At 44.6% G+C, this 57,671-nt stretch carries 44 protein-coding genes (2 of these 44 only partly in view); 26 read left to right on the top strand and 18 right to left on the bottom strand.

Translation table 11 applies throughout. The annotated features are described in order from the left end of the window. From M4S28_RS18895 to M4S28_RS18870, 6 genes are all read left to right on the top strand, one after another. Positions 1-1,088 carry the 3' portion of a phosphoethanolamine transferase gene (locus tag M4S28_RS18895; RefSeq protein ID WP_249633493.1) on the top strand. The gene continues 535 nt to the left of window position 1, outside the view, so the window shows 1,088 of its 1,623 coding nt (coding positions 536-1,623); the start codon falls outside the window, past its left edge; it ends in the stop codon at positions 1,086-1,088. 328 nt (positions 1,089-1,416) lie between these two features. Beyond that, positions 1,417-2,352 carry a CorA family divalent cation transporter gene (locus tag M4S28_RS18890; protein ID WP_108091433.1) on the top strand — a complete coding sequence of 312 codons (936 nt, stop codon included), beginning with the start codon at positions 1,417-1,419 and terminating at the stop codon, positions 2,350-2,352. Beyond that, positions 2,352-2,927 carry a mechanosensitive ion channel family protein gene (locus M4S28_RS18885; protein ID WP_108122902.1) on the top strand — a complete coding sequence of 192 codons (576 nt, stop codon included), beginning with the start codon at positions 2,352-2,354 and terminating at the stop codon, positions 2,925-2,927. Before M4S28_RS18890 ends, M4S28_RS18885 begins: the two co-directional genes overlap by 1 nt. Positions 2,928-3,192: 265 nt before the next feature. Next, positions 3,193-4,038 (top strand): GNAT family N-acetyltransferase, encoded by an 846-nt coding sequence (locus M4S28_RS18880; protein ID WP_249633492.1) that lies wholly within the window; start codon positions 3,193-3,195, stop codon positions 4,036-4,038. 121 nt (positions 4,039-4,159) lie between these two features. Then, a complete protein-coding gene (locus M4S28_RS18875) occupies positions 4,160-4,999 on the top strand; it encodes a helix-turn-helix domain-containing protein (RefSeq protein WP_249633491.1) in 840 nt (279 codons plus the stop codon). A gap of 115 nt (positions 5,000-5,114) precedes the next feature. Further along, positions 5,115-5,747: an esterase/lipase family protein gene (locus M4S28_RS18870; RefSeq protein ID WP_017091975.1), complete on the top strand. Its 633-nt coding sequence runs from the start codon at positions 5,115-5,117 to the stop codon at positions 5,745-5,747. Positions 5,748-5,942: 195 nt separating this feature from the next. On the opposite strand, the gene M4S28_RS18865 is transcribed toward M4S28_RS18870, so the two are convergent. Continuing rightward, the gene (locus M4S28_RS18865; protein ID WP_004732521.1) at positions 5,943-6,917 is read right to left on the bottom strand and encodes an arginine deiminase-related protein; all 975 of its coding nucleotides are present in this window, start codon (positions 6,915-6,917) and stop codon (positions 5,943-5,945) included. 621 nt (positions 6,918-7,538) lie between these two features. Here M4S28_RS18865 and M4S28_RS18860 point away from each other — a divergent pair. Together M4S28_RS18860 and M4S28_RS18855 are read left to right on the top strand one after the other, a co-directional pair. Then, positions 7,539-9,389 carry an ABC transporter ATP-binding protein gene (locus M4S28_RS18860; protein WP_249633490.1) on the top strand — a complete coding sequence of 617 codons (1,851 nt, stop codon included), beginning with the start codon at positions 7,539-7,541 and terminating at the stop codon, positions 9,387-9,389. A gap of 297 nt (positions 9,390-9,686) precedes the next feature. Beyond that, positions 9,687-10,391, top strand: a complete 705-nt coding sequence (locus tag M4S28_RS18855; RefSeq protein WP_004732525.1) for a DUF445 domain-containing protein — start codon at positions 9,687-9,689, stop codon at positions 10,389-10,391. A gap of 135 nt (positions 10,392-10,526) precedes the next feature. Here M4S28_RS18855 and M4S28_RS18850 read toward each other — a convergent pair whose 3' ends face one another. Next, positions 10,527-11,015 carry an Lrp/AsnC family transcriptional regulator gene (locus tag M4S28_RS18850; protein ID WP_004732526.1) on the bottom strand — a complete coding sequence of 163 codons (489 nt, stop codon included), beginning with the start codon at positions 11,013-11,015 and terminating at the stop codon, positions 10,527-10,529. Between the two features lie 279 nt (positions 11,016-11,294). Here M4S28_RS18850 and M4S28_RS18845 point away from each other — a divergent pair, with 279 nt between their 5' ends. After that, positions 11,295-11,465: a hypothetical protein gene (locus M4S28_RS18845; RefSeq protein ID WP_017078425.1), complete on the top strand. Its 171-nt coding sequence runs from the start codon at positions 11,295-11,297 to the stop codon at positions 11,463-11,465. Between the two features lie 616 nt (positions 11,466-12,081). Here the strand turns inward: M4S28_RS18845 and M4S28_RS18835 are convergent. From M4S28_RS18835 to M4S28_RS18810, 6 genes are all read right to left on the bottom strand, one after another. After that, positions 12,082-12,936 carry a nuclear transport factor 2 family protein gene (locus tag M4S28_RS18835; RefSeq protein ID WP_249633489.1) on the bottom strand — a complete coding sequence of 285 codons (855 nt, stop codon included), beginning with the start codon at positions 12,934-12,936 and terminating at the stop codon, positions 12,082-12,084. A 122-nt stretch (positions 12,937-13,058) separates the two neighbouring features. Then, positions 13,059-13,949, bottom strand: coding sequence for a helix-turn-helix domain-containing protein (locus tag M4S28_RS18830; protein ID WP_108150586.1), 891 nt, complete (start codon positions 13,947-13,949; stop codon positions 13,059-13,061). Between the two features lie 287 nt (positions 13,950-14,236). Continuing rightward, positions 14,237-15,727, bottom strand: coding sequence for a sodium/proline symporter PutP (gene putP / locus M4S28_RS18825; protein WP_026012326.1), 1,491 nt, complete (start codon positions 15,725-15,727; stop codon positions 14,237-14,239). Between the two features lie 203 nt (positions 15,728-15,930). After that, positions 15,931-16,635 (bottom strand): 1-pyrroline-5-carboxylate dehydrogenase, encoded by a 705-nt coding sequence (locus tag M4S28_RS18820; RefSeq protein WP_017091972.1) that lies wholly within the window; start codon positions 16,633-16,635, stop codon positions 15,931-15,933. An 11-nt stretch (positions 16,636-16,646) separates the two neighbouring features. Then, positions 16,647-19,784, bottom strand: a complete 3,138-nt coding sequence (gene putA / locus M4S28_RS18815) for a bifunctional proline dehydrogenase/L-glutamate gamma-semialdehyde dehydrogenase PutA (protein ID WP_249633488.1) — start codon at positions 19,782-19,784, stop codon at positions 16,647-16,649. Positions 19,785-19,965: 181 nt separating this feature from the next. Continuing rightward, the gene (locus M4S28_RS18810; protein WP_017075637.1) at positions 19,966-20,790 is read right to left on the bottom strand and encodes an AraC family transcriptional regulator; all 825 of its coding nucleotides are present in this window, start codon (positions 20,788-20,790) and stop codon (positions 19,966-19,968) included. A 482-nt stretch (positions 20,791-21,272) separates the two neighbouring features. On the opposite strand from M4S28_RS18810, the gene M4S28_RS18805 reads away from it, so the two are divergent. From M4S28_RS18805 to M4S28_RS18795, 3 genes are all read left to right on the top strand, one after another. Next, positions 21,273-22,376, top strand: a complete 1,104-nt coding sequence (locus tag M4S28_RS18805) for a PEGA domain-containing protein (protein WP_114634445.1) — start codon at positions 21,273-21,275, stop codon at positions 22,374-22,376. A gap of 222 nt (positions 22,377-22,598) precedes the next feature. Next, positions 22,599-24,428 (top strand): formylglycine-generating enzyme family protein, encoded by a 1,830-nt coding sequence (locus M4S28_RS18800; RefSeq protein WP_249633487.1) that lies wholly within the window; start codon positions 22,599-22,601, stop codon positions 24,426-24,428. Positions 24,429-24,804: 376 nt separating this feature from the next. Further along, a complete protein-coding gene (locus M4S28_RS18795) occupies positions 24,805-25,590 on the top strand; it encodes a helix-turn-helix transcriptional regulator (RefSeq protein WP_017078417.1) in 786 nt (261 codons plus the stop codon). Positions 25,591-25,723: 133 nt separating this feature from the next. On the opposite strand, the gene pdxH is transcribed toward M4S28_RS18795, so the two are convergent. Next, complete coding sequence (gene pdxH / locus M4S28_RS18790) at positions 25,724-26,359, bottom strand: pyridoxamine 5'-phosphate oxidase (RefSeq protein WP_004732548.1); 636 nt, start codon at positions 26,357-26,359, stop codon at positions 25,724-25,726. A gap of 166 nt (positions 26,360-26,525) precedes the next feature. Between pdxH and M4S28_RS18785 the strand changes: the two genes are divergently transcribed. The 6 genes from M4S28_RS18785 (at position 26,526) to M4S28_RS18760 (ending at position 36,123) form a co-directional block, all read left to right on the top strand. Then, positions 26,526-28,448 (top strand): sensor histidine kinase, encoded by a 1,923-nt coding sequence (locus tag M4S28_RS18785; RefSeq protein WP_249633743.1) that lies wholly within the window; start codon positions 26,526-26,528, stop codon positions 28,446-28,448. Positions 28,449-28,546: 98 nt separating this feature from the next. Beyond that, positions 28,547-29,842 carry a sigma-54-dependent transcriptional regulator gene (locus M4S28_RS18780; RefSeq protein ID WP_249633742.1) on the top strand — a complete coding sequence of 432 codons (1,296 nt, stop codon included), beginning with the start codon at positions 28,547-28,549 and terminating at the stop codon, positions 29,840-29,842. A 112-nt stretch (positions 29,843-29,954) separates the two neighbouring features. Further along, a complete protein-coding gene (locus M4S28_RS18775; protein ID WP_017082895.1) occupies positions 29,955-31,346 on the top strand; it encodes an HlyD family type I secretion periplasmic adaptor subunit in 1,392 nt (463 codons plus the stop codon). 59 nt (positions 31,347-31,405) lie between these two features. After that, positions 31,406-32,074, top strand: coding sequence for a transglutaminase-like cysteine peptidase (locus M4S28_RS18770; protein WP_017091967.1), 669 nt, complete (start codon positions 31,406-31,408; stop codon positions 32,072-32,074). Between the two features lie 5 nt (positions 32,075-32,079). Then, positions 32,080-33,990: a bifunctional diguanylate cyclase/phosphodiesterase gene (locus M4S28_RS18765; RefSeq protein WP_249633486.1), complete on the top strand. Its 1,911-nt coding sequence runs from the start codon at positions 32,080-32,082 to the stop codon at positions 33,988-33,990. A gap of 18 nt (positions 33,991-34,008) precedes the next feature. Next, positions 34,009-36,123, top strand: coding sequence for a type I secretion system permease/ATPase (locus tag M4S28_RS18760; protein ID WP_017091965.1), 2,115 nt, complete (start codon positions 34,009-34,011; stop codon positions 36,121-36,123). Positions 36,124-36,272: 149 nt separating this feature from the next. On the opposite strand, the gene M4S28_RS18755 is transcribed toward M4S28_RS18760, so the two are convergent. From M4S28_RS18755 to M4S28_RS18740, 4 genes are all read right to left on the bottom strand, one after another. Beyond that, the gene (locus M4S28_RS18755) at positions 36,273-37,943 is read right to left on the bottom strand and encodes a flagellar assembly protein A (protein ID WP_017078410.1); all 1,671 of its coding nucleotides are present in this window, start codon (positions 37,941-37,943) and stop codon (positions 36,273-36,275) included. Between the two features lie 418 nt (positions 37,944-38,361). Further along, positions 38,362-40,461: a tRNA(Met) cytidine acetyltransferase TmcA domain-containing protein gene (locus M4S28_RS18750; protein ID WP_249633485.1), complete on the bottom strand. Its 2,100-nt coding sequence runs from the start codon at positions 40,459-40,461 to the stop codon at positions 38,362-38,364. 93 nt (positions 40,462-40,554) lie between these two features. Continuing rightward, a complete protein-coding gene (locus M4S28_RS18745; protein ID WP_004732564.1) occupies positions 40,555-41,529 on the bottom strand; it encodes a ParB/RepB/Spo0J family partition protein in 975 nt (324 codons plus the stop codon). 5 nt (positions 41,530-41,534) lie between these two features. After that, positions 41,535-42,752 carry a ParA family protein gene (locus M4S28_RS18740; protein WP_004732566.1) on the bottom strand — a complete coding sequence of 406 codons (1,218 nt, stop codon included), beginning with the start codon at positions 42,750-42,752 and terminating at the stop codon, positions 41,535-41,537. A gap of 1,265 nt (positions 42,753-44,017) precedes the next feature. On the opposite strand from M4S28_RS18740, the gene M4S28_RS18735 reads away from it, so the two are divergent. Further along, positions 44,018-45,997, top strand: coding sequence for a replication initiator protein RctB domain-containing protein (locus tag M4S28_RS18735; RefSeq protein WP_004732568.1), 1,980 nt, complete (start codon positions 44,018-44,020; stop codon positions 45,995-45,997). A 444-nt stretch (positions 45,998-46,441) separates the two neighbouring features. Here the strand turns inward: M4S28_RS18735 and M4S28_RS18730 are convergent, their stop codons facing one another. Genes M4S28_RS18730 through M4S28_RS18720 form a run of 3 tightly spaced genes read right to left on the bottom strand, consistent with a single transcriptional unit; the run spans position 46,442 to position 48,750 of the window. Continuing rightward, entirely contained in the window at positions 46,442-46,987 is a 546-nt protein-coding gene (locus M4S28_RS18730; protein WP_249633484.1) for a transcriptional regulator, read from the bottom strand. Further along, on the bottom strand, positions 46,984-47,916 hold the full coding sequence (locus tag M4S28_RS18725) for an ATP-binding cassette domain-containing protein (RefSeq protein ID WP_065680955.1): 933 nt from the start codon (positions 47,914-47,916) through the stop codon (positions 46,984-46,986). Before M4S28_RS18725 ends, M4S28_RS18730 begins: the two co-directional genes overlap by 4 nt. A gap of 9 nt (positions 47,917-47,925) precedes the next feature. Further along, positions 47,926-48,750, bottom strand: coding sequence for an ABC transporter ATP-binding protein (locus M4S28_RS18720; RefSeq protein ID WP_249633483.1), 825 nt, complete (start codon positions 48,748-48,750; stop codon positions 47,926-47,928). Between the two features lie 362 nt (positions 48,751-49,112). Here M4S28_RS18720 and M4S28_RS18715 point away from each other — a divergent pair, with 362 nt between their 5' ends. Further along, positions 49,113-49,307, top strand: coding sequence for a PA3496 family putative envelope integrity protein (locus tag M4S28_RS18715; protein WP_249633482.1), 195 nt, complete (start codon positions 49,113-49,115; stop codon positions 49,305-49,307). 190 nt (positions 49,308-49,497) lie between these two features. After that, positions 49,498-50,058, top strand: coding sequence for a riboflavin biosynthesis intermediates N-glycosidase (ybiA, locus tag M4S28_RS18710; protein WP_102450073.1), 561 nt, complete (start codon positions 49,498-49,500; stop codon positions 50,056-50,058). A 182-nt stretch (positions 50,059-50,240) separates the two neighbouring features. Here the strand turns inward: ybiA and M4S28_RS18705 are convergent, their stop codons facing one another. Then, complete coding sequence (locus M4S28_RS18705) at positions 50,241-50,999, bottom strand: substrate-binding periplasmic protein (protein WP_237289975.1); 759 nt, start codon at positions 50,997-50,999, stop codon at positions 50,241-50,243. 88 nt (positions 51,000-51,087) lie between these two features. Between M4S28_RS18705 and M4S28_RS18700 the strand changes: the two genes are divergently transcribed. Next, a complete protein-coding gene (locus M4S28_RS18700) occupies positions 51,088-53,517 on the top strand; it encodes a response regulator (protein WP_249633481.1) in 2,430 nt (809 codons plus the stop codon). A 128-nt stretch (positions 53,518-53,645) separates the two neighbouring features. Here the strand turns inward: M4S28_RS18700 and M4S28_RS18695 are convergent, their stop codons facing one another. Further along, complete coding sequence (locus M4S28_RS18695) at positions 53,646-54,374, bottom strand: UTRA domain-containing protein (RefSeq protein ID WP_102502126.1); 729 nt, start codon at positions 54,372-54,374, stop codon at positions 53,646-53,648. Between the two features lie 211 nt (positions 54,375-54,585). Between M4S28_RS18695 and M4S28_RS18690 the strand changes: the two genes are divergently transcribed. The 4 genes from M4S28_RS18690 to M4S28_RS18675 form a co-directional block, all read left to right on the top strand. After that, the gene (locus M4S28_RS18690; RefSeq protein ID WP_249633480.1) at positions 54,586-55,710 is read left to right on the top strand and encodes an ABC transporter substrate-binding protein; all 1,125 of its coding nucleotides are present in this window, start codon (positions 54,586-54,588) and stop codon (positions 55,708-55,710) included. Between the two features lie 61 nt (positions 55,711-55,771). Then, positions 55,772-56,692, top strand: a complete 921-nt coding sequence (locus tag M4S28_RS18685) for an alkaline phosphatase family protein (RefSeq protein WP_102445559.1) — start codon at positions 55,772-55,774, stop codon at positions 56,690-56,692. Further along, positions 56,689-57,582 (top strand): ABC transporter permease, encoded by an 894-nt coding sequence (locus tag M4S28_RS18680; RefSeq protein ID WP_249633479.1) that lies wholly within the window; start codon positions 56,689-56,691, stop codon positions 57,580-57,582. Before M4S28_RS18685 ends, M4S28_RS18680 begins: the two co-directional genes overlap by 4 nt. Beyond that, on the top strand, positions 57,582-57,671 hold the beginning of the coding sequence (locus M4S28_RS18675; RefSeq protein WP_102502129.1) for an ABC transporter permease. It continues 696 nt past the right edge of the window; 90 of the gene's 786 nt are visible here — the first part of the coding sequence; it begins with the start codon at positions 57,582-57,584; its stop codon lies beyond the right edge, outside the window. Before M4S28_RS18680 ends, M4S28_RS18675 begins: the two co-directional genes overlap by 1 nt.

The raw sequence follows: 57,671 nt of genomic DNA, 5'->3' as shown, positions 1-57,671 counted from the left end.
GTCGTAACAACTCTCACCTTAAAAAGATGATCATTCCGACCGAATACGTCGCTTCAACTGCAAAATACATTAACAATACTTACATAAAAAAACCGATTCCTTACCAAGAGATCGGCTTAGACGCGCAGCTAAAACCGGAAGCTAAACAAGCAACTAAACCAACGCTATTGGTCTTTGTTCTTGGAGAAACAGCGCGTGTGTATAACTACCAATATTATGGCTATGAGAAAGAAACCAATGCTCATACCAAACCCTATAATCCGATCTTTTTCTCTGATGTTCAGTCGTGTGGAACTGCCACTGCGGTTTCTGTGCCGTGTATGTTTTCTAACATGAATCGCAGCAACTACGACCGAGACAGAGCTTATAACCAAGATAACGTAGTCGACATTATGAGTCGCGCGGGGATTCGCTCTATCTGGCGAGAGCACGATGGTGGGGATAAAGCAGTCGCACATCAAATTAAAGAGATGACACTGGTTGCTAAAGACAGCGACCCTTTGTGTAATAAAGAAGTGTGTTACGACACAGCCATGCTAGAGAACTTCGAACAAGATACTCAAGATCTCACGCAAAATAACATCCTTTTCTATCATATTTCCGGTTCTCACGGGCCAACTTACTATGAACGTTATCCTGAAGAACATAGGAAGTTTATGCCAGATTGCCCACGTTCTGACATCGAAAACTGTACCAAAGAGCAAGTCGTCAACACCTACGACAACACTATTTTGTACACGGATTTCTTTCTCTCACAGGCTATTCAAAAACTTGAAAAACTCACCGATAAGTACAATGTCGCGTTGATGTACATTTCCGATCATGGAGAGTCTTTAGGAGAAAACGGCGTCTACTTGCATGGCATGCCCTACTCACTGGCACCAAAAGAGCAGACTCACGTACCAATGATTCTATGGATGTCTGATGGCTTTGCTACAGAAAAAGGGATCAATGAAACGTGCTTGCGTAAAGAAGGAAAGGAACAGAGCTTTTCGCACGACAACCTGTTCGATTCTTTGCTTGGCTTGATGGACGTGCAAACCAACGAATACCGCGAGAACCAAGACATCTTCGCACCGTGTCGCTAGTGCTTTGTCTTATGTAAACCATCGGAAAATTCGAGTTTCCTGAGCAGGCTCTCCTCAACTTCCCCTAAAAAGAAAAGACCTCGGCCTTTTCTTTTTTTTCGTCGCTAACATGGAGCCAGAGTGCTAATTTATAACGACGAAACAATGAGCTACATTTAATAGAGACAATAATGGAAGAGTCCTTCGTGCTCCAAAGACCAACTAGTCTTATTAGACTTTATCTCACTCACATCGCTCATTGAACTTACCACGATTAAGCTCAATTCAATACGGCACCTGAATGGCGCCGCAATATCAATGTTTACGTCATATCATTAAGGACAAATGAATGGACGCTTTCATAATTTCAAGCTGGCAATTTTCTGAGGGTGTGGCACATGAACACACCACCAGCCCAGCCTCATTCGAGCAATCAACTTGGTATCACTGCCAAAGAGATGCTGACGGTTTGAGAGAATGGCTCCACAGTAATACGGTTCCAAATGCCATCATCGATTCATTACTCACCGATGACACCCGCCCTCGGTTCGAACAGTTTGGCCACGACTGTTTTTTGATGATTCTGCGAGGCATTAATCTAAACGAAGGTGCTAACCCTGACGACATGCTTAGCCTACGCATCTTATGGTACAAAGGCACTTTAATATCGACACGCAAAGTTCCTTCAAAAGCGGTCAGTAATCTGATATCTGATCTCAAACAAAACCAAGGCCCGACATCATTACCTGATGTATTACTGGGCATGATACGTGGAATCAACCACAGTATTTCAACCTTCCTAGTACCCGTCGAACTCTTGATTGACGAGTTAGAATCTACATCCAATATCGACATAAGAACCATTAACGCTCTGCATTCAAGGCTACTTAGACTAAGGCGTTATTTGAAGCCACAGAAATACGTTTTTGAGGATTTAATGAGTGACCTGCCTGCACCATTGAGTAAGCACAACAGTCATATAAAGAACAGCCTTGATACCATCCTGAGAATTAATGAGTCTGTTGAGTTTTACATCGAACAAATTAATGTATTTTTAGCGAGCCTAAGTCAGCAACAAGCTGAAAAAATGAATAGAAATACGTACCTATTTTCTATCATTGCAGGTATTTTCCTCCCTGCTGGGTTTTTCACCGGTTTACTGGGGGTCAATATCGCTGGGATACCCGGAACAGATAACCCAATAGCATTCCCACTATTTTGCGTTGGGCTGCTCGTGGTCATAGCGGCAGAGGTCATTATTTTGAAAAAATTGAGGTTTATTTAATGGTTGAGTTTTTGCAATCCAATATGTGGCTTAAACAAGTGGGTTTAGGTTTACTTCTTATCACTGTGTATTGGGTGATAAAACGCTTGGGGAAAAACTGGATAGAAACATTAGCGGAAAATAAGCGCGTTGAATTGAAGCGAAAGCAGTTCGTGATTAAGTGTTTCAATATCGTTCTGTTTCTACTCTTCATCGCTGTGTTTACGATTGTCCTTAACTTGGGCTTTGGTGATATTTCGCTGTTCTTATCATCCATATTTGCGGTGCTGGGTGTCGCTTTATTTGCGCAATGGTCGATTCTAAGTAACCTCACAGCCAGCGTACTAATATTTTTCGTATTCCCTTATCGCATTGGCGACAGAGTAAGAGTCGCGGAGAAAGACGAAGACATCAGCGGTGTGATCATCGATATCACCATGTTCCACGTTATTCTTCGACACAGTTCGGGCAACATCATCACCTACCCTAATAACCTGATCCTACAAAAAGGCGTGATAAAGGTATTAGTTGAGCCTGAGTTAAAGAGTGAAACTGTCGATTCCAAACTCATCAAAGCTGAAGACTCAGGAAAGTAATGCGCCCTATTCAACGTCCCAATCAATAAGTTCAGCAGAGGGCAAAATATCTTGCCCTCTTTCAATTAACATCAGCTCTTCTGTTAACACCCACACACCTTTCAAAACTGTCGTTTTTATTCAATACCGGCCTCAAGCCGTCGCCTACAATTGCTGTTATTGAAACGTGGCTCAGCTAATCAATTATCTCATCGTCAATTGACGTACCTGAGAACAAGATGACGACCACGCACTCTACCGAATCAAAACGACAGGAATTAACGCGATGTTAGATATCAAAAAAATCTCAACACTTAGTGACCTAAGCGAACTTCAAACGGCTTACTTTACCGAATCAACAGCACCACTCGATGGCATGTGGCATTTTGGCTTTGTGCCAATGTCTGACCATTTTGGTTTTTACGAAAACGGTAATCTTGTCGGTTATTGCGTGTTGAATGGCGAAGGCTACTTACTTCAGTTCTACCTAGCACCAACAGCCAGTACTCATATTGAAAGCTTGTTCACCTTAATCGTAGAGAACAACAGCTCTGTGATTGGTGAGGTGAAAGGCGCATTCGTGAGCACCGCTGAGCCACAATATTTATCACTGAGTGTCGACAACACAGAGTCGTTTAAAATGAATGCGATGATGTACCGCCAAAACTCTCAAGCCAGATCTGATTGTGATTCAGACCGCGTTGAAGAGATAGAGATGAGCCTCGCGACAGAAGAACAACTGGAGCAGTTCGTTGAGTTTGCTTCATCAGCGATTGGCGCGCCAAAAGAGTGGCTCACCGGTTACTACGGTAATTTGATTGCCCGTCAAGAGCTATGGGGCTACTGGGAAAGTGACGACATTCTCGCTACTGGAGAGTGCCGTAAGTTCGATGAGCATCAAACACAGTTTGCCGACCTAGGTATGATTGTCGCGCAACAAGAACGCGGTAAAGGCTTAGCGACGCGTGTTATTCACTCTCTAAAGCAACACGCTAATAGCCAAGGGTTAGAAGCTATGTGCTCTACGGAAAGCAGTAATATTGGCGCACAAAAGGCCATCACACGCGCTGGGTTATCATCAAAGCATCGTATCTTGCAGTTTAATTTTAGCGAATTAAAGGAAACTGATTAGCCTTGATTCGGATTAACAAACATCAAGACTAAGTTCTAACAATAGATACTGATAAAAACTGTCACCTCCAACGATATCCACATATAGTTGGAGGTGCCAGTCATCTGAAATAGAAGGTCTAATGATCAATTGGTTACAGTCTCCAAAATCCCCTGTAGTTGCTCAGTTCATTGATTGCTACTGGCTGATTGAAAAGACGCCCGACGCTCAAACTCATCAATTTCCGATACTCAATCCCGATCCATCGGCACACCTTATCTTATCGCCAAGCGAGCAGGCATATCACTACACGATTGAGCAACAGGTCGATCAAGGCGTTGGCAGCCATCTGCTGTTACCACACCATAAAGCCATCGAATTGGATCACTCGAAGCCCTTTGTTCACTTGGGCATTAAATTCCATGTCGGAGCCTTGTATTCATTGGCTATCCCAGATTGTCCTCACCCTAGCTTGGACAGCGTTAGTCCAGTCAATCTCGCAGGTTTGCTAAACAATCCAAACGCCGATGCAACGCTACTGATCAAGCTCGCTCAAACCGATATTGAGGCCTGCTGTCAGCAGTTAGATGATTTGTTACTTCCTTGGCTATCGACAGCTAAAACGGATAGGCACAGCGAACTGACTCGTAAGGTGTTGGGGGTGCTTGGTTCGACACCGATTTCAGAGCTTGGCGACAAGCTGTTTTGCTCGCAAAGAACATTAGAAAGAAGCTTCAACAAGGTAACAGGGCTGACATTAAAACAGTGCCAATCGATGAACAAACTCGAAGCGATGTTGGAATATTTGTATAAGCGAAATTTGGATGACATCGACTGGATGGACGTCGCCTTTCAATTTGGATTTAGCGACCAACCGCACCTGATTCGTTACCTAAAGAAAACCATCGGTCTAACACCCAATACTTACGCCAAACAAGGCGGTTTAACTATTGATGTTTATGGTGGAGTGAGATCGGACTAACCCACCCTTTACCCATCAAGCACTCTCTGTCTTTTGTGTCCCATTAGTAGCAAGTTTTATTGAGTTTAGATTTGCGACTAAATATACTGGGGACACTATCAAACGGAGGACAAAAATGAATAATAAAAACAAACATATAGTTTTAATTCATGGTCTATATATGCCTGCGTTGATCATGCAATATCTGGATAGAAACTTTAAAAAACGCGGCTTTACAACGCACAAATTTGCCTACAACTCGCTGCGCTTCCCTTCGGCCGCCAAACGCCTCAATCGCTTCGTGAATGCTCGCTTTAATGAATACGATGAGGTCTATTTCTTTGGTCACTCACTGGGTGGCTTGCTGATTCGCCACTACTTTAAGTTCTACCAACCCGACTTTGCAGACACCTGCATTATTACCGCAGGCACTCCGCACAATGGGGCAACCATCGCCAAAACGCTTTCGAATCATGGTCTTGGATTTATATTTGGTTCGAGCAAAATGATCTTAAGTGATGGCTTGGGTGACTACGATATTGATGTGCCGATTGGCGTGATTACAGGCACTTACGACGCCGGAGTTGGACGTATTGTACTGGGAAAAAATCCGGGGGATGGCACGGTAACACTCGAAGACGCAAACCTGAGAGGGGCAACGGATACTTACGCTCTCAAACTCAACCACACGGCGCTTGTCTACTCCAAGGAAGTCGTGGCACTGTCGGCTCAGTTCATCGAACACAGAGCTTTTAAGGATGCTTCATAGCTTTTGCGTTAGCTGTTTTCCGTTAACTTTTGTGCGCGTTAGCTCGTGTATCTAGCTCTGGTTCTCTTATTACTGTTTTCTTACTTCTGGTAGACGGATACAAAGATAGATAAAAACAAAAATACCACTCTGCGATAAGAGTGGTATTCAAAGATTCATTGCTAAAGTGAGTGCTTGTTATACTTTCTATACTTGTTACAAGCGATTCACTCGCGTTGGTAAAAACACCTCACCCAACATGCATCGCACCGAACCACCACCAATGTCTTCAATCGTTTTCACGTTAAATGGCAGCAACTTTCCGTGTGTCGAAAGCTGAGCTAATTGAGCTGGAGAAAATGCATCGTAAGCCGACTGAGACATCGCGATTACCTTATCGCCATTCACGGTTTCCAATTGCAGAATATTGCCGCAGAATCGGTTCATCTGATCGATCGAGATCGAGATAACTTGCTTGTCTTTGGCAAGAGATTTCACCACAAAGCGGCGTTCAAACTCAGGAATCACTTCATCACAGATCACGCAGAAGTTATCACCAATCGCCATCATCACATTGGTGTGATAAATCGGCTGACCAGACGGTAATGCCGTTTGGAACGAAACCACGCGAGAATAACCAATACGCTTCGCATAATCTTCTAATACTTCACGGTCGCAACGCTGAGAAAGCGCCGCATAGATCGTCTTATTGATGTGATCGATAACCATCACACCGGTGCTCTCTAGATAAGAACCTTGAGCAACGTACGACTCCATAGACTCACTGTGGTTAACAATGCGACCAGACGCTTCCAACACTTCAATAAGAGCAGTAGGCTTAACTTCATGCTGACGGTTTTCACAGGCCATAGGGAAAGTGAATAAACTTCCATCACTACAAGTACTGAACCAGTTGTTTGGGAACACTGCATCAGGGGTTTCGACACCCAATTCTGGGTAATCAAACTCTACAACTTGCACACCTTCTTTACGCAACGAAGCCACCATAGCCTTAAATTCGGCCATCGTTTCTAGCTTCACCTCAGCTTCGGTCAGATTGACTCTGTGCTGAAACTCGTTATCACGTGCTGTCTCTTCGTTAAATCGAAACTCTTTTGGCGGAACCATAACAACGCAATTGGCATTTTGAACATTAGTAATATGAAGTGATTTTTTGTGTAGGTTTAACATCTCAACCGTCCCTATCTTTTATTTACCTCAGAATTGTAAACAACTTGTTACGACAAGATTCACTGAAAATAATAATGATTTGAATATTTATCCCAAAAAATCACTGCAAATCTTAGATTAATCGGTAATTTTTACTGCGAGATAACAGCACATCAGAAAGAACCAACTGTATGCATATTCGTTAAGGCGCTTTATGGATAAATATTCCGATTTCATTTTCTCGCTCACCACGAGTTTTGGTTACAATTCAATCCATTTAACGTTAGGATTATCATCGTTGCATAACCATCAATTACGTTTGAAATAAGCTTAACTTTTCCTGTCTAATTCAATCTAAAATAAGCGCCATGAAAGACACTCTTTGGATCTTTCCTTCGTCACTTAATAACTTTAAAACTAAGCATTAACGTTAAAACCAAGTGATTAAAGCTAAGCGCTTAAACCAAGTACTTAGATAAGAGCTAGAACAACACCCATCGAATGACTCAATGCTTATAATAACCCATGGGCGCTTATATAATTTCAAACTAAGACGGTAAAATTTCAAATCAAGACTATAAAAACAAAGCTGCACCAACGATGCAGTCGCTTATAGATGCACTAGTTTATAAAGGGAAATCTATGTACAAGAAATTTGAAGGCTTTACTGAAGCCTTTCCAAAGGGAGAGCCGATACAACCTCCTACTGGAATACTGGCATTCTGCCGCCATTACACTCGAGGTTTCGAAAAGCCGTTGATCTGGCTCGGGTTGATGAGCATGACCATCGCGATCATCGAAGTCGCGCTGTTCGGCTACATGGGACAACTGGTTGACTGGCTATCAACAAGCAATCCCGAAACCTTCCTTGCTGATAATAAATCAACACTGATGGGGCTCGGCGTTCTACTGTTAGTCGTGATGCCAATCTTGATCAGTGTCTACTCGCTATTGCTTCACCAAACTTTGCTGGGCAACTACCCAATGTCGATTCGTTGGTTAGCGCACCGCTACCTTTTGAAGCAAAGCTTGTCGTTCTATCAAGATGACTTTGCCGGACGTGTCGCTACCAAGGTGATGCAAACCTCGCTCGCAGTACGTGAAACCGTGACCAAAATGGTCGATGTGTTCGTCTATGTGACGGTCTACTTTACGGCAATGTTATTCATACTCGCAGAATCAGATTGGCGCTTGATGGCTCCGATGCTGGTTTGGTTGTTCATTTACGTCAGCATTCAACTGCACTTCGTACCAAAACTCAAAGATGTGTCTTCTGAGCAAGCCGATGCTCGCTCGTTGATGACGGGTCGTATTGTGGATAGCTACACCAACATCGCAACGGTCAAACTGTTCTCACACAGCAAAAGAGAAACAGAATACGCCGAAGAAGGCATGGAAGGCTTCTTAGATACCGTCCATCGCCAAATGCGCTTAGTGACCGGCTTCAACATCTGCGTTGAGTTCGCTAACTACTTGTTGGTGTTCAGTATTGCCGGCATCTCTATCTACTTATGGCTAGACAACGCAATCACTGTTGGTGCAATTGCCATCGCAGTCAGCTTGGCTTTGCGTATTAACGGTATGTCGAAATGGATCATGTGGGAAATTGGTGGCTTGTTTGAAAACCTAGGCACCGTGATTGATGGCATTAAAACGCTGTCTAAGCCTATCGCTATTGAAGACAAAAAAGATGCTAAGCCTTTGGATGTACCACAAGGTGGCATCAACTTCGATAACGTGAGCTTTAACTACGGCGAGAATAAGGGTGTAATTAACAACCTAAACCTCAACATCAAACCGGGTGAAAAAGTCGGCTTGGTTGGCCGTTCAGGTGCAGGTAAATCAACCTTGGTTAACTTGCTACTGCGCTTCCACGATGTAGAAAGCGGCCGCATCCTGATTGATGACCAAGTGATCTCAGATGTCACCCAAGACTCACTGCGCAGCAACATCGGCATGGTGACTCAAGACACCTCACTGCTTCATCGTTCAATCAAAGAGAACATCCTTTACGGTCGACCTGACGCGACAGATGAAGAAGTGTATGCCGCAACCCAACAAGCGCACGCGCACGAGTTCATTGAAACGCTCACCGACCCGTTTGGTAACATTGGTTACGATGCTCAAGTTGGTGAGAGAGGCGTTAAGCTTTCGGGTGGTCAGCGTCAACGTGTTGCTATCTCACGCGTACTTCTGAAGAATGCACCGCTGTTGGTTCTGGATGAAGCAACATCAGCACTTGATTCAGAAGTAGAAGCCGCAATTCAAGAGAGCTTGATTGAGCTCATGGAAGGCAAGACTGTAATTGCAATTGCACACCGTTTATCGACGATTGCAGCAATGGATCGCTTAATCGTACTCGACCAAGGCAATATCGTTGAAGAAGGCACTCACCAAGAGCTGATTACACAAAATGGCATCTATGCTCAATTGTGGAATCACCAGACCGGAGGCTTCATTGCCGATAATCTTGACCAAGCGTCGAGTGCTTAATTTATGTGCTACTTTAAAAGTGCGGCGTAATTCACACCAATTTGTTAATTAATGGTAAATTACACGTGGCAGAATGTTATGTCGTAATTATATAATGACATTAACACCAAAGACGCCTCGCTTGCGCGTTCTGGAATAAGGCTAGACTTCGGGGGGAGGCTAGCCTTTTTTATATCTGTTATTCTTCGCCCCTTTCTCATCTATTTTCGTCTGCCCCATAAACTTCATCGATCCTTTTGTTTTTTTCTTGGCGTTTTTTTCTTAAAATGCGCGCAGTATTCTTTCTAGAGATCAACCATGAACAAAAGTGTCTTAACTAACGTAATCGCGTTAGCACTGCTTGCTGGCGGCTATGCGACAGCAAACCAATACTTACTTTATGCAGGCCTATTCGCCTTTTCTGGTGCCATCACCAACTGGCTTGCGATTCACATGTTGTTCGAAAAAGTACCCGGCTTATACGGTTCTGGCGTTATTCCAGCTCGTTTTGAAGAGTTCAAGGCGGCTATTAAACAACTGATGATGGAACAATTCTTTACCGAAGGTAATATCGACCGCTTCCTAAGCAGCGAGATGAGCGGTAAGTCGCTCAACCTAGAACCCGTGATTAAGAAGATCGACTTCAACCCTGCATTCGATTCACTAGTGCATGTTATCGAGAACTCACAATTTGGTGGCATGTTAGCGATGGTTGGCGGCACTGAAGCACTAGAGCCAATGAAAGCGCCATTCGTGGAGAAGATGCAAGAGTCTGTGATTGAAATCAGCAAGAGTGATTCTGTAAAAAATGCCATCAAGGATGAACTTGAATCGCCTGCAATGATGGATGAAATCAAAGAGAATATTGAAGCGATCATCGATCAGCGCTTGAATGAACTGACACCAAAGCTGGTTAAAGAGATGGTTCAAGCCATGATCAAGAAGCACCTTGGTTGGCTAGTGGTTTGGGGCGGTGTGTTTGGCGGTGTGATTGGCTTAATCTCTGCGGCAATTACGCTGTAAGCGGTTTATCTGTTCTCACTCTAACTGCTCTAACTTAATCTGATTGACCTTTTCTCGGGCACTCAATAAAAAATGGAAGCTCACGAGCTTCCATTTTTTATATCTAAATCACCTTGGTAAGGCGAAAGCAGGCCACTATTTTAGGGTGGCCAACAACTCAGGGTTAACACCAAAGCCTTTCTTGTGCTCTTCAATCACCACTTCGCTGCGAGTCTGAATCACGCCCGGCAGTGTGCCCAGCTTGGTTGCCATAAACGCTTGGTATGCCTTCATGTCTTTCACTCGAACCTTGATCATGGTGTCAAAATCACCCGACAGCGAATAACACTCTTCCACCTCAGGCATCATTTCAACCGCTTGGGCGAATTTATCGAAAATCGAAAAGCTGGTCTGGTCTAGACGAATATGGATAAAGACCTGGACATCGAGTCCCAGCTTTTCTGAACAGAGCTCGGCATGATAGCCCGTTATGTAGCCTTCTTTCTCCAATCGCTTCAATCTATCAGAACAAGGGGACGTCGTTAGGTTGACCTGCTTTGCCAACTCAACAACGGGCAAACGTCCTTTCATATGCAGAATTCTTAGTATCTCTTTATCGATACGATCGAGTTGATGCTGAGACATAACATTCCTTAAACATTCTAAATTCCGCTCAGTATATTCCATACCACGAACAATCGAAGAAAACCTCGCTCACACATTTAAAAAACTAAATATGCCTTTAGCATTCACACCAAATATAAATCAATATGGAACGATAAGACCCCTTATAAATCAATCTTTGACTATTAACAAATTATTATAGAAATGACCCAGATAACAAATAAGTTGAGCCAGAAACGAAAGAAAGGATATAGGCCAAAGTGAATAATGGGATTATCAAAGAGAAAGGATAACTCTATTATGAAGACACAAGAACTCGCGTACAAACCATACGGTATTGGCTCATGGACACACGTAACGGTATCAAAAGATGTTGCTGAAGCACTCGCAAGTGAATACTCGAACTATGGATGGGAAGTGAAGATTGATGGCAACGCCATTGACACAAAACTTGCACTCAAAGCCGCATAGAAACGAAAAAAACCTCCATAAAGGAGGTTTTTTTATCTAGGTTGGTAAGCACTTACTATAAGTTAAGCCATTCCAACTTGGGGAACTGTACTTCCTGTTTCACAACGACAATTACACGTTCGACAGAAGTGCTGAGTTTCCATATCGTAATACAGGTTTCCACTAAATAGCTTTGACGTCCATTGCATCATACGGCCAGAGGTTGTCTCGGGCTCAGATTCACAACGTTTCATTATAGACTTATGTAGTGTTGTTTTTTTACATCCTTTGCAATAGAGATCAGGCATACCTTTGTCCTATAGGTCTTTAGTGGTTACTGACAATTGACACATCATGTCGAATTTGGTTGCACTATTCACCGAGCTAATCACAAAAGTGAGCGCCAAGTTCAAAAAATAGCCATTTTTCTCTTTCGTTTTTTGACATCAAACGCCATCAAGATCCTTCTTCTTCCATTTACCCTCCCTCGTTCATGCGGTTTCGATTTACATTGTAAAACCCCATAGCGACAGTACTTCCCCCGTCTTAGTCATCAAATTGGTCGATAAAAAAACGGCACTTTCTCTACGAAAGTACCGCTTAAGCAAACCATGTTTGGTTAAATTTAGCTCACAATTTAAAAGCCAAATTTACCATTGTCATTTTTCCACTCTGAACGAGCAGGAATGGTTTCAATGGTATCCCAGTGCTCTACGATTTTTCCGTTATCAACACGGAATAGATCATAAAAAGCAACGTGATTATTCATGAACTGGCCTTCGCTGATCGACAACACAAAGTTACCTTGGCCTAAAATCTTATGGTTGGCGGTATAAACCATTGGCATACCCGCTTCTGCTAGCGCACCCAAAGCTTCACCCAAACCGCTTAGACCATCGGCTACCCCTGGGTTGTGCTGTAAGTAAGCACTGTCTTCATTATCGATATAGTTATTAATCTTCGCCATATCACCGCCGATCAAGATGTCTTTAACGAAACCACTGACCAACTGCTTATTTTTGTCCGTTTGATCGAGATCTACGACTTTAGTCGCGCCATCTAGTTGAGTTCGTCCACTTGCGTTTGGCTTGGCAATTTCTTGCAGGTTGTCCCAATGCTCAACTATCTGTCCATCTTCAAAGCGGAACACATCAAAACCGACTTTCGGGCCAAAGAAGTTATATTCAGTATGAGTGACAACATAGTCGCCATCTTGAAATGAGCGCGTCACTTGCGCTTTCGCAGAGCCTTCAGGCAGCATTTGTAGCACTTCACCAAAGCCCGCTAAGCCATCGCCAACGGCTAGGTTATGTTGAATGTACTTTTCAGGGTTAATGTAGCTCACCGCTTTTGCGTCGCCCGTTTCAATGCTCGAAATAACCGCTACCGCTTTTTCTTGAATTGACAGCTCTTGTGCAGTCGCAGTGGTTGTGAAAGTAGAAGCGCTAAATACGCTTACCGCTAGTAATGTAGATTTAGTTATTGTTTTCATTTTTAAAGTCCTCTCGTTGGCTTGGAAACTATATTAATCAACGAGAGAGGCTCACGGCAGAGTGGATTTAGGCAGAAAAATGGTAGATATCGAACCTTACGTTATCAATGCTCACTTAGTCGCTATTCTGAGAGTGACGGCTTGGAATACTTCTTTTGAAACTCGCTCGGCGTCATTTGAGTATGATTTTTAAAGTACTTAACGAAATTACTGGCGTCTTCAAAACCAAAATCCGACGCCATTTTTTGAGACGTAATATTGGTCACCACCAGCTGACGCTTCATTTCTAAAACGGTAAAAGAATCGATGATCTGCTTGGCAGTTAACCCCGTTGCGACTTTGCACGCTTGGTTCAACGTCTTGTAGGTGGTGTTAATTTGATTGGCGTACCAGTTTGCATCACGCACGCGCAGGTAGTTGTTTTGAAGAAGCTCGAAGTAACGAGCAAACTTGATATTCTGCTGCAAGCTCAAGGCATCCTGCTTCACTTCAGGTCGAAGACGATGAAGAATCAGCGCCAATGCCGAGAACAGATACATCACGATCAAGGGATCAGATTCGGGTTGATTCAGTTCCATCGTAATTTGCTGAATGAGACTTTGCGTCCGCTCTTGGTGGGATTCGTCTAGTGATAACAATGCCGAATGTGCCTTGTTCAAATGAGTAGGCGTGTAGTTCGGCAACTTCATGTTAGCGTGAACGCTGTCTAAGAACGCTTGAGTAAACAAAACCGCAGTGCCTTGTGGCTTATTACTAAAATCAAAGGCGTGCACCTGCTCTCTTTGAATGAACAACACGCTCCCTTGGCTAAAAGGGTAGTCCTCAAAGTCGACCATGTGTGTGCCTGAGCCTTGCTCGATAAACAGAATCAGGAAGAAGCTGACACGATGTGGCAGTTGAGGGTCGTGACTAATATTGCTTTCTGAATAGAGCCGAGACAAGGGCACCAACTCCAGCTCAGCTTGCGCCGTTTTTTCATGGTTAAAGCCAATATTCGGGATTACTTGAGGCACTACTACCTTCCTATTCATTTACTCAACAGCTCTTAGCAAGAGTAATGTATCCCAGTGGGAACTGAAATGTTCCGAGCCTAGAAGTATGACTTAGCCAGCGTCACCAACAAGGTAAACATACTCAATACACTCAACTTGCCAGACGCAACAAAAGGTCAAAGCATTTAGGTATAGTCAAAAAAATAGAGCCACCGAAGTGACTCTATTGCTTTTATTTTTCAATTTCTTTTTACAATTGCTTTTTAGCTAACGTTCTTTGCTAATTCACATATGTTTTACAATGTAAATTAGTCTAGCTCAACTAGGTTCTTCTCGAACTCAGCGTGTTGCTTCTTAACTTCGTCTTCAGGCTCGCCAGTAATTAGGCTCACGATAACGATAGAAAGAGTCGATAGGATGATTCCCGGTACGATTTCGTACACATCGAACCAACCGCCCGTGAACTGCTTCCAAAGAACAATCGTAACACCACCAACCACGATACCCGCTAGAGCGCCGTTACGGTTCATACGAGGCCAGTAAAGACTCAATACGATAGCTGGACCAAACGCAGCACCGAAACCAGCCCATGCGTAAGATACAAGGCCAAGAACTGAACTGTCCGGCGTCATCGCTAGCACAAGAGCAATCAGAGAAATTAGGATAACCGCGAAACGGCCAACACGAACAATCTCTTCTGACGTTGCGTCTTTCTTCAGAATTTGCTTGTACAAGTCTTCTGCCATTGCAGATGAAGAAACAAGAAGCTGTGAATCAGCAGTACTCATGATTGCCGCTAGGATTGCAGCAAGTAGGATACCGGCGATGACTGGGTGGAACATCGCGTTAACAAGAAGCATGAAGATCTTCTCGCCATCGTCTAGTTTAGGCGCGCCAGAGTTAGTCACGTAGATTAGACCAACAAGACCGACTAGCATTGCACCAACCATAGACAATGCAGTCCAGATAACCGCAATGCGGCGTGCTGTCACAAGATCTTTGTTTGAACGAGTTGCTTTAAAACGAGCCAAGATGTGTGGTTGACCGAAGTAACCCAAGCCCCATGCCGCTAGCGAGATGATCGCAATAGCAGACAGTGGCTCACCTTTCGCATCATTCCATAGCGTTAGAAGCTCTGGGTTGATGTTGTGCAGGTCGCTAGATAGCTGACCAAGGCCACCGTTCATTGCCGCGATTGGTACAATCAATAGCGCAGCCGACATTAGCAGGCCTTGAACTAAGTCAGTCCAAGATACCGCTAGGAAGCCACCAAACAGGGTGTACGAAACCACACATACCGTGCCGATGATTACCGCAGTTGTGTAATCTAGGCCGAATACCGTTTCAAACAATTTACCACCTGCTACCAAGCCTGAACTTGTGTAGAAAAGGAAGAATAAAAGGATAAAGAAAGCAGAAATTGTTTGGATCAGCTTAGAATTATCGTTGAAGCGACGAGATAGGAACTCAGGCAGCGTCAGTGATTCAGTCGTAATGCTGTAAGTACGTAGACGTTTTGCACTGATTAACCAGTTTGCCCAAGTACCAACAAGTAGGCCACCAGCAAGCCAAAATGCTTCAAAGCCAGCAGCGTAAGCGTAACCAGGCAGGCCAAGCAGCAACCAACCACTCATGTCTGATGCACCAGCAGAAAGTGCAGCAGGCCATGGGCCTAACGAACGTCCACCTAGGAAGTAGTCAGTTGAGTTAGATGTACGTTTGTAAGCAATAACACCGATCGCTAGCATCATAATTAGATACGCAATGAACGTCGTCGTTATTGCAAAACTGTTTTCTATCATTTGATAGTCCTCATTTTGTAGAAAGCCTTCCATGCCTAATTCAATGCAAGGTACTCACCGTAAAGGCAAGCAAGTGCATTGAGTTAGGTATTGAGGCTCCAAAGCACTCAGGGTTAAATCCAAAAATGGGAAAACCCAAAAATGGAGAAAACCCAAAAATGGAGAAAACCAAAAGTCTTTAGAGCCAATTTTACTGAAGGTTAGTGAGCTTCGCTTCCAAGTTCGAGCAAGGTCGCGTTACCGCCCACGGCTGTTATATTTATAGTTCGCGTACGCTCGGTAATGAAGCGCAGCGATAGGTGTGGATCATTAGCAACATTCATTGCGGTCAGATCCGTTTCAGCCACTAAACCGACGATTGCACCGTCACGCTTAGCAAGCTGTAAATTGATAGCTTGTGCCGTTTGTGAATTACCTACGTAACCCGCGCTTCGCACATCGCAAGACAATAGCTGTTGAGCAGCGTCGTACGAGGCAACCTGCACCAAGTTGGTTGGTAGATTCGCTTGTTTCGCGGCATCTGCAATTAAGGTATTGAACTGCACGTCATCACTGCACAATTGAACGCTGTTACCTGCCAATAGTGCTGCAGTAATCATCGCTGTTGCAGTTTGCAGTGCGGGCACCTTCTCTTCGCAATCATCAACAATCACCAAAGCCACACCGCGGCCTGCGGCATACAACTCATTGGTTTCGCCCGTAGGACCTGCCATTAGGTGATGCTCAGAAAGCAGCGCAGACGCTTGCTCTAGATGATAAGTTGCCACTGCAGCCAAAGGCACAGATTGACTTTCGATCTCTGATTTCAGCGCAAGTACCTGAGCACTCTTGTAATCAAAGTCGGTAAGATTCCATTGTTCCCACGCTAGCAAAGCATCAGAAAAACCTGTCACTTGATGAACCATGATACTGCTCCTTATGCCTTGTCTTGTGATTGAGAGAAATGAACATCTGTAAAACGGTATAGGTAGTGAGGACCACCCGCTTTAGGGCCAGTACCTGACAAGCCTTGACCACCAAATGGTTGAACCCCAACAACGGCGCCCACTTGGTCACGGTTGATGTAGCAGTTACCCACACGAACGTGTTTTTCGATCCAACGGTAAGTTGTCTCATTACGGCTATGGATACCCATGGTTAGGCCAAAACCGGTTTGGTTGATTTGGTCTACCACTTGCGCCAACTCACTCGCTTTGAAGCGAACAATGTGCAGCACTGGGCCAAACTGTTCTTCTTTCAAGCAGCTGATGTCATCGATTTCAAACGCACTTGGTGGAACAAAGTCACCATGTTCACAATCACTACCTAGAGAAAGTTGAGCCACCTTCTTCTGGGTATTGGTCATGTTTTCTAAGTGCGCCAACAACTTCTGTTTCGCATTTTGGTCGATAACAGGGCCAACATCCGTTTTATGAAGATGTGGGATACCCACACTCAATTCGTCCATTGCACCGTGAATCAATGCAACCACGCGGTCTGCGATGTCTTCTTGAATGTAAAGCACACGCAGCGCAGAACAACGTTGACCTGCTGAAGCGAATGCAGAACGAATAACATCACGAACTACCTGTTCAGGCAGTGCGGTACTGTCGACGATCATCGCGTTCTGACCACCGGTTTCCGCAATAAACGGAACAGGCTTAGCGTTACGACTTGCCAATGAAACGTTGATGCGTTGTGCTGTTGGTGTTGAACCCGTAAAAGCAACGCCAGCAATTGCATCATGGCTGGTTAGTGCACTGCCGATCTCAGCACCGCGACCCGGTAGTAATTGAATGGTGCCAGCAGGGAAACCCGCTTCATTCATCAGTTCAACCGCGCGAGCTGCAATCAAGCTTGTTTGCTCGGCAGGCTTAGCCACAACCGTGTTACCCGCAACCAAAGCTGCTGTAATTTGGCCAAGGAAGATGGCCAGAGGGAAGTTCCAAGGGCTAATACAAACGAACACACCACGACCTTGTCGTGAAGCGATTCGTGTTTGGCCATCAAAACCTTTTAGTTCGAAACCTTGTAAGTTATCCGCTTGTTTTGCGTAGTAACGACAGAAGTCGACCGCTTCACGTACTTCATCAACGCTGTCGTGAATCGTCTTACCTGCTTCTTGATGACAAATTGCCACCAGCTCAGCGAGGTTGTCTTCCATCAGGTCAGCCAGCTTATCAAGCGCTGCCGCTTTGGTTTCAACTGAAGTTGCGTTCCAATCAGCAAATGCTGCATCTGCGCCAGTGATCGCTGCGGAAACATGATCAAGGTTAGCGAAAGCCACCTGACCGACATTAATACGACGATCATAAGGTGCAGTCACTTGCTCAACATTCTGATCAGCCTTGATCATGCTTTCGGCAAGAGATTCACCGTTGATCACAGGGCCAGCAGTCCATTGATTATTAAGGAAAGCTTTAACCTGCTCTTCAAACTGATGCGCTTCACTCTCGATATCAATGTTCACACCGTAAGAGTTCTTACGCTCAGGGAATACCGCTGGAGGCAGAGGAATCTTAGTGTTGTGCAATGTATCGAACGCAAGAAGCATATCGACAGGGTGTTGTGTCAGCTCTTCCACAGGGCAACGAGCATCAACTAAACGGTGTACAAACGAGCTGTTTGCGCCGTTTTCTAGCAAGCGACGTACTAGGTATGGCAGTAAGTCTTTATGGCTACCAACCGGTGCGTAAATACGTACCGACTGTTGGTAAGCTTCCATCGCGTGGTTGTAAAGAGAATCACCCATGCCGTGTAAGCGTTGGAATTCAAAGTCTTTATGCTCTGTCATTACAGCGATAGCAGAAACTGTATGGGCATTGTGGCTCGCAAACTGCGGGAAGATATTGCCGCGAACACTTGGGCTCAATAGGTAACGCGCACAAGCAAGGTAAGCTACGTCTGTCGCTTCTTTACGAGTGTAAACTGGGTAATCAGTGAAACCAGCCTGCTGTGACCATTTGATTTCGCTGTCCCAGTAAGCACCTTTAACTAAGCGAAGCGGGATTAAATCACCCTGCTCTTTCGCTAGGCGGTTTAGCCATACTAGAACCGGTAGTGCACGCTTTGAGTATGCTTGAATAACCAGACCAAATTTACCCCAACCTTTTACAAGGTCAGTGCGGTACAGTTTTTCGAATAATTTAAGAGAAAGCTCTAGACGATCCGCTTCTTCAGCATCAATCGTAATCGCAACGTCTAGCTCTACTGCGCGGCGCAATAGCTGCTCTAACGTGTCGCAAAGTTCCGTCAATACGCGGTCTTCATTCGCCACTTCATAACGTGGGTGAAGCGCAGAAAGCTTGATAGAAACAGACGGAGCAGGGCTCGATTTTGAAGAGACATACGTATCTCGACCTACGGCTTCAATCGCCATTAGGTAATCTTTGAAGTATTTGTTTGCGTCTGCAGTAGTCAGTGCCGCTTCACCTAGCATGTCGTATGAGTAGGTAAAACCTTTGTCACGCATAGACTTACCGTTCTTTTGCGCTTCAGCAATGCTACGGCCAAGAACGAATTGGTGACCCATCACCTTCATCGCTTGGTGCATCGCTTTACGAATCACCGGCTCAGAAAGCTTGTTCACTAAGCGGTTAACAGCTTGACCCGCACTCTGCTCGTTAGATGAAAGTCCAACAACCTTGCCTGTTAGCATTAGGCCCCAAGTGGATGCGTTAACAAACACTGAGTCAGAATTCTTTAGATGAGATTTCCAATCCGCAACGCTGAGTTTGTCACGAATCAGTGCATCAGCGGTTGCTGAATCAGGAATACGCATCAAGGCTTCCGCCAGACACATCAGCAAGATGCCCTCTTGAGTATCTAGACTGTATTCAAGCAACAGTGCATCGATCATCTGGATAGAAGTCTTATCCGCGCGGATAGCTTCGATCAATGATGTCGTTTTGTCTGTGATTTGCTGCTTTTCAGACTCAGAAGGGGTAGCTAGCGGCAGAAGTTGCTCTAGCCATTGGGTTTCATCCACCATATATAATGGTGAGATAAGCGTCCAAAGATCAGCAAGCGACTGCTCGTTGAATTCTGGCTTTAACACATCAGTAGCTGTAAACATGCGTTTTCCTTAATCTCACACCCGAAAAGAGTTCGGGATCTCTACAATGGCTGCAGTGTATTTAGAGTATATAAGGATTACTTGTCAAAAACTCCGAGTTTTTTGCTAAAAACTCGCTTTATTAACAAAACAAACACAAGGTCACATATGAAACTTTAATATAATATGCCGTTTTGTTTTTTTATTTAACAGAAATTTGCTTTTTGTATTGAGATGGTGACATGCCTTGAAGGCGAGAAAAGGTGTGAGTAAAGGAGGATTGACCGGAAAAACCAGCAAGTTCTGCGACCTGACCAAGGCTTAGATTACCTTGTTCAATAAGGCGTCGAGAGCGGTCGATACGCTTTCCTAAAACATATTGGTGAGGGGTAATGCCCATTTGATCTTTGAATAGCATGTGGAATTGGCTTTCGCCCAAGAACACACTGCCTGCAAGCTGCGCGACTGAGATCTTATTAGCCAAGTGTTGTTCGATGTAGCGATCCAACGACTCAAGATCGAAACGCGAATCTTTAATCGAGGTTTCAAATGCCGAGATGTGTCTTTGCATCAACGCAATCACCGTGTCATTACAAGCTCGACTCAACAACAGATCATCAGGACTGGCCTGCATCTCTTGCACCAACATATGGATAAGCTTTTGAATTTGCGCATCTAATTGGAAGTAGACGTTCGAGGATTCTAACTGGTTAATCTTCTCTAGCATCAGAGGGTCATCATCGGTTGGCATAGGCATGTTGAGTACGAGAATATCCGACTGACCAACCACTCCACCGAAAGCATGATCAGAGCGAGCCGTGACTACACAGCCTTGCCCTGGACCGACAAGATTACCTTTACCGCTCACTTCAAATTCCGCCTGACCTTTTAAACCAATGACTACCTGCGAATAATGGTGATCGTGACAATCCATATGCGAAGGCAAAGTAATGATCTCCGCAGGGCGAGGGCCAGTAAGGCTTAGCGGGGACAAGTCAAAGTTCGGAAAGGGTAACGGTTTAGGCATAACATCAAAATACTCAGGTCGACATAGTAAGAATAATACTCTGAAATCTGCATAAGATGAATTTGTAAATGATCATGAGAGTCATTTCCTCGCCTTAAACAAAAGATCATTATCGAGATCGTCTTGATCATGCCTCCGGAAAGATGATCAAGAGTGCACAAACTACGGGCATTGTAAAACCAATCGTTCCGGTGAGTTTAGGGGCTTCACAAGCAATCACACCGACAAGCAAACCGTGCCACCAATAAATACTTTGTCACCCCAACATAATGAATAAATTTTCTTATATAGCTCAAATAATTGGCGATAAACCTGCAAAAAGTGTATCCGAAGTACCGAAACTTGGCTTTTGAGTAGATTGGATAGCAATAAAACGGTATAAAGACGGGTACTGTGTTAATTGCTAATAACTAGTGACTCACAACTAGGAAGTAGACACTTTATTAACGAGCCAATTTTCAATCTACAAGTTGCAGGGACCTATGACTAACTTTCGAATTTCAGCGCTTTTACTCGCGCTATCCCCACTTTGGGTATCTGCATCGGTATCCGCTGAAGAACTGAATCAAGTCGATCCCGTTTCAGCTATCGATGCAAAGCTAACAGAGAAAAACTCAGATATTGAGCGTATTTCAGCAACCAAAGTATCGGCGACTGAAAACCTAAAACAACTTCAAAATAAGAACAGCAAGTTGTTACGCGAAGGTGAAGAACTTAAGGCAAAACGTAACAGAGCCAAGTCTGTACTCGACAAACAGTACAGTCGCTTGCTTGAAGATCCAGAAACGGATTTGGTCTCTTTCCAGAAAAGTTACCAAGACGCTTGGGCTGCTGTTAAAGAGAATCAATCGTCTCAACTAGATAACGAACAAGCGATGAACGAGAGCGAAATTCACCTTTCTCAAATCAAGCAAAAGCAAGCTCGCCTGAATAATGAGCTGGCAAACTTGAGAGAGTCGAAAGTAGAAGCTCGCGTTAAACGTATTGCATCAGAACTTCGTGAAAGTACCGTTCTTGAAACCAGCTACACCACCACATGTTCATCAACGATGACATTGGGTGAATGTACTGCTCAAGGTAAACACCTGACCAATCAAAAAGCGGTGAAAACGTTCAAGAGCCAATTACTTGAGCAGCTCACGGAAAGTTCATTAGCAAAACAGAACTTGCAAGGTGTTCAACTGAACATCCATGTTCAAGACAGCCAAGCGATCAAGAGTGGCTTTTCTGGTAACAACTCTTACTTCATGCAGATGCAGGCTCAGCTTCAAGCAAAACCTGAAGCGGTTGCAGCATGTAACTTATTGAACGTTTCAACGCGCTACTGTTTAACGGGCAGTGACGCAGCAGTCGTTAAGAAGAGTGACAAACAATGGGCTAACGTGACGGTACGTTCTGATCAGTACAATGACTCAGTGACCATCAACGGCATTAAGTATGGCAGCACCCCTCTTGAGGTTGCGCTACCAAGTGGTCGTCACCAAGTAACCATTTCAAAACAAGGTTACGAGTCTTACAACCGCACAGTTACCATCAACGGTAGCGACACTATTTGGGTTAAGCTTCTTCCTAGCAAGGAAAGCTAAGTCCAGTATGAATAGCTCAGCGCTCTAATTAAGATAGCCGTGCCTATTTCACAAAGCTGAATGAATACTCGCCATTTTGTTGGTAGTTATAATCTGTATGATCGTTATAAACTGTACGGTCGTTATAACCTTGTTTGATCGTTATAAACAGTAGCTGCAGACGAAATGGCGTTTTCGTTTAGAATATTCGATTAACCTAAATTACGATTGAAGTAGCCCATCATGCGCCAAGGTCTTCCTACTCTACTATTTGCACTTGCTCCCTGCCTAATGACTCCTGCTGTTTTCGCTGAGGCGACACCACCAGCGATCGCGTCTTCTGTCAGCGACATTGAAAGCTCACTTTTCGAAAAGCATGCCGACTTAACGGCTGTTGAGAAGAAACTAGCTGACAAACAAAATGAAGTCGACAATCAAGCGCAGCAAACGGCACGTCTAGCCAAGTTATCGGCTCAAGCAGAGCTAACACTCGCAAAGGCGAAAGCCAGCCTAGAGCAAGATTACACGCGCATGATTGATGAGCCCGATTTCGATATCTCGCCGGCTCAAAACCGCTTCCAAGGCGCTTGGAAAACCGTAAAAGAGAACAAGCTTGCGATGTCTGATTCTGAACAGAAACAGCAAGGCTTAGTGATGGAGCTTGAGGCTATCCAAGCCGAGAAAGCAGCGGCAGAAGCTTCAATCGCTAATCTGAACCAAAATAAGCTAAGAGCAAGAGCTGAGCGACTCAGAAACGAGATCACTCAGACGGAAGAGCAAACCGTTAGCTTTACGAACCGTTGCAGCAGCGATATGACACTGGCGCAATGTTCAGAGCAAACGGTGACCTTGGCACTTCAAAAAGCGGTAAAACAATTCCAGCACAGCCTTGTAGACAACGCGACCGAATCGAAAACAGTGAAAGAGCACCTTGCGTCTGCTTCATTGAATATTCACGTTCTGCAACACAAAGTGAAATCCTCGGGCTTCTCTGAAGATAACCGTTACCGAGCAGTGATTTCGGCCAACCTAGAAACTCGTCCAGATAAGAACACACCTTGTCGTCTGCTTGGTATTCAGTCATCAAACTGTTTCACTCAAAGCGAGCAACAAGCCAACGACCAGCAAAAAGAAGTCGCTTGGGTTAACTTGGTGGTTCGTTCAAATCAATACAACGACAAGGTTTCTATCAACGGCGTGAACTATGGCAGCACACCCGTTGAAGTGATGTTACCAACAGGCCAGCACATGGTCACGATTGAGAAAGAGGGTTACCTTTCTTTCCACCAAGAGCTGAAGATAGCCCGCGATCACAACCTACGAGCTGTATTACAGGCCAAGCAGAACTCATTGAATGTCGGTACCAAATTTGCAGACCCGATGGGAAACAACATTCAGAGCCCTGAAATGATTGTTGTCGGCTCAGGTCGCTACCTACTCGGTGAAAACAACGCACAACAAGTGACGATCAAACAGCCGTTTGCATTAGCCGCAACACCAACCCGTGTTCAAGACTTTAGAACATTTGTTGACAGCACTGGCTACCAAACAGACGCAGAGCTAATGAACACCTGCGATACATTCGTGAATGCAGAGATCACAACCGTTTCGGACAATGACTGGCAAAGCCCTGGCTTTAAACAAGCAGATAACTCACCCGTTGTATGTGTCAGCCAAAATGATGCAAAAGCGTATACTCGTTGGTTATCTCAGAATACCGGCTTCACTTACCGTTTACCTACACCACAAGAGTGGGAAGCTGCAGCAAGAGCAGGTCAAGACACCAACTTCTGGTGGGGTAACGAGTTCCGCTCAGGTAAGGCCAACACTGGCTGGGCTGGTACGCCTTGGTCAAACGTTAGCACATCTCCTGTTAAATCATTCCTGCCAACACCAACAGGCTTCTACGACATGGTGGGTAACGTATGGGAATGGACAACCATTCAGAAAGGTTTAGCGAAAGGTGGCGCGTGGAGCTTCTCTCCAGAAGAGGCAAAAGTGTTTAACGAACTGTACGTACCGCCTTCAACGGCAGCGAACTATCTAGGATTCAGAGTCGTGCGAGAGCTGTAGGCTTTCAATCACTGACTCAGCATCTCAAATATTTACTCTAAGTTCTCAATTATCACATTGAGCAGCATTTATAGGGGAATTCCCCCCTTATGCATAAGCATTCCTAGGAGTAGATTCGTCGATAGAGTAGTAAGTCACTCTGGGTATCAAATTGGTGCCTCAGTTTAATTTACCTGACCCTCGTAAATTAAGCTGAAAATCTTCTACATGTCGACAAGGCATATCTTGTCTTTAGCCAGCCCCTCTTCAGGCTGGCTTTTTTTTGCCTGTTTATTACCCCTTTTGCCCACCTATTCCCCTTGATTGAAGCAGTTAGTCAACAATCTGTTTAACTGTCATTCACCCCCCTATTTTTCGAGCAGAGTACAAACTCTAATTGCCATTGCAGCGCTATAAGAAACTGATATTATTGCTATACCTCTGCTTACGAGATAAAACCTTGCCAGATCCATTCAACTCCATACATCGTTCTTTATTTGAACAACTTCCAGGTTGCTGGGGCTGCAAAGATACTGATTCGGTCTTCGTGTACGCAAACCTTGCCTACAACAAACTGATTGGCTTAAAACCCGATGAGACTTGTACTGGTTTGACCGACTTCGACATGCCCAGTCAAACCATTGAGTGCGCGCAAGATTTCAGAGCTCAAGACAAACATGTGATGGATACACGCAGTACCCTTAAAATCCTCGATATTCACCCCTATCCAGACGGACGCTGGCACGCCCATATATTTACCAAAACCCCTTGGCTTGATGATAACGACAATGTCCAAGGCACTATCTTCTATGGGCAAGAGCTCACTGATACTGCGATCTTAGAAGTCGGCCACTGGGTTTGTCAGGCAACAGGAGCGAAAGGTAATCAAGCATCACTTGCGGGATCAGAGCCGCGCGTGTCTAAGTTGCAAAAGCGGCTGACTTCGCGAGAATCAGAGGTGTTGTTCTTACTGCTTTTCGGCAAGAAGCCTCAATACATTGCGTCTACGTTAGACATTTCAATCAAAACGGTCGAAGGTCATGTCGCGAGATTGAAACAGAAGTTCGATGCGCGCAGCAAAAGCCAATTAATTGAGTACGCACTGGACTCGGGCTTAGGCTCCGTGATCCCAGAAACTCTGCTCAATAAACAGATCTCCGTTGTGCTGCACAGTGATAAATGAGTTGAATGACCAACTCGTCGATGAGCCTGGGAATGTACAGATAAAAAAATACCGCTGCTTGATGTTTCTAATCACCAAGTCAGCGGTATTTTTGTATGTTCTATTCGGTGTAGACCACTTAAGATCCGTAAGCCTAAGGCGCTAGGCGATCAATATCCCAGCTGTTGTCTTGGCGTGAGAACAAGAAACGGTCATGTAAGCGGTGTTCACCACCCTGCCAAAACTCAATGCTATCCACGCGAACTCGGAAGCCACCCCAGAAAGAAGGCACAGGAATCTCTCCTTTAGCAAACTTCTGTTTAAGCTCTAGATACTTGCCTTCTAAAATGCCACGAGCTGAGATACGGCTACTCTGCTTACTTGCAATCGCTGCCAATTGGCTCTCTTTTGGACGTGACGAGAAGTACTTCATGTTTTCCATTGCTGTCAGCTTTTCAGCGGTGCCAGTAATGTGAACTTGTCGTTCTAGAGGATGCCAAGGGAAATGCAGGCTTATCTTACTGTTGTGCTCAAGTTGGTGCGCTTTACGGCTACCTAAGTTGGTGTAAAAAACGAAACCGTCTTTATCAACATTCTTTAGCAAAACAATTCGTTGGAATGGCTGACCATTTTCATCAACCGTGGCAACTGTCATGGCAGTAGGGTCAGTCATCTTAGCTTCGATGGCTTGCTCTAACCATAGATTGAATTGCTCAATAGGGTCTGCGGCCAAGTCTTTACGTCTCAATCCACCCTTAGCGTATTCACGACGAATATCTGTCAGTTCCATTTGGTTGCTCCTTTCAATTTTTTGTGATTTTGCGCTGTAATCCTTTGAAACACAAGTCTAAGCCATGGTTTTGTCTCACAGAAGGTGTTCGGTGTTAACAAGATCTCGGTACTCAATCAATCATATTGATAATCTTTATACAAACCGATTACACGCTGAGATCCAAGTGACCAAGATACTGCCTAACCTAATGACTCCTTTTGTTTTATTCTCATTATTATTGGGAGCTGCAGGGCTGACTGCAACCCACTTTATGGCAGTACAATTCCAAGAAAAAATCGTCACTCAGCAACTCAATGAAGCGGCCAATAAAGCCAATCTACAAATCGATTCTGAACTGGATAAGTTCAAACAGATCCCGAATTTACTCAGCCATGACCCGCGTCTGCTCTCTTATTTTGACTCATCACCACAAGCAGACAAGATTGCCGCTGCGCAGCTCAATCAATTGCTATTTGAATGGTCGAATCAAAGCCAAGCCGACACCATCTATATTCATGACCCGAGCGGCACTGTGGTCGCTTCCAGCAATTACCAAAAGCCTCGCACTTTTGTGGGTGAGAACTTCTCGTTTCGCCCCTACTTTGCTTCAGCCATTCAAGGCAACAATACACAATATGTCGCGTTAGGGGCTCGCTCGAATGTACGCGGTTATTTTTTATCTTCACCACTGTATGTTGAGAATGACATTGTTGGTGTTATCACCGTAAAGGTGAGTTTAGAGAACCTCGAAAACATCCTAACCAGCGACGACTATGAGATCGTGGTACTCGACTCTAACCAAGTAGTCTTTCTATCAAGCCAAGCTCCATGGCTTTACCATTCATTGTTGCCATTAACTCAGCAACAACAAACGGATATCGCACTTCAACGCCAATACGGTCAAAGCGAAATTTCGATCATCGAAGCCTTTCGTTCTTCAAGCTCTCAGTCAGAAGCTAGCAACGCCAATCAATCTAAGAACCTTCAATCCAATGAAATCCGAAAAGAGCTCACCGCTAACCAGCTATTCAAGCTTGGTGCTTTTAATCTTTACCCTGCAATGGTCAGCAACAACCAGTACCAAGTCGTCGCCCTAAAAGAGACCAGAGCGGAGCTTATTAAAGTTTTGCAAATCGATGTCATCTTCCTGGTGATTTACAGCTTGGTGATGCTAATCGCTTGGTCGTGGCGCCAGACTTATCTCGCGAAAGTGGCGTTGACCCGACTCAACCAAAACCTTGAACAAACCGTTGATAAACGCACTCACTACTTGAAGCAATCCAATCAACAGCTGCAACAAACCCTTTTTCAATACCAAGAGTCGCAGTCGAAGTTGAAACAGACAGAACAAGAGCTGACACAAACCGCAAAATTAGCGGTACTCGGTGAGCTGTCAGCCAGCATTAACCACGAAATCAACCAACCACTTGCAGCGCTGCGAACATACAGTGAGAACAGCTTAAAGCTGCTTGAAATGGAACGGACTGACTTGGTCAAAAGCAATCTCGATAAAATGATTGCTTTGAATACCTCAATTACCGACATCATCGCGCGTCTTAAAGTCTTCACTCGCAAGGTCACCAAGCAAGAACATCACGTCGCAAACCTGCATCAATCGATCAACAACGCGACCAGTATTCTTAGTGCGCTAATGATCAAACAAGGCATCACGCTAAGGTTAAGCACAGTGCCAGACGACATTAACATTGCGATTCACCCAACCGAGCTCGAACAAGTGCTGGTTAACCTGATTCACAACGCGACTCAAGCGCTTCAACAACAAGTTCTTGAACAGAAAGTCTTGCAGGAGCAACAAAACCTGGAAAACGTAGACCAACAGGCTAGCCCACAGATAGGCATCGAATGGCAACTGCATCATGACTCTTGTCAGGTGATCATTTGGGATAACGGAATTGGCATGCAGGACGACAAATTAGAAAAGTTGTTCGACCCGTTTTTTACCACTAAACCGGAAGGCTTAGGGCTTGGACTCTCAATATCGAAACGGATTATTGAGGCGTATCACGGCACGATCAGCGCGAACCGATTAGAGCCTTCAGGCATGGTATTCTCGCTAAACATCCCGTTATATAACGATAAGGGCTGACGGGCCGTTGTTATTGTTGAATAGAAAACGAACGTTACATGCTGCTCATCTGACATACAGCAAATCACATACTGTTAAGGACTCGACTTTTGCACTCTATGCCTAAACTCTATTTTGTCGACGATGAACCCGCAATCCGAGACTCCGTAGAACAAGCTATGCTCATTGAAGACATCGATATCGTCTGCTTTCCTAATGCTATTGAGGCATTAAAGAAAATAGATACCGCGCAAGCTGGAATTGTCATCACCGATATTCACATGCCAGTGATGGATGGCATTCAATTTACACAAAAGTTGCTGAGCCAAAATCCTCATTTTCAGATCATCGTCCTTACTGGGCATGGTGACGTGCAAACAGCGGTGTCCGCCATGAAAGCCGGCGCTTACGATTTTCTGGAAAAGCCATTTGTGGTCGATGCCCTACTCACCGCAGTAAAAAAAGCCGCAGATAAACTCGCACTGGTTGAAGAGAACAACTTATTGCGTAAAGAGTTGGCGATGCAGAATCAGGTCGGACCAAAACTGATTGGTCAATCGCCATCCATGCAGGCATTACGCCGAGAACTGATCACCTTAGATACCAAAACTCACCCTCTTCTACTGTTTGTCGGCGATCTAGGGACAGGTAAAAGGGTCACGGCGCAGTACACGCACGATCTACACAGCCATCAATCCGCAGAACTTTGCCCTGTCGCTGCGTTCAATTTACCACGCAATGACCAAGCTACGTTTGATCATTTTGTTGTGCAATTATTCAACAAACATCAGGGCGGAACACTTTATATCCATGAAACAGAAGCATTAACTTCACAACAATGGCGCTGGTTAGCGGCTCTAAAACCCACTCTACTTCGTGAAAACTCATGCAAGACCAATGCAACTTGTATCATTATCGCAACCACAATAGTTCCAACTACAATTGTAGGTGAGTTCCGCCGATTTGATTTGCTAACCTTGGCGCAACGAACTGAAGATATTGGCTCCTTGTTTAAGCATTTTGCTCGTGGTGCGGCAAGTCGATATCAGCTGCCGCCACCCGTCATTACAGAAAAAGAGATTCAACGACTCATTGCGACTCATTGGACGGAAAACATTCGTCAGCTTCGCCAACATGCCGAACTCAGAGTGCTGACTCAAATTAAGCAGCCGTCACTCGACGGTGATACAGGTGAGCAAAGTGACGTGGATGAACGTGACGTGAGCATTGAGGAGCAGCAACAGTCGTTGAACCAACGCACTGATAGCTTTGAACAAATTATCTTAATTGAGGCACTACATCGCCATCAAGGGCGTTTAAAAGAAGTGCAACAAGAGCTGCAAGTGTCGCGAAAGACACTGTATGACAAGCTGAGAAAGCACCAATTGGATAAAACAGATTTCAAGAACCGATAAGTCTTAAAAAATATATAAATTCAAAGATTTAAAGGAGCAAAATCTTAACATTTATCAAAAGTAAGAATACACTCAATAGGCTTGCACTTTTATTTAGCAAACAAGGACTGTCATGAGCCAGAAGAATTACAGCAAATTGAACGAAACCGAACTTGAGTATGTCGATGATAAAACAGCGGCACTACTACTCAATACGCCCACCAGTGCGCGTATTATGTTATGGGTGATCGTTCTGTTTTTTATTGCTGCTATTGGGTGGTCCGCTTGGGCTGAGATCGATAAAGTCACCGTTGGCCAAGGCAAAGTCATCCCCTCTTCCCAAATCCAAGTGGTGCAAAACCTTGAGGGCGGCCTCGTAAAAGAGATATTGGTAAGGGAAGGTCAACGCGTTCAAAAAGGTCAGCAGCTGCTGTTGATCGATGACACTCGATTCCGTTCTGACTTCCGAGAGCGCGAACAACAAGTGGCAAACTTAACTGCCAGCGTGTTAATGCTTTCAGCTTCCTTTAACAGCGTGGTCATCAACGAAGAGTTCTCCGTCGAAAACTGGAAACAAAGTGTGTTACTCGACTACGGCAAACTCGCCTTCCCACCAAAGCTATACGAACTTCAACCTAAACTGGTTAATCGCCAAAAAGCCGAATATCGTCAAGACCTAAACAATTTAAGAAACCAACTTTCCGTTTTTGATCAACAAGTTGAACAGAAGCAACAAGACCTTGTTGAAATAAAATCGCGCGTCAATAACTTAAGACAAAGTTACAAATTCGCCCGCCAAGAGTTAGATATAACAAAACCGCTTGCCGATGAAGGCGTTGTGCCAAGAATTGAACTCCTCAAGCTTCAAAGACAAGTGAATGACACTCGCCGAGAAATGACCTCGAGCGAACTCAAAATCCCTCTTCTACGTTCCGCTATCAAAGAAGCGATGCTCAGCCGTATCGATGCTGCATTGAGCTTCCGCTCAGAACAACAAGAAAAACTGAACCAAGCACAAGACAAGCTCTCTGCAATGACCGAATCTTCGGTTGGCCTTGAAGACAGAGTAAACCGTACCATCGTGGTCTCTCCCGTAACGGGCACAGTCAAAACACTCGGTATTAATACCGTGGGCGGTGTTATTCAGCCGGGTATGGACATTGTTGAGATTGTACCGACTGAAGACTCGCTATTGGTTGAAGCTAAAATCGCTCCGCAAGATATCGCATTCCTACGCCCAGAACTTACCGCCATTGTTAAATTTAGTGCCTATGACTTCACAAAATATGGCGGTTTGGAAGGTGTGTTAGAACACATCAGCGCCGATACTACTCAAGATGAAGAAGGCAATAGCTTCTACATCGTGCGTGTACGTACCGATAAATACAGCTTTGGACACAACGAAGAGTTGCCGATCATTCCTGGTATGACAGCCTCTGTCGATATCATCACGGGCAAGAGAACCGTACTTGAATACATGTTGAAGCCACTATTAAGCGCTCAAAACAACGCATTAAAAGAGTAAGGACGTTTGATGCTTGATAGCGCCTTTCAATACACAGTGAACAGACAAGAGCAGAGGCTATGAAATCTCGGATTTCGTTATTGTTGCTGGTCCTCACCTCTTTTACCTCAGTGGCGCTCAACAAGAGCGACCAAAGGTGGATAGACGCGGTTACTGCAACTTATGGGGAAAGAGCCGGAAAACGAGTGGCAACATGGCGCTCCAATATGACGTCGTACGAAGGGCTAAGTGAAACGGAAAAGCTCGATTCGGTAAACCAATTCTTTAACCAAATGTACTTTGTTGATGACAACATACTGTGGGGAAAGAATGACTACTGGGCGACACCACTGGAGTTTTTAGGCAGCAACGCCGGTGATTGCGAAGACTTCACTATCGCAAAATACTTCTCTTTACTTGAACTCGGCGTCCCAGATAAAAAATTACGATTGGTGTACGTAAAAGCACTTGAGTTAAACCAATTCCATATGGTGTTGGCGTACTACTCAACACCCAGTGCAGAACCATTAATTTTAGATAACTTAAACCCTGAAATAAAACGCGGTTCTAAACGCGGAGACCTGCGACCGATATACAGTTTCAATGGTAAAAACCTTTGGTTAATTAAGTCGGCAGCAGGCAGCGGTAAGCTGGCAGGGAAATCTTCAAGATTGAGCTTATGGAACGACCTACGTTCTCGTGAGCGCTCTCTCAATTTAAACAAACCCATTATCAATTACGATGAGTAGGTACAATGACTTTATATAAACAGCTTGTGGTCGGGATGGTTGCGGTATTCATACTGCTGATGACGTCAGTTTTTATGATCGAATTCAATACCACCCGTGGATACTTAGAGGAGCAGCAACGCTCTGAGGTAAGTAATACCATTAATACTGTTGGACTGGCTCTCGCCCCTTACCTAGAAGAAAAGGACAAGGTGGCAGTGGAGTCTGTTATCAACGCCCTATTTGATGGCAGTTCTTATTCCGTCGTGCGATTGATTTTCCTAGACACCGGAGATGACATTCTCCGTTCATACCCTGTAAAGCCAACCGGCGTACCAGAGTGGTTTACCAACCTAAATCTATTTGAGCCTGTTCATGACCGCCGCGTGATTACCAGTGGCTGGATGCAACTAGCAGAGGTAGAGATCGTAAGTCACCCAGGTCCTGCCTACGATCAACTTTGGCAAGCGTTCATCCGCTTACTGATCATCTTTGGCACGATCTTCTTGCTCGGTTTAGTGTCTATCTCTTGGATCCTTAAGCGTGCTTTACGCCCGCTCTCGTTGATCATTACTAAGATGGATCAGATCGCCAAGAATCAGTTTGGAGAACCACTGGCTCGTCCAAAGACAAAAGATCTCACCTTAGTTGTCGATGGTATCAACCACATGTCGACCCAAGTTGAACTGGCCTTTAAAAACCAAGCGAAAGAAGCTCAAAAGCTGCGTGAAAGAGCGTATATCGACCCTGTATCTCAGCTAGGCAACCGCGCTTACTACATGTCTCAATTAACTCAATGGTTAGAAGAGTCGAGTTTAGGTGGTTTAGCGGTGCTTAAAGCTGAGTTTATTAGTGAAGAGTACGATGAAAAGGGCTATCAAGAAGGTGATGCCTTGGTTCATCAACTTGCTGAACAGCTGCAAGCTTCAATCTCATCGCCAGATATCACCATCGCCCGTATTTCTAGTGACGAATTCGGTTTCATCATGCCGAACATTGATGAAAGCGAACTTAAACTTGTTGCTGGCAGCATCGTAAACTGCATTCAAAACCTAGGTTCAGACCCAACGGGTACGGCGAATCCACATATCGCGCTAGGTGTGACATACAGCAATACGCGAAAAACCAGTACCGAAATCATGTCGTTGGTCGATAACGCGCTCTCAAGTGCGAAGGCGAACCGTGAACTGACTTACGGCTACGTAACGGCAGACGATCATGGTGCTGTGATGGGCAAACAACAATGGCGTATGTTGGTTGAAGAAGCGATCATCAACGACCTTGTCACCTTCCGTCTGCAAGCTGCAAACAATAGCTTTGGCAAAACGTATCACCAAGAAGTGTTCTCTGCGATTGAAAAAGAGGGGGTTCGTTACGGTGCAAACCAATATCTATACGCACTAGAACAGTTAGAAATGAGCCACATTCTCGACCAATACGTTATCGAGAAGATGATAGAGAAACTGAATGCGAAAGAAATAACGAGCCCCGTTGCTATCAATATTTCGCCAAGCAGTATTTCTCAGCCAAGCTTCATCCGCTGGATTGGTAAAACTCTTGAACACAATGCCTCAATTGCTCATCTGTTGCATTTTGAGATTCCAGAAAATTGTTTCATCAATGTTCCGCACTACACGGCGCTGCTGTGTAACACCATTCGTAACGCTGAGTCCGTATTCGGTGTTGATAACTACGGACGTAATTTCCAATCATTGGATTACATCAACGAGTACCGCCCAAGCTATGTGAAGTTGGATTACTTGTTCACGCACAACCTTGATGATGAAAAACAGAAATTCACCTTAACGTCGATCTCTAGAACCGCTCACAACCTAGGCATAACCACCATTGCGTCTCGAATAGAAACTCAGACTCAGCTAGATATCCTGTCTGATAACTACGTAGAAGTGTTCCAAGGCTTCATTGTTGATAAATAGTTGTAAGGGTTATATCGCATGCAAGATCCACTATTAAACTCACTGATCTACGTTAGTCGGTATTACGGGTTAGCTAACTCGCCCGAAGCGTTGATCAATGGGCTACCACTATCCGATGGAAAGCTAACCCCTTTCCTATTCCCTCGTTCTGCTGAACGAGCGGGATTAGTGGCGAAAGAAAACCGTTCCGAGTTAGAAAGTATTCCTCACCTGATTCTGCCTGCTATTTTACTTCTCAAACAGGGCGAAGCATGTGTTCTAAATAGTATCGATTTAGAAAAACAAGAAGCAGAGATCATCACCGCAGAAAGCGGGATGGTGCCTATCGTCATTACAATCGATGAACTCAAAGAACAATTCATCGGCCGCTACTTCTTGGTAAAAAAACAATTCCGTTATGATGAACGTTCACCAGAGGTTCTAAAAACACGCAAAGGTCACTGGTTTTGGAGCACCATTTGGGAATCTAAAAACATCTATCGTGATGTGTTGATTGCATCCATTCTGATCAATATCTTCGCCATTGCCGCGCCAATGTTTACTCGTTTGGTGTACGACAAAGTAGTCCCCAACCTCGCCTTTGAAACCCTGTGGGTGTTGGCGAGTGGTATTTTCGTCGTCTTCCTTTTCGATCTGCTTCTCAAGTTAATGCGCAGTTACTTCATTGATGTCGCGGGGAAAAAATCCGATATCCTAATTTCCTCTAAATTGTTCAGTAAAGTTCTGGGTATTCGCATGGAAGCAAAGCCTGCCTCTGTTGGCGCTTTCGCGAAAAACCTGCAAGAATTTGAATCAATCCGTGAGTTCTTTACCTCAGCAACCATTGGCTCGTTAATCGATTTACCATTCGCGCTGATGTTCTTGGCATTAATTTGGCTGATGGCCGGAAACCTTGTGTTTGTTCCTGTCGTCGGAGTGGTCATTTTGATCATCTATGCGCTGTTAATCCAAGGGCCACTACGTCGTACGATTGAAGAAGGCTCTCGACTTGCTTCTCAGAAGTACGCGAACTTAATTGAGAGCTTGGCTGGGTTAGAGACAGTTAAATTATTCAGTGCGCAAAGTCAGTTCCAATTCCGTTGGGAAGAAGCGGTTGCGCACATGGCAAACTGGAATATCAAAAGTCGCCGCATCACTGACAGCATCCAAAACACTGCTGGCTTTGTGCAACAAAGTACCAATGTAGGTATGATCATTTTTGGTGTGTACCTCATCGCAGAAGGTGAACTCACTATGGGTGGCTTGATTGCCGCGACCATGTTGAGCGGCCGTGCAATTGGCCCTCTTGTTCAACTATCTTTGCTTTCTACACGTTACAACCAAGCAAAGTCTTCGATGACCTTGATTGAACAAGTAATGTCGATGCCTGATGAACAGGAAGAAGGTAAGCGCTACATCCACCGTCCGATTATTCAGGGTCATATTGCGCTAGATAAAGTGACGTTCCACTACCCAGACTCGCCTGTCGCTTCTATCAGAGACCTAACCCTTAATATCAAACCCGGTGAAAAAGTCGCGATCATTGGCCGAATTGGTTCAGGCAAGACCACGCTAGAACGTTTGATTATGGGCCTATACAAGCCCACAGAAGGCCATGTGCGCATTGATGACACTGACATGGAACAACTGCATCATGTCGACGTACGACGCAATATAGGCTGTGTACCGCAAGACAGTAACCTGTTCTACGGCTCAGTAAGAGACAACATTACCTTAGGTCGCCCGTTGGTCGATGACCGTGATGTGATGGACGCAGCCAACCGTGCAGGCGTGACCGCTTTTACTCAGCAAGATCCAGCAGGCTTAGAACGCCAAGTGGGCGAAGGTGGTGCTTTGCTATCTGGTGGTCAACGTCAGTCGATTGCCATAGCGAGAGCCTTCTTAGGACGTCCACCCGTGCTTTTGATGGATGAACCGACTAGTGCGATGGATAATCGCTCAGAGATGCACATCAAACATCAACTCAACCAGTTATTGCCAAACGAGACATTGATTCTTATCACCCACAAAACATCGATGTTGGATATTGTAGATAGAGTGATTGTGATGGAGAGAGGCAGCATTATTGCCGACGGTCCGAAAGCACAAGTTCTGTCAGACTTGAAGCAAGGCAAGGTAAGAGCAGCAAGTTAAAGCGCTCATGTGACTTAAAGAATCTAACTAAATCAATATCACCAAAAGTAAAGGGGGAGCATCAGCTCCCCCTTTTTTTGTTTGTTCTAATGAGTAGAAAATAGCCCGAGCCGCTCTATTCAGAGTCGGTCAATTTCAAAGTATTTCAATTACAACGAGATATCTTCTTGTTCCATTTTGAATGAACATTGAATCTCGTATTGGTTGAACGAGAAAACACTGCCGCCATGAGTTCGCTTGGTGGTGACTGTCTCATCACCAAATTGAATTGTCACTCGGGTATACACCTTTTCATGCGCCTCCACTGTGCACTCGGCAAGGTTGGTTTCAAACTCAGCTTCGAGTGTATCCAACTGCGACTTAGTGTTTTCAATCGCGAGATTGTTCTTTTCTCGATGCTGCTCAATTTCTAGCGCTTGCTCTTCGCTGCGTTCCGCTTTTGGTCGCTTCTTAAATTCGAGCTCTTGGCGAATCACATCCATGGTCTGCTCTTGAGCGTGCTTATAAGTTTCTTTCAGCTCGGCTATCTTTTGTCGGTAACCATCGTAACGTGCAAATCCGTGTACCTTGGTTGCGGTATCTCCTTCTACGCCTAAAAAGACACACTCCACTTTCCCACCGACTCTCGCTTCGCCGCCACTGAGCGTACCGTGCTTCTTCAAACTATCCATCACGATAAGGTTGTTACCACAACGAATATCATTACTCATGCTGTGCACACCCAGTCGAAGGTCGGTGGCGGTTTGGAGTTCGGCGTTCTGCGCGTAGCTTGCTGTGATAGAACCTTTGCTAAACACCTTGCAGCTTTTCGGCTCACCCTCTTTAGTCGTATGACCGATAATCCCCTTCGCGACTTTTATATCACCCTGTGCTTGGACTTCTGCCGATTCAATAAAGCCACCAACCGTGACACTTCCTGTCGCTTTAACGATCATTCCCGGTTCAATGTTCCCAGAGACAAAGACATTGCCTTTGAATTTAACGTGTCCGGTTGATACATCTACGTTGCTAACACACAAGGCGTCATCTACTTCAATAGTTCTATCTTTGATTATGGGTAATCCAGGAAATGAAGCGAGTAATAAATTGGGGTCGTCAGGGGAGATGTAGGTGCCCTTTCCAGGCTTAATTAAACTGTCTTGTCCAGGAAGCGGTGGGATAATTCGACCTTGAACGGTAAAGCCAGCGATGCCTTTGGTCGCGGGAGTACGCTTCATCAAGTGATCATTTTGACCAACAGTAATGGTTTGCCCCAAGTCTCGCATATCAATCTTGCCTTCGTCTTTACTGCGAGGCTTCAAGACTTGGCGAGTAATGTCTTCAACCAAGGCGGCAAACTTAGCATCTTTGCCCTTTACTGGCTGCGTCCCTTTCGCGACGGGTTGAGTAAACTTTTCACCGGGTTTAAGCTTGTTACTCATCATCAGCACTTTTCTGAGCGCTAACTTATTAATTCCCTTTGTTATGTGGGCTTGGGCTAAACAGTGAATGATGTCGCTCCCACGCAGTGCGTGTCCATGATGTGGTCCCGTCACCACCAGACTAGCGAGCATCTCGTCATCAGACAGTTCGACGGCAACGCTTGCGTTACGAACTTCGGCAATCAAGACTCCTTCGTAAGCTTCCCCTTTACCTTCTTTGGCAAGAGTGACGAAGCGCAACACCTCTTCTTCAAAAAGAAAATAGTTTGATGCGTCCAAAGCTTCCAAGGTTGGTGGCAACGTCGTGTTATCAAAGCTTGCTTCAACCACAAACCCCGACGGCAGACATGCCATCACTTGTTGCTTGTCTTCTGACAATGTAACAATGTTATCCCACATTCGAATTGAGTATCCCTAATGACTCAGTTGTTATTCAGTCTATATAATTCGTTCTGAGCTGAGTATCACATTATTAGAATAATCAGCGTCACATCACTTACTTTCGATTCTGCAAACATGACTCATAAATAAGACTTACACATTTTATGATCTACTTCGCCTTTACAAATACATAGGAAAATTTTCAGAATATTTCGTGTGATTGAATGTCGATTCAATATTAGAGCAAGATAGTAAAGGCGAATAGCTTTAGAAGATTAAAGGCTGTTTCGGAGAGGTGGAACAGAAGTGATGAAGCTGATAATCAGGGTAAAAACGGATTTCAATATGGAGCTTCAGTTTACAGTGTAAATCCAAGATTCTAATTTACACTGTAAATCTAATTTGTAACGGTCAGTCCATTTAAATGATGGCTTGTCTATTTACACTGTAAATTTGCTAGCAATACATCGATGTCTTTACGAAACTGAATCTCTGCTTGTTTGCGACCAACAAGATTAAACTGTTCAACACAAGTCCCCCACTCTTTCTGCTGAATTACCTTTGCGATGAGTAAGTCAGAAATACCTATGTTTCGATCGTTACCAAGTAGAATCAAGTTCAGTACGCTGAAGCTAATCGCATCGTAACTGTTGCCACCGTTCACGTAATTTCTAACTAACTGAGTTTCAAACTCGCTAACGGTATCGACACTCTTTGGCAGCAGTACGCACACCATTTCGGTTTCAAGTGAAACCAAAGAACCTGAAACAAGAAAGCAATAGCTACGCTCGAAGTGACTTAGAGCTTGGTTAATCCAGCTTTGGGAGTTTGAGGTAAGCGCCTTAACCATCAATACCGAGTGACAGCCACTAGCCTGATCTCGTTGGTGGCCAATATGGACAGGTACAAAATCGTTATCGCGCCAGAATGAAATCAACTCACTAGTCGCACCGAAGCTTGTCGCGAGATAATCCGCTTGGCTGGTTTGCTCTGATAACTTAGCCAACATCCAACCACCAATGCCCAAACCCTGATGAGGCGTTGAAACTGCAATGCGCATCACTCGAAGGCAGCGACTGGTCGCCGCTTCTGTACAGCCAAGTTGGTTTGCCAGTAACACAGGTGCAAGGTGTCCTTGAGGCCTGCGTTTTCCAATTTGAATCTGAGCGATCAAATCTTTATCTAAACCACCCTCTTCAGTAACCAACATACAACCTAAGCATTCATTTTGCTTCCAGGCGGTGTACAAACGGATTGCTGAATTGTTGAGGAACTGCATTAAATCGTTGGGTGACGTCTGATAATGAGCATCTACAAGTAGAGAAAAACATCGTTGTAACTTGTGTGGATTAGCCAAGCAATCTGCTTTTGATAGTTCAACTAAATCTAATTGGTTGATTGTCTGATCAGAAAAGTTATCTAATTCATGAATCGCCGAGTCACTTAGCGACGCGTCGTTACCAAGCAGGAAGCAATCAAACAACCAAGCTTCTAGTGGGTCGTTGTTGTTCCAACGAATAGGTTGTTCGAGCTTAAAGCCTTTCCAACCAGGGCGGTGTACAGAAAGCCAAGATTCAAACTTAATCCCAAACCCTCGTCCACTGCCCTCGTAACCGTGTACCGTGGTTGAAAAAACCATACGATGATAAATGCCGACCATGAACTTGAGCATAGGGATTGGAATAGCAGCCGCTTCATCAACCAATAGCAGGTCGCAATCAGGCTTAGATTTAAGTAAGTCGTCCGGAGCCACGAATCTTAAACTTCCCCCTTGATGGCGAATGTGAGTAGCATTAACCACTTCAATGACTTCGAGTCTCTGTATTGCATGGGAAAATACAGGCTCGATTGCTTTCACTGAAGGCGCAGTCACAATAATATCTAATCCATGACGTTCAACCAGAAGCTGCGCTGCAGCAATCCCCAACGTCGAGCTTTTACCGCGACCTCTATCTGCGGTAAGAATCAAAGGACGTTTGCGATGCCCAGACAACACCTTTTTGACCAACTCAACTGCCACGTTTTGCTGTTCAAATCTATCCAATCCGATTTCAGCGTTTTGTTTTGGGGGGAATGCGTTACTCGCTTGAGTAACATCGCCAGCTTCATTAGCTTGCGAAACAGAAATGAGTTTATCGAAATGCCCCTTTAACCAACGTTGGCCAAAGCAAGAACTCCTACCCTCTTCAGCTTCATTAACGTTTGGCGGCAACACCAACAACAAACCGCCACCCACTAACGATCCCAGTGCTGCGCTGAAACCATTCGCGTCAAACTGATCTCTAAAATCACAAACAAGAACCTGGCACTCACGCCCCAGAAGCTGCTGCCCCTTCTTGACCGGAGCATGCGTCACATCATCGAATGGGACACCGCCAATCTGAAAAATGGATTTAACGTTCTTATCTTGAAGGAAAGTTGAAATAGCCGTGTTTTGCCAATCGACATCACCGTTAAAAACCACGCCGTAACGGTGATCATTATGTTGAGCAACATCAGAAAGTGTATGCAGAAAAGTGTTGGTTGGGTTTGTCATAGTTAGCGTCCAGATTCATCTAGACACAGTTTATCACAGCCAAATAAAAAGCCGCATAATGCGGCTTTAGAGTCGTAATGGAAAGTTGTCGACTTAGTCGAGCTTCGATTGAACGAAGGCTAAAATCTCTTCCATTGTCGCATCATCCACTTTCTTAAGGTTCAACGCCAAGTTTGAACCCTTACGGCTGTATGAAGCGCGGCCTTTAATAAGCTCAACTTTTGGAGAAGCTTTCTTCGCTGGCGCAGGTGCCAATTCAAGAATCCAACCTTCCAAAGTTTCAGTAACGTCTTTAGTTAAACGCGTAACACCTTGTGCTTCGCTACGCTGCCATACAAAACCTTCAGAAGCATCACACTTAGTCAGTAATGTTTGCTGCTGTTCGCCAGTCAGGCCACCAAATTGTTTGTGCAGCTTAACAATGGTTGGGCGACCAAGATCGCTCACATTTGGGTAAGCTTGTAGCAGTTCAAGAGGCAAAGCCGCCGCTTTCAACGCGCCACTCACCAAAGCTTCACTGCACTGGAACATTTTCGCTAGTGCTTTCTGGTCTTCAGCTTCGCCTTTATCTAGCTTCGCTTGCATCTCTTTACCCTTCTCATACAGAGAAAGCGGTTTATGAGCGTTAGCGACATCAGATAGGAACTTAGCGTGTTCGCCGTTGATGTTTTCAGCAACATAGATAAGGAACTCTTTGTCAGCCAAAATACACGACATACGACGACGGCTACCATCGAGAACTTCAATCTTACCGTCTTTGTTTTTACGACCAACCGCTGGGTATTGCTGGCCACGTTCTTTCAATGTTGTAAGAACATCAGAAAGCGCGTGCTCGTTTAAGAAAGATTGCTCACGAGCATTTTCTTCGAAAACAACCGTTTGAGTTGCTACGTCAGCCGCCGGGATTCGAACTAGTTCAAATGAAACCAATTCTTCGCCCGCAACAGAAAGCTCGATCACTTGAGCCTGTTCTTTAGCCGCTGTTTGAGCTTCTTGTGGCGTTGCTACGCGACGTTTGTTTGCTTTACCAAATAGCTTTGCATTTAAGTCAGATGTTTTAATTGCCATTCTTGTTATCCCTGATTAAGTGAAGGCCAGTTGCTATGTAATACACGCTCTAATTCTAGAGCACTTTTTTGTACTGCGTCTTGAGCGACAGCCAGAGTTTTCTTACCACCCTCAAAGTCGCTAACCGTTAGATCGAAAACCGTGCTGTAAGTATCTGCACAGGTTTCAAAAGCGCGGCTTCTTGGAATAGTGGCCATCATTACTTGGTCATTCAACAGGTAGTTCATCTCAGTTAATACTGATACCTGCTTCTTGTTGTCATCTTCAAACATGGTTGGCATTAGACGAACAAATTCGAGCCCTTTCCAGTCGTCCGGGAACATCTCGTACACGGTTGGTAAGTGCTGGAAGAAGTTAACCGTTGAAGCCCAATCCAAACGCTTGGCTGCACATGGAATCAGAAGAGCGTTCGATGCGTACATTGCGTTCCACACTAGAGGGTCTACGTGCGGGCCGGTATCAATCATAATCACATCAAAATCATCAGCAATTTTGTCGATAAGCTTCTCTTTTAAAAGACGAACAATATCAAGTGACTGATCTTGAGATAGGCTTTGCCACGCTTCAGCGTTAAACATCGCGTCTTCTGGGAACGCCGAAATCGTCTTTAGATTCGGATACTGTGTTGGTAAAAGTACGTTCTTACGCAAGAATTCAAGGTCAACATCTTGGCCTTCTGGCACGTTGTCCAACATGATATCAACAGCAGAATAGATACTGTCGTGCTCTGCACCACTAATTTGTGGGTTCAAGAACAGACGCAAAGAACCTTGTGGATCCAAGTCAATTAAGCAGATACGGTAGCGCTTATCTAAGTTCAAAGACAGACAAGCCGCTAGGTGGACCGCTGTCATTGATTTACCCGTACCACCCTTTTGGTTCTGCACGTTAATAACCCATGGCTTATTGTCTACATGCTGCTTACGTTGATGGAACTTCGGCACTTCAGCTGCGTCCATCAGCATGTGAGCTTCAGTCAATGAAATCGAGTAATGATTGGCGTTGTTCTTTGTAAACTGATGACCATCCGCTTCAAGCTTGTTGATAGCCTCATCCAATTTTCGACGAGTTAAGCCCGAACGCGTCTCCATCATAGCTTTAGACATTGGAGGGAAATGTTCATCACTTCGCTCTTCCAAAATAATCTCAATTCGGTCAGCCTGAACTTGTTGAGTTTGTTCGGCTAGCTGATAGAGCTTATCAATCGTTTGTTCTCTTTTCATTGCCAGTTTCCGTAATGATTAACCTAGAACAAATTGTACAGCGATTAACAACAAACACAACAAAAACATGAACATACATTTATGAGTAAAATCACATAAAATAGACTGTATTTTTACAGTTTGATGAAAAATAGGCTTAGATGAACACAAAAACGTCTATTTTTATCACCGCTAACAGTGCTATTTCCGGTTTACATTTAAAATGTTACATCGTCACTTATTTACAATGTAAATGTAAATGTAATTACAGCAAATAAACTTCGGAACGATTGAAATACAACCATAGATTACGGTTGGTGTGATTTGCATTCGAATTTGTCAGATTTTCAATAAAAAATAACCAAACAGACCAAATGGACTAAAAATTCAAAGTCGACGTAAAAATCGAGTGTAATAAAACAAAAGAGAATTGGAACCTATCCGGAAGAATGATCATGGAGTACATCGACAGTTGGATAATTGATAAGGCCAAATTATGAAGCATGATCAAGGCCTAAACTCACCAATATTGATCGGAGTAAGTGCATGTTAGAAATGATCAACTCACGGAAAAATGATCAAGTAAATATCGTTCCGGAAGCATATAAATATAGAGCTAACTTACGGACAAATGCTTTTGTAATGGGGATTCAAGCTCTATAAGGCCTCATTGCTTGGAAATTCAATCGACACGGATTACAAATACAGAAACATGACAATTTCATGATCATGCTTCCTGATTTATGGTGTGTCGAGCTAAAAGCCCCCAACCAGTGATTATGGAACCAATACCGATTGAATTTTGAACGCCAAAGGGGAAGAACGATGTAAAAGGGGCATTACTTGATCATTGTTCCGATGAATTGGCTGTCAAAAATATCCACATAGGTGACTTAGAAGCCGCTTAATACAACTTGATCAATTACGGACTGTGGATAAGCTGTTTAAGCATAATGATCATGCTTTCGAACCGATAATGATCATGCTTACAATGACTTAATGATCATCGTTCTGAAGTTCTGTGATCATGCTTTCTTTAATTTAATGATCATCGTTTCGAGTTCTTTATGATCATGCTTTCCAATTGGATTTTTTTTAACACTTACAATTCATATACTTAAAAGCAAACTCACAGCCAGATCATTAGATCACTTAATCATTTAAGATCATATTAATCAAAAAGATCAGTTATTTAAAAGCCAATAAATTCTCTTTATTTATGATCATTCTTTCTTTATCATTCAGGAACTATAGTGAAATTACGGTTAGTGTGATACGGATCAAAAATGAAACCAGAAGAGAAATTGTTAATTAAGGCACGAAGCCACAAAGATGGTCATTTATTTGAGGTATCTGAAACAGCCGTTGAATGGATAGAACAATATCAACACTTCAAAGGGGTCACCAAAAGCATCGTTGAGCTTCTTAACCTAATTTCACTACGTGGGTTTAGCAGCAAAGATGGATACGTCTCCACCACCGAGATTATTGAATCAACTGATGGTCAAGTGACTCGCGCCGCCTTGCAACAAAGGCTGAGAGCCGCTGTAAGTATTGGTCTGTTCAAACAAATCCCAGTTCGTTTTGAAGAAGGCCTTGCGGGTAAAACCATGTTGCATCGCTTTGTGAACCCAAACCAATTGATATCGGTTCTGGGTGCCACCAGTTTAGTGACAGAAAGCGTCAAGCAAAATGAAAAGCAGAAGCGTTCTAAAGCACTAGCTCAAACCAAAGTAAACAAGCGCTTACTGAATGAACACGGACTGAATACACCACCGACGATGAAAGACGAAGCGGATCAATTCATTGTTTCTCCAACCAATTGGGCGGGGATTATTGATCAAGCGTTGGCGCCACCTAGAACACGTAAGAGCTACCAGAAATCTATGGTTTCGATCTCTGGCACTCGAGCGGTGATCGAGACACGATCTTCTAAAAACATCATGACGGTTGACGATCTGATGACGCTGTTCGCGTTATTCACGCTTACTGTTCAATATCATGATCACCACCAAGATGATTATCATCTCGACGCGAAACACACACCGAACAAAACACCACTCTACATCACTGATATTTTGTCTTTGCGTGGCAAGAAAGACAGCGGTCCTGCACGCGATTCGATCCGTGACAGTATTGATCGTATCGAATTTACGGATTTCCAACTGCACGAGCTCACGGGCCGTTGGCTTAGCGAGAACATGCCAGAAGGCTTCAAGAGTGATCGTTTCCGATTCTTAGCTAGAACCATTACGGCATCGGAAGAAGCGCCTACAGAGGGCTCTGATGGCGAAATTCGCATTAAACCGAACCTGTATATCCTTGTCTGGGAACCTTCGTTCTACGAAGAGCTGCTGACGCGTGATTATTTCTTCCTATTTCCGCCAGAAATCCTGAAACAACATACCTTGGTCTTCCAAATGTATTCGTACTTTAGAAGCCGTATGGCACGTCGCCATTCAGATTGTATGTTACTGAGCGAGCTGAACCAGAAGTTGGCTCGTAATATCGATTGGCGTCGTTTCTCGATGGATTTGATCCGCGAACTCAGAAAATTGGGCGAAGTAGGGGATCAAGAAGATACCTTCCTGGTGAATCTTTGGGGTTATCACTTGACGATCACGGCGTTGATCGAAAAAGGAAAAACCACCGATTATCAGGTTGATATCAAATGTAATGTCGAAGAGGTGTTGCGTTATTCAAGAGCGCGTACCACCAACGCCGGTAAGCGTAATATGGCCCCAACGCTACCGAACCCGCTGCGTAACGAGATGGTGTCTAAGCAGAAGCTGGAAGAGCTGTCTGAGATTATCGATGGTGAGTTTGAGCCAATTCAGCGTAAAGCTCCGTCGCCAAGAGGCAAATTGGGACGTCGAGTTAAGCAGCGTAAACACTCTGTTGAGATCAACGCTGATGAGATCATGATTACTCTCTCTAAATATACCTCCACAGAGGCTCTAGAACGCAGTATAACGGCTTTATCTGCTATGACCGGGCACTCACATGCCTCAATCAAAGAAGAGTGCTCAGAGCTCATTGAGAAGCTTGATTGGTTGAGAGTAGGGGAGGATGTTATCCCATACGAAACACTGAGTCGCTTAATTGAGCTGTACAACGACCGTGACAGCACCAGCAATCGACACCTGTCCATTGAACGTTTGATTTCTGGTTTGGCTGTACGTCGTAAAGTGTGTAAACAAGTTCACGAAGGTCATTTGGACGAGAATGTGTTTCTGGCGCTCGATGAAATGGCGATTGGCCATTAATCACGAGGGCGTGTTGATCTTTCGAGCTGATTTTTGCAGCAGAAATCCCCAGTAACAAGAAGCCCGTATTTACGGTCGATGAATGAATAATTTGAACACATTAGGTGTTGATTAAAACCGCACCTAACGCTGACAAAGTTCTGACAATGTAACGCATCCAGTTGATTATTATTTATCCCGAATAGACAACCTTTGTCCTTTCTTATGATTAATAGATTGGCTCATATTTTGTTACATCATACTGAATAGATTTTTGCGAGTTCCTAAGGGACTCGCTTTTTTTTGCCTAAAATTCGTATAACCATTAAAATTCAATAGCTTATATATAAAGAGTGACAGCTGCCCTGAAGCATGATCAAGGCTAGATCATGCTTTCTACGGATCCTATTTGTGAAGGGATTCTGCTTTTGTGTTTGATCGATCATGGTTAAACCGTGGAGTGGATCAGTGGAGTTGACGTAGAGCATCACCTTGATCATCGTTCTGGTGTTGGCTTGCCATAAAACGCACATGCGATTCGATCAGTTTTTCTGATTCTTCCTTCCAGCGCAGTTCTTGTTGTTGGTTAGTAAATTCCAAAGCCAGTACACATAAATGCTGGAGCCGCTGCGTACACCACTCTTGCAAGTCAGGCTCTGATTTTGGGTCGCATGACACGGCCTGCAGCTTGCTATAGGCAAACATCAGGTATTGATAGGCCTTTTCTTGATTGTGCGAACCACCAGCCTCGTGTGAGAGCGATGATAAGCTTGGTGCTGCAAACTTTGTCGATGTCGTCAGCGTTCCGTCTTTATGTCGATAAAACGTAAAGATTCTCAGGCATCCATCTAGCCAACATGCGATGCCTTTGCTCTGTACATCCGTGATCATTGGCCCCCAGAGTGCGTCTGGAGGCGTTAAGATCAAAGGTTCTAACCGGTCCACTTGATCATGCTTTCGGTCTTTGTACCAATCTCCGATCCGCTCTAACCAAGTGTCTAGTTCATTCATGCAACGTTATCCCACTGTTTTACAAAGTGATTATCAGCAACTTGCTTGATTTCATGCTGTATTTCACAGCTCTGCTCTCGAATTCGGTCTGCGTTTATTGAATAGTTTGGCTCATTTTTGACCAGTTCGCCAAATGGCAGATCGGGATCGGGAACGGCAGAGATCAACAGTTTAGTGTACGGATGTTGTGGATTGGTTAAGATCGACTGTGTTGATCCCCATTCGACGATCTGCCCTTTGTACATTACCGCCGTCTCTTCTGCGATGTAATGTGCCGTAGCAAGATCGTGAGTTATGTACAAAAAGCCAATCCCCAACTCTTTCTTCATTTTTTGCATCAGGTTTAACACGCCAAGTCGTATTGAAACATCCAACATCGAGGTAGGTTCATCGGCAAGGATAACCTCTGCACCCACTGCGAGCGCTCTTGCTAAATTAACCCGCTGTCTTTGGCCACCACTGAGCTCATGAGGGTATTTGGCGAGAGTTTCAATGGGTAACTCCACCAGCGTTAATAACTCTTTGAGACGCTCTGTGAGAGCCTGTTTCGTGGCAACTTGCTTATGGATTTTAAGCGGGCGCGTTAAGTGGTGCTCAATGGTGTGAGTTGGATTAAGTGAGCCAAATGGGTCTTGAAATATCATTTGTACACGGCTGCGGTAATCCAAGATATCTTTGCGGCTTTTTAGGGTAGAGATGTCTCTGCCATTGAAAAGTATCTCTCCCTCTGTCGGTGGGTAAACCTTGGTCATCAATCGGGCGCAGGTGCTTTTCCCGCAGCCTGATTCTCCAACCAGCGCCAATGTTTTACCGGCATGCAAATCAAAACTCACCCCATGCAGTGCTCTAAAGATCGCTTCTTTGCCAAATCCACCGCCAACGGTGAACTCTTTAACGAGGTTTTTCACTTGAAAAATAGGTTGTGACATAGAGCTCTCCTAGCACGTAGTCGCGTGCGCATGTTCGTGAATGTTAGGGAAAGAACTCCATAGCTTTTGGGTGTAGGAGTGCTGAGGGTTGTTACGAATCTCATAGGCTTGGTTGATTTCAACGATCTGGCCGTGGCGCATGATGGCAATGCGGTCACATAGCTGGCTCATTAGTGCCAGGTCATGGGTGATGAACAATATCGAAAACCCAAACTCTTCTCTGAGTTGGTGTATTTGCTGCAGAATTTCGCGTTGTACAACCACATCAAGCGCCGTTGTCGGCTCGTCCATGATGATCAATTTGGGATTGAGGGCGAGCGCGATGGCGATGACTAAGCGTTGACGCATCCCTCCGCTGAACTGATGCGGATATTCGGTGAGGCGGTTACGAGGAATGTTTACAAGGTCGAGGAGCTTCTCTGCGCGGTCTTTAGCTTGTTCGTTGGTCATTCCTTTGTGGTGACGTAAAACATCAGCGAACTGCTCTTCAATGGTCAGTACGGGATTGAGTGAGTTCATCGCACTTTGGAACACCATGGCGATTTCGCTCCAACGCAAGGTGTTCAAGTGGTCGTCAGATAAACCGAGCAGATCTTGCCCGTTGAACAGTATTTGCCCGCCAGAGATGAAAGCAGGCGGCTTGTGTAAACGGTTAATGGCAAACGCGATGGTACTTTTTCCGCACCCTGATTCGCCAGCCAAACCAAAAATCTCGCCTTGGCCTATGCTAAAGCTTACGGATTTTACGGCATTAAAATCACCGTCATCGGTGATGTAATCGACACATAGATTCTTCACTTCGAGAAGTGGTTTATCTGAATTTTCCCTAGACATGATAAATACTCAGTTATGATATTGATAACTATTATCATTAACATGAAGTGAATTTAGTGAAAGCGATGAGCACAAAAAGAATGAAGTGCCTCGAAATTTATCTTGGGTTATTTCACGAAGTTTCAGTGGGAAACAAGAAATGAGAACGGGGAAAATGAGAGGTGGATCAAACCACATTTCTTATGGGGAATCTTGTAAATGTAATTGCAGAAAATGGCTTTGGCAAAGTTTAAATGAGGCATTTGTTAATTAGCTTTGTGAAGCGTCGGAATCATCACATTTCAGTACAGAATGTCTTAACAAGTGAAATAGCATTTGCTACAGATTACCTGTCCATTACATGGTGCTTTTCGGAGGAAAACATGTCCATTAATTCTATCAACCATGATGAAATGACAAATATTGCAAACAAGTGGGATGCTGATGAAGAAGTATCTTTCAAACCAGAAAAGAAAATGAAGTCCGCTGAAGCTCGTCGTCGTATTGAAGCTCTAAGAGAAATTAGAGAAAGCGGTTTTAGTCTGGAAGAAGCGAGGGAACTCGGTCTTATTCACTAATGACCCCTATTGCATTTAAGAGGGTGGCGCCCCGCCACCCTTTGATTTATATAATTTTTTTAAAGGGCTGTGAGTTTTTAATAAGTAAACCATGCCCCTTGTCTCTCACCATTTAAATCCATTGCCCTTCCTTTAGATTGCTTGTTCCCGACTAAAAACATGCTCATGACATACTCTTGAACTAAGTTGTTTGACAGCAATATGCAACGCCACTAATTTTAAAGTTAAAGCAAAAATATGTGATGTCGTTGGTAAGGAGAAGGCTATGTCTAATTCTGTGGCTAAAGCCAAAGAAGTGCTGTTTTATGAACCTGAAGATCCAAACGGATACCTGTCAAATTTTGCAGCTTGTCCCATCAAGGTTAACGATCAAGTTTGGGCAACCAGCGAACATTATTATCAAGCGATGAAATTTGCTTCTGAAGCGTTACGCAATACTATTTTGGAAGCCAGTACCCCTGCTGAAGCGTTCTCTTTAAGTCGTGATTATGAAGATCAAGTTCGAGAAGATTGGTATGACATTCGTGTTGAAGTGATGCAGTTCATTGTGACTGAGAAGTTCAGACAGAACCCACAGTTTGCGCTGTTTCTGACTAACACCGGAGATTCGGTGATCAAAGAGCATTCTCATAAAGACCATTTTTGGGGCGATGGTGGTGATGGAACTGGTGAGAACCGCTTAGGTGAAATTTTGATGGCGGTGCGACAACAGCTTCGTAATCAACAACTGCATTTGATTGCTTCGCACTAACCTATCGAGTACAAGTTCAAAGATAGTTTTCCTAAACGTTAAATTTTAAAGGCCGCTCTGCAGTTTAGTATTAAGCTAGACTAAGCAGAGCGGCCTTTTCGTTGCAAGTCGAGCTAAGGTGACTAAGAGTAAAAAAGTGCTCTACAACGTCAACTAGGCGCTATTACAGATAAACGAAGGGTCTATAAGTACCCTTGCACGATGTCATCGAGCTGACCATCGTCTTTCATTTGGTCGAGACGTTGGTTGATGAAGCTTTGCAGCTTAGGATCCATCTCAGGGTCAAATGCCAAATGGATAGGGTAGTTATTGATCACTGAACCAAATTCTTGCATCTGGTAATCATCAATACTTAACTTCTGCTCGTTAAGGTTGTATTTGATTCTCGATTCCATCTCAACAAAAACGGTATCGCCCGGAGTTCGGTTTAATACACGAAAAGCCGCGCTGTAATCTTTAACTCGAATCTCGTTGAGCTTACCTTGTTCGATGTAAGGCTCTAGATTTGGATATTCAAACCCCACCAACAAGACCACCGCTTTTCCGTTTAAATCGTCGATAGTATTGAACTCAAATGGTTCCTTGCCACTGCTGAGCAACACGTGTTTTACATTGTAAATTGGATCTTTAGACAGGTTTACAGATTGGATGTTTCCCCAACTAGGGCTGCCGTAGGTTACCCAGTTTGGATTCTCTCTCGCGTCGAGCTTGTCAATCATGCGGTTGAAAGGGTAGGTGTGGTAATCGATCTCGTATTGGCTGTCATCAAATACGGCCTCAACAATATCCGAAACCATTCCTCTGTGAGATGACCCGTCAGTTTCGATCTGAAAAGGTTGCGCTTGGCTCGCAATAATGTAGTAGTGAACAGGTTCGCTTGCAAAAGCATAACTGCTTGAAAACAAACTGACTATGGATGCAAATATAAGATGTTTTTTCATAACCTTCCCTAGTTATTTGATGAATGACTACTATTATACTAGTTGAGTAATTGTAGTTTGCTAGGATAACAATAATGGTAATTTGTGTATGGTGACAAAAGGAAAACGCTATATTGGACTCTCCCGACAGTTGATCGGGACTATCATAGCAATCAGCACCTTATTCACTGTTATAGTGACAGGTCTAGGGTTGTATGTGGAGTACCAAAGTCGAGTTTCTTTTATCAGTTCTCAGATCGAACAGGTTAAGGCTGGCTATCTTTCGGGTTTAACATCCAGTTTGTGGGTTGAAGATCGAGAGCAACTGTTTGTGCAAGCCGAAGGTATCTCCCGCCTACCTTCGGTTAGTTACCTTCTTATCGAAAGTCCCGATGAAAAAATTCTAGAATTAGGTCAAAAGACCTCAGGTCAGTCTTATTCCCAGTCTTGGGAAATGGTGCACCAGATGGGGGGGACAGATTTCCCATTAGCGACGCTCACGGTGCAATCTGATTTGAGCATGATCCTCAACGACTTTGAAGAACGAGTTCTACTATTGCTGGCCTTCGAAGCCGTTAAAATCTTCTTATTGTCTCTGGTTTGTTTAACGATCGTCTATCGTCTCGTGGTCAAACGCTTGATGACTATGTCTTCCCAAATCAACCAGCAACAGGTCGAAGACAACAAACCACGCTTCATAACGCCAACCGATTCTACTTACAGAGACGAGATCTCGACACTAGAGAGTAGCTATAACCAGTCGGTTGAACGTATTCGTCAACAATACCAAGAACTGGAAAAAGCCAAAGATGTCGCTGAGGTTGCCAACCGCAACAAAAGTGAATTTCTTGCCAACATGAGCCACGAGATCCGTACCCCGATGAACGGGATTATCGGACTGTCGTCTCTGCTCTCTGAAATGGATATGCCGAAAGAGCAAAAAGAGTATGTCGATATGCTCAATACCTCTTCGCTTACTCTACTCGACTTAATCAATGACATTCTCGACTACTCGAAGATAGAAGCGGGTCGTCTAGAACTGCAACAAGAACCAATGAAGATGATGGGTATTGCTGCCGATGTTGAATCGACGTTTAGAGTTAAAGCCGAGCAGAAAGGGCTCAGATTCCAACTGGCGATTGATCCTAAGATCCCAACCATGGTGATTGGCGATGGCACCCAGCTAAGACAAGTACTGAATAACTTGGTCGGTAACGCCATCAAATTTACCGAGCATGGTCATGTCACACTCTCACTTCGCTTGGAAGAAGTCATAGAACCAGAACAAAAGCTCAGAGTGAAATTTGAGGTGACTGACAGCGGTATTGGTATTGCTGAAGACAAGCAACAATCGGTGTTCGATAAGTTTCAACAAGCCGACGGCAGCACCACCCGTATTTACGGAGGCACCGGGCTTGGTCTGACGATATGCGATAAGATCGTGACCTTAATGGGCAGCAAGCTTGAGCTAACCAGTGTCGTAGGCAAGGGGAGTACATTCTACTTTACCGCTGACTTTGACCCGAGCCTGGACGTTGACGAAAGCAATATCGATTTTAATAAAGTCTCGGTGCTTCTGGTTGATGATAGTCAGCTGAATATGCGGATTACCTCAACACAGCTTCAATCATTCGGCGTTAAGTCGGAGTGTTGTGAAACCGCCACCCAAGCGTTAGAGCTTGTTTCGGAGTCTGTGGCGAAGTCATCGCCTTATGATTTGGTGCTGATTGATAAAGTGATGCCGTCTATTGATGGGTTCCAGTTAGCAAGAAGTTTGATTGAGCGTTTTGACAAAGCGTGTCCTAAGCTGGTGATGATCTCTGCAGACCCACGAAAACAAGATGAAGCGCGCGCTAAACAAGTGGGTTTTGTTGCCTACATAGCTCGCCCTTATCAAGATAACCAACTTAAATGGACGTTGAGTGAAGTTCTCGCGAGAGCAGCGGATACCTCAAACTTTACCTATCCAAACAGAGGTGAGGTCGCGTTCAAAGACAATGAACCAGTACCATTAACCAAACCAACGGGTTCTGTTGAAGCTACACCAAAGGCTTCTGTCGCAACCACACAAACAGACAAACAAGCTCCAATCAAAGAAGAGCCAAAACCAGTGGCCGCTTCGTTTAGTGGCAAAGTATTGGTCGTTGAAGACTCGCGAGTAAACCAGCAAGTTGCCAAGATGATGCTCAAGAAGCTTGGCTTTGAGGTTGATATTGCCGATAACGGTGAGATTGGTGTCGAGAAATTCCAGGCCAACGAATACGAGATGATTTTTATGGATTGCCAGATGCCGGTTCTTGATGGCTTCGAAGCCACTAAACAGATCCGAGCGCTCGAAGAGGGCTCTTCACAACATATTCCAATCGTCGCACTCACGGCCAACGTTGTGCAGCGAGACAAGCATTTGTGTTTTGATGTGGGTATGGATGAGTTTTTACCAAAACCGGTTAATCAAGGAAAGCTGAGAGAGATCGTTGCCAATTTTTTATCTAAAGAAAGCGATTCGACCAAAGAAGAAGATGAGCAAAAGATTGTTTAGTTAGTGCCTCATTAAACGTAACCGTTGAAAACAAAAACTCCGACTGAATCAGTCGGAGTTTTTGTATGTGCTCGCTGTTTCTTCCTAAGCCAAAGCTTAAATAGGCCTAAGCAAATGGTTACGTGACGCTAACCAATACTATCAATATGAATCACTACAGAATCGGGTCGCCAGTATTCCAACTCGCAATCCATTAGTTCACCGTCCTGTTTGTAGTTCACTCGGCAGATCTTAAGAACAGGCTGGCCCTCTGCCAAATTCAGCGCCTTGGCGACATGCGCAGGGGCAGAGGTGGGTATCACATCAAAGCGCGAGCGTTGGGTCTCGTAGCCGTATTTTTCTCGGTAGATGCCTGTCAACGACATGGTGAGGTTTTCTGATAATACCTTTTCAAACAGCGGAGCTTTCAAGACGTTCTCAACGAAGAGTACCGCTCTGCCATCAATAAAGCGTAATCGCTCAATGACGTGTATCGGCGTTATCTGTTCTATCTCTAACGCTTTGGCGTAATCGCCCGCTGCCATTTCTGTTCGGGTGCTCAGCAGCCTTGTTTCTGCAATACGATGTTGTTCGCGAATCATTTGATGAAAGTGAGAACGTGACAATGGGTTGTAGCGAATCCGTTCGGGCGACACATACCAACCTCGGCGTTCCTCTCGGTATATCAAGCCTTCGGTTTCTAGAGACACCAGCGCATCTTTGAGCGTGATTCGTGTGGTGGAAAACAGCTCGCTGAGATCTCTTTCGGATGGCAGCTTTTGCCCCTCGGTGAAGATGCCAGATTGAAGCTGTTCTCTAATGCTCGCCTTAATTCTGCCTAGCTGTGTCCCTGATTGCCCTGTACCCAATGTTCTCATTGCTGATCTAGTCCATAAGTTCGTGTACTTAATAAGGTAAACCATGGAGTTAACAGGAATGTGACAGTAAACAAAGGCTTACTGTCATATGAGTGAAATATAACTGCCACGAAAATGCATCCTAACTGTCAAATAACTTGCGCGAAAGCGTCACACTCTGGCGATAGCATACAAAACGAACTTACTGACCTAGTCCAGAGGGATAGAGACAATGAAAACTTTGCTTAGCCGTTCAACTGTATCGCCAGTCAAACTGAGTGGTTTACCTGAAAAATTAATCGGTTCACCTGCAAAACTGTTAGGTGCAACGCTGATAACGGTAACACTTTCAATGCCAGCGATGGCGAAGGATGCTGATCTTGAGTCACTGATTGAAGCCGCTCAAAAAGAGGGTGCAGTTTACAGTGTGGGTATGCCAGACAGTTGGGCAAACTGGAAAGGCACATGGACAGACCTGAAAGCAAACTACGGTTTGAAGCATCAGGATACGGACATGAGCTCGGCGCAAGAGATCTCGAAATTCGAAGCAGAGAAAAGAAACGCAACCGCAGATATCGGTGATGTTGGTTTCGCCTTTGCACGTGTCGCTGTGAAAAAAGACGTAACGCAACCATACAAGCCAACCACTTGGAATGACATTCCAGACTGGGCGAAAGACAAAGATGGTCACTGGGCTCTGGCTTACACAGGTACTATCTCGTTCATTTCAAACAACAACCTTGTTGAAGATGCACCAAAATCTTGGAGTGACCTACTAGAAGGTGACTACAAAGTAACAGTCGGTGATGTAGGTGTAGCCGCGCAAGCAAACAACGCGATTCTAGCGGCAGCATTTGCAAATGGTGGTGATGAATCAAACCTAAAACCTGCGATTAAATTCTTTGGTGAACTAGCGAAGCAAGGCCGTCTATCTTACACAGATCCAAGCATTGCGAACCTTGAAAAAGGCGAAGTGGAAGTCGCGATCATGTGGGACTTCAACGCACTGAACTACCGCGACAAGATCGACCGTGAGCGCTTTACTGTAAGCATTCCACAAGATGGCTCTGTGATCTCTGGTTACACCACCATCATCAACAAATACGCGAAAAACCCGAATGCGGCGAAGTTGGCTCGTGAATACATCTTCAGCGACCAAGGCCAAATCAACCTAGCAGAAGGTTACGCACGTCCAATCCGTAGCAACGTTACGCTGCCTAAATCAGTACAAGACAAGCTGATCTCGAACGAAGAATACAGCAACGTGCACCCAGTATCTGACTTCTCAGCATGGGAAAAATCAGCACGTCGTCTGCCACGTCAATGGCAAGAAAGCGTATTGATTCACCAGCAATAATCCCGCTTAACACGCCACCTGTAAGGGGTGGCTTATAGAAACAAGCAATAGAGAATAGACCATGAGCAATAAGGTTATCCTTGTTGTTCTAGATGGACTGAACTATCAGGTAGCCCGTGATTGCATGGGCTACCTGAACGGTCTTCTAGAGCAAAGTGATATGTATGAGAAACAGGGCGATTTGCAGACAAAACAGGGCGATTCGTACAATAACCAAGGCGATTTGCGTAATAAACAGAGCACTTCGCAGAGCACGCAAAAAAATAAGCTGCGCGCCACGCTTTACCCTGTGCAGTGCGAGCTGCCGTCTATGTCACGTCCACTGTATGAGTGCATTTTAACTGGGGTTCGCCCTGTCGAGAGTGGCATCGTCAACAATCAAATTGTGCGTTTGTCGAATCACGAGTCGATCTTTAGCTTGGCTAAATCGCAGGGCAAGGTGACGGCTGCAGCGGCCTATCATTGGGTGAGCGAGTTGTATAACCGAGCGCCATTTGATGCGGTCCGTGACCGTTTTACCAACGACGAAACCATGAATATCCAGCATGGTTGTTTTTACCACTGGGACCACTACCCAGATGAAGCCTTGTTCTTGGATGCAGAGCACCTGCGCGTGACTCATCAGCCTGATTTTTTGCTGATTCATCCAATGAACATTGACGATATTGGACACAAGCATGGGTTGGATTCTCGCCAGTACCGCAATAGTGCACGTGGCGCGGATATCTACCTGTCGAACTACCTTGAGAAATGGGTAGACGATGGTTATCAAGTGATCATTACCAGTGACCATGGCATGAACAATGACTTGTCTCACGGTGGTATTCTGCCTGAAGAGCGTGAAGTGCCTTTCTTTGTGATTGGCGATAAGTTCACACACCAAGAGTGTTCAGTGAAACAGACCGATATCTGCGGCAGCGTGTGTCAGTTACTCAACCTTGAACACGATAAATCTTACACTCAGGAATTGTTGGCCCTATGAGCAGTTCTGTAATCACGCAGAGCGATGGCTCTGCGCTTCAACCCAAAACCAAATCTTGGTTCAAACGCTTCAAGCCCGCTTTGTGGCTTGCGCCTTTCGCGCTGTTTTTCTATCTGTTCCAACTGGCTCCCATGGTTTGGGTGCTGATCAACAGCTTCTTCTATGACGATGAGCTCTCTCTAGAAAACTATTCTGAAGTGTTCGATTCTGCCTTTATGATGCAGGCTTTTGGCAACAGTTTATGGTTGTCGATTTGGTCGAGCATTGTTGGTTTAGCGATTGCGACTCTGCTCGTTTCTTCATTGCGCCGCGTTGATTCTAAAATCCGCGATGCGGTGATTGCCTTCACCAATATGAGCAGCAACTTCTCTGGTGTGCCTTTGTCGTTCGCATTCATCATTATCTTGGGCACTAATGGGGCGATCACCTTATTGCTCAAGCAGTATGGATTGCTGGGTGATTTTGACCTGTACGGCAAGTGGGGCTTGCTGGCGATTTATATTTATTTCCAGATCCCATTAGCGGTGTTGTTGCTGTATCCAGCGTTCGATGCCTTAAGTGACGATTGGCAAGCCGCCTCTGCACTGCTTGGTGCGAAAACTTGGCAATACTGGACCAAAATCGCGCTGCCTGTGTTATCTCCAGCCTTGTTTGGCACCTTCATCATCTTGATTGCCAATGCGGTTGGCGCGTATGCGAGCGTGTATGCGTTGACCTCAGGAAACTACAACGTGATTACGATTCGAATCGCGAGCTTGGTATCGGGCGACTTGTTCTTAGAGCCAAACCTAGCTGCAGCAATTTCCGTGATTTTGATGGCGATGCTGGCCTTCATCACTGTGATTAACCAATGGCTGATCAGCAAAAGCTACGCAGGGAAGAGAAAGTAATGAACACCGTAAATACTCGCTTTCACAAAACGGTTGTCTATTCGATTGTCGGCATCATGATGATCCCGATCTTAGCGACCTTTATCTAC

The organism is Vibrio sp. J383 (genome assembly GCF_023503985.1).
Taxonomy (GTDB): Bacteria; Pseudomonadota; Gammaproteobacteria; order Enterobacterales; family Vibrionaceae; genus Vibrio; species Vibrio splendidus.
The sequence above is the reverse complement of the archived record's forward strand: the minus strand, read 5'-3'. Positions and strand labels throughout refer to the sequence as shown.

Bases quoted from the DNA above. Each gene is read 5' to 3' on its own strand.
- M4S28_RS18890 (WP_108091433.1), top strand. From the start codon at position 1,417: ATGGACGCTTTCATAATTTCAAGCTGGCAATTTTCTGAGGGTGTGGCA.
- M4S28_RS18885 (WP_108122902.1), top strand. From the start codon at position 2,352: ATGGTTGAGTTTTTGCAATCCAATATGTGGCTTAAACAAGTGGGTTTA.
- M4S28_RS18880 (WP_249633492.1), top strand. From the start codon at position 3,193: ATGTTAGATATCAAAAAAATCTCAACACTTAGTGACCTAAGCGAACTT.
- M4S28_RS18875 (WP_249633491.1), top strand. From the start codon at position 4,160: ATGATCAATTGGTTACAGTCTCCAAAATCCCCTGTAGTTGCTCAGTTC.
- M4S28_RS18870 (WP_017091975.1), top strand. From the start codon at position 5,115: ATGAATAATAAAAACAAACATATAGTTTTAATTCATGGTCTATATATG.
- M4S28_RS18865 (WP_004732521.1), bottom strand. From the start codon at position 6,917: ATGTTAAACCTACACAAAAAATCACTTCATATTACTAATGTTCAAAAT.
- M4S28_RS18860 (WP_249633490.1), top strand. From the start codon at position 7,539: ATGTACAAGAAATTTGAAGGCTTTACTGAAGCCTTTCCAAAGGGAGAG.
- M4S28_RS18855 (WP_004732525.1), top strand. From the start codon at position 9,687: ATGAACAAAAGTGTCTTAACTAACGTAATCGCGTTAGCACTGCTTGCT.
- M4S28_RS18850 (WP_004732526.1), bottom strand. From the start codon at position 11,015: ATGTCTCAGCATCAACTCGATCGTATCGATAAAGAGATACTAAGAATT.
- M4S28_RS18845 (WP_017078425.1), top strand. From the start codon at position 11,295: ATGAAGACACAAGAACTCGCGTACAAACCATACGGTATTGGCTCATGG.
- M4S28_RS18835 (WP_249633489.1), bottom strand. From the start codon at position 12,936: ATGAAAACAATAACTAAATCTACATTACTAGCGGTAAGCGTATTTAGC.
- M4S28_RS18820 (WP_017091972.1), bottom strand. From the start codon at position 16,635: ATGGTTCATCAAGTGACAGGTTTTTCTGATGCTTTGCTAGCGTGGGAA.
- putA (WP_249633488.1), bottom strand. From the start codon at position 19,784: ATGTTTACAGCTACTGATGTGTTAAAGCCAGAATTCAACGAGCAGTCG.
- M4S28_RS18810 (WP_017075637.1), bottom strand. From the start codon at position 20,790: ATGCCTAAACCGTTACCCTTTCCGAACTTTGACTTGTCCCCGCTAAGC.
- M4S28_RS18805 (WP_114634445.1), top strand. From the start codon at position 21,273: ATGACTAACTTTCGAATTTCAGCGCTTTTACTCGCGCTATCCCCACTT.
- M4S28_RS18800 (WP_249633487.1), top strand. From the start codon at position 22,599: ATGCGCCAAGGTCTTCCTACTCTACTATTTGCACTTGCTCCCTGCCTA.
- pdxH (WP_004732548.1), bottom strand. From the start codon at position 26,359: ATGGAACTGACAGATATTCGTCGTGAATACGCTAAGGGTGGATTGAGA.
- M4S28_RS18780 (WP_249633742.1), top strand. From the start codon at position 28,547: ATGCCTAAACTCTATTTTGTCGACGATGAACCCGCAATCCGAGACTCC.
- M4S28_RS18775 (WP_017082895.1), top strand. From the start codon at position 29,955: ATGAGCCAGAAGAATTACAGCAAATTGAACGAAACCGAACTTGAGTAT.
- M4S28_RS18770 (WP_017091967.1), top strand. From the start codon at position 31,406: ATGAAATCTCGGATTTCGTTATTGTTGCTGGTCCTCACCTCTTTTACC.
- M4S28_RS18765 (WP_249633486.1), top strand. From the start codon at position 32,080: ATGACTTTATATAAACAGCTTGTGGTCGGGATGGTTGCGGTATTCATA.
- M4S28_RS18760 (WP_017091965.1), top strand. From the start codon at position 34,009: ATGCAAGATCCACTATTAAACTCACTGATCTACGTTAGTCGGTATTAC.
- M4S28_RS18755 (WP_017078410.1), bottom strand. From the start codon at position 37,943: ATGTGGGATAACATTGTTACATTGTCAGAAGACAAGCAACAAGTGATG.
- M4S28_RS18750 (WP_249633485.1), bottom strand. From the start codon at position 40,461: ATGACAAACCCAACCAACACTTTTCTGCATACACTTTCTGATGTTGCT.
- M4S28_RS18745 (WP_004732564.1), bottom strand. From the start codon at position 41,529: ATGGCAATTAAAACATCTGACTTAAATGCAAAGCTATTTGGTAAAGCA.
- M4S28_RS18740 (WP_004732566.1), bottom strand. From the start codon at position 42,752: ATGAAAAGAGAACAAACGATTGATAAGCTCTATCAGCTAGCCGAACAA.
- M4S28_RS18735 (WP_004732568.1), top strand. From the start codon at position 44,018: ATGAAACCAGAAGAGAAATTGTTAATTAAGGCACGAAGCCACAAAGAT.
- M4S28_RS18730 (WP_249633484.1), bottom strand. From the start codon at position 46,987: ATGAATGAACTAGACACTTGGTTAGAGCGGATCGGAGATTGGTACAAA.
- M4S28_RS18725 (WP_065680955.1), bottom strand. From the start codon at position 47,916: ATGTCACAACCTATTTTTCAAGTGAAAAACCTCGTTAAAGAGTTCACC.
- M4S28_RS18720 (WP_249633483.1), bottom strand. From the start codon at position 48,750: ATGTCTAGGGAAAATTCAGATAAACCACTTCTCGAAGTGAAGAATCTA.
- M4S28_RS18715 (WP_249633482.1), top strand. From the start codon at position 49,113: ATGTCCATTAATTCTATCAACCATGATGAAATGACAAATATTGCAAAC.
- M4S28_RS18705 (WP_237289975.1), bottom strand. From the start codon at position 50,999: ATGAAAAAACATCTTATATTTGCATCCATAGTCAGTTTGTTTTCAAGC.
- M4S28_RS18700 (WP_249633481.1), top strand. From the start codon at position 51,088: ATGGTGACAAAAGGAAAACGCTATATTGGACTCTCCCGACAGTTGATC.
- M4S28_RS18695 (WP_102502126.1), bottom strand. From the start codon at position 54,374: ATGAGAACATTGGGTACAGGGCAATCAGGGACACAGCTAGGCAGAATT.
- M4S28_RS18690 (WP_249633480.1), top strand. From the start codon at position 54,586: ATGAAAACTTTGCTTAGCCGTTCAACTGTATCGCCAGTCAAACTGAGT.
- M4S28_RS18685 (WP_102445559.1), top strand. From the start codon at position 55,772: ATGAGCAATAAGGTTATCCTTGTTGTTCTAGATGGACTGAACTATCAG.
- M4S28_RS18680 (WP_249633479.1), top strand. From the start codon at position 56,689: ATGAGCAGTTCTGTAATCACGCAGAGCGATGGCTCTGCGCTTCAACCC.